A 42,751-nucleotide genomic window follows, 5' to 3' on the forward strand; every position below is an offset into this window, starting at 1 on the left:
TGTTGATTTCCACTGAGAGCTGACCCTGGATTTCCACCGAGAGCTGACCCGCCTCTCATGTATGTTTCGGGTCTGGTGTTTTGGTCAAGTTCCTGTTTTTCTCCTTGGTTGTTTTGGCGTTTTGCGCCGAGCTGTTCTTGAAGCGGAAGCTGTCATTTCCGGTTTCGAGGATGTGGCAGTGATGGGTCAGGCGGTCGAGCAACGCGGTTGTCATCTTGGCGTCGCCGAAGACGCTAGCCCATTCGCTGAAGCTGAGATTGGTAGTGATGATGACGCTGGTGCGTTCATAGAGTTTGCTCAGCAGATGAAAGAGGAGCGCTCCTCCTGATGCACTGAACGGCAGGTATCCGAGTTCATCGAGGATCACCAAATCAGCGCGCGTGAGACGGTTGGCAATCTGACCGGAGCGACCTTGGGTCTTTTCCTGTTCAAGTGCATTGACCAGCTCGACCGTTGAGAAGAAGCGGACCCGCTTGTGATGATGCTCGATGGCCTGGATACCCAAGGCACTGGCAATGTGCGTTTTGCCTGTACCAGGGCCGCCGACGAGCACGATGTTGTTCGCCGCATCGATGAAGTTGCAGCCATGGAGTTGGCGCACGAGTGCCTCGTTGATCTCGCTGCTGGCGAAGTCAAAGCCGTTCAGATCACGATAGGCTGGAAAGCGAGCCGCTTTAAGCTGATTGGTCATTGATCTGACCTCTCGCTCCGCCGTCTCGGCCTTGAGAAGCTGCGACAGGATCGGAATGATGGCCTCGAATGCCGGCGATCCCTGTTCGGTGAGTTCGCCGACAGCCTGTGCCATGCCATGCATCTTGAGGCTTCGAAGCATGATGACGATCGCGCCGCTGGCTGGATTATGACGCATGGCGCACCTCCGCAGGCTTCATCAAAGCATCATAGCGTTCGACATTGGCCTTCGGCTCGTTGGTGAGTGTCAAAGCCTGAGGCGTATCGACGGTCGGCGGTGTGAAGGATTTGCCGTCGATGAGGCGATGGAGCAGGTTGAGCACATGGGTTTTGGTCGGAACCCCGGCCTTCAACGCCATCTCGACGGCGGACAGCACAGCCTGTTCCTCGTGCAGAAGGACAAGTGCCAGGATATCGACCATCTCGCGATCGCCACCCGGCTTCTTGAGCAGATGCTGCTGCAATGTCCTGAAGGCATCTGGAAGTTCGGTGAACGGCGCCCCGTTGCGAAGAGCACCAGGCTTGCGCTGCACGACCGCCAGATAATGCCGCCAATCATAGGTCGTCTGTCCCAGCCCACCATGCGAACGGCCGATGATACGACGGTGCTCGCAGATGATCAGACCCTCTGCGGCGACGACAATACGATCTGGATAGACACGTAAGCTCACCGGCCGATTGGCGAAAGATGCAGGAACGCTATAGCGATTACGCTCAAGATGCACGAGGCAGGTCGGGGAAACCCGCTTGGTGTGCTCGACAAAGCCGTCGAACGGACGTGAGGTTGGCATCAGAGCCTGAGCTTCCTCAGCCCAGACATCCATGATGGTCCCGTGCATTTGGCCATGCGAAGTCTGCTGCCAAAACTCCTTGCATCGGTGCTCCAGCCATTCGTTCAGGGCTTCGAGTGACGGAAAGCGTGGGATGGGTTGCCAGAGCCGATGACGCGCATCCTGGACATTCTTCTCAACCTGCCCCTTCTCCCAGCCAGATGCCGGATTGCAGAACTCGGGTTCGTAGAGGTAGTGGCTGGCCATTGCCATGAAGCGGGCGTTGACGTCGCGCTCCTTGCCGCGTCCGACCTTGTCGATGGCGGTCTTCATGTTGTCGTAGATACCACGGCGTGGGACGCCGCCAAGGACACGAAACGCGTGATTATGAGCGTCAAACAGCATCTCGTGCGTCTGCTGCGGATAGGCCCGCACGATGAAGGCTCGACTGTAGCTTAGCTTTGTGTGAGCCACCTGCAGCTTGGTGCGCTCACTGCCGATGATCGCCCAGTCTTCCGACCAGTCGAACTGGAACGCCTCGCCGGGCTCAAACGTCAACGGCACGAATGTCCCGCGACCCGACGTCTGCAGTTCCCGGTGCCGGTCGGCCTGCCATTCCCGAGCGAATGCCGCCACACGATTATAGGAACCGTCATAGCCCAGGCTCAGCAGATCGGTATGCAACTGCTTAAGGGTCCGCTTCTGCTTGCGCGACTTGTTGGCTTCCGTCCTCAACCAGGCTGACAACCGGTCGGCGAAGGGGTCAAGTTTGCTCGGGCGATCCGGAACCTTGAACTTCGGCTCCACCCCGTCGGATCGAAGATATTTGCGGATGGTGTTCCGCGAGAGGCCGCTCCTGCGGCAAATCTCCCGGATCGATAGATGCTCTCGAAAATGCCAGCGTCGGATCACGCTCAATAACGCCATGTCGATCACTCCATAGCCCCCGCTGTAAACACGCAGGGCAAAGTTCAAACATGGGTCAATTCTCGATGGAAATATCCATCAATCCAGGGTCAACTCTCAGTGGAAATCAACAATCTGGCGCTCACTGAAACCCGGCGGCCTCTATATCTCAACGTTTCCGATCCGGAAATGGATGGTCGAGCCCTCGAAGCCCCTGGCGCGACTACGAAGTGACGGAGTGCTTGAGTTCCTCAAGGACCCTCCCGAGTATCATGGTAACCCGATCGATGGCAAAGGTGCGCTAGTGACCTGGGACTATGGCTATGACATGCATCAACTCATTACTTACTGGACGTCGTTTTCTGTAGAGATCACACGCTTTTCCGATCGCCATCAGGGTATTCTGGGGGAGTATACCGAGGTAATCTTATGTCGGAAGCGCTAAATCTTCGGGATTGGTGTGCCTTACAGGACTTTGGTTATGACTTCAGACTGGAGTATCGTTCCCATCTCGCGGCGCAACGGTGGCGGCATTTTGGGTTGGAACCTGGAGAGTCCCACTCAAGGGTCAGATGTTACGGCTATATCAATCCGATTTCGTGGCTGGTTTCTAACGCGAGCTGGTGGCGGGCGCATTACAATTTCAAACCGTGGCACAGCTCTCGCCTCGGTAGAGGCTAATCTTCCACGTCCTAATGTCGTTCGCACCAAGACCATGGATACGCAGGCAAAGCAAACGCTAGAACGTTGCGGTTTTGATCTCGTTGTACCACGGAAGGCGGGTGTTTATCGGCTAGACGCATTGGAACCGGGTGGAGATAGCTTTTCGTTCGAAATTGTAGACCGTAACGAAGGGCCATATGCTGTAATTGGAGGAAATCGGCATCTGTTCCTGGGCGGCGACAGTAATGATAGCGTCGGCCAATTCACCGAGGAGAGGAGGCTTTCCGAAGCTTCTATCCAATCGTGGATGAAAAATTTCACAAATATGCGAACGTGGGAGGCGCAATATGGTCTCAGATGTGCATTCCTTGTCGCCCCGGCTAAAGAAGAGATTTTCCCCGACTTTTACCCTCGATCTCGCGCAAATCATACCGTTTTGGACGACTTCCGAACTAAGTTTGTCGATGCAGGTATTGTGTTGCCGCTATGGGAATTGCGCGCGCAGCGTAACTTCGCTTATTCTGAGACAGACACTCATTGGACTGATCAAGGTGCGACCATTGCCGCAGAGGCCGTGCTAAAATCATGGAGCATGATCGAAGAAGTAAGGGCCGCCTTACCTCGCGATTTTCGTATCCTGCAACGACAGGGGGATCTTGGTATCAAAGTTGACCCACCCCGCGCCAGTTATGATCTGGTCTTTGCTGACGATATGAATGCTAGGCTAGTGTTTGATAATGGTGTTCACAATCATGGTTGTTTGCGCGTCTGGCGTAACATCGAAGCTCCAGTCAAGGCGAGCTGTATGGTGTTTGGCGATAGTTTTGGAACAAATCTTGCGATGGCGCTGACCAGTGTCTTTGCAGAGGTTAGTTACGCGTATCGGCCAGCCGCCTTCGATGCCCGGATGGTGGAGATACTTAAACCCTCATATGTAGTGCTTCAGATCACTCAAAGATTTTTGCACGGCTCTCCCGACTTGCGTGCAAGCATCTTCGACACTGCAACGAACAAGCTCCACAACTTACCAGTCAGCAAAAGAGCGGATGCGATCGCCGCCTTGCATACGGCGGCTCGCCGTGGTTTTGCCATGCTAGCTGACCCCCTAATAGAGCTTTTGGCAGCGCGGGATACGTGAGCATATCGGGAAGACGTGGTTCGATATCTCGGGTGCATACGTTTCGAATTTGTATCATTGTGAATCTCCTGCTGCGTCAGGAAACTGGGTAAGTATTATGAAATATCGATTGTGGACAGGCCCGCTTAGTTTCCGATAATCTCCTGTCCGGCCACAATCACCCCGGACACATGAAACCCTCATGAAAATCGACATCCAGCCAGGCACCGATGATCGTCCGTCAGCCGCCAATCATGGTCGTCTCGGCACGCGGCTGCGGCTTGCCAGGCAGATGCTTGGGATGACGTTGAAGGCGCTGGCGGTGGCGGCGGATTGTTCGGAGAGCCTTCTGTCGAAGATTGAAAACGGCAAGGCGTCGCCCTCGTTGCCGATGCTGCATCGGCTGGTGGAGGTGCTGGGCACGAATATCGGCTGGATGTTCGAAGAGGCGGATGGCGACGAGGGGATCGTCTTTCGGGCTGGAACGCGCCCCTTGATCGGGCTTGATCCGCTGCGGCGCGGCGAGGGCATCTCGCTTGAACGGATCATCCCCTATTCGCCGGGTCATCTGCTTCAGTGCAACATTCACCACATCGAGCCGGGCGGGGAGAGTGCAGGGCCGATACAGCATGCCGGCGAAGAGGTTGGCTACCTGCTTGCCGGCTCGATAGAGCTGATGGTCGGCGAAAAGACCTTCAGGCTTTCGATCGGCGATTCCTTCGTGTTCAGATCCGAACTGCCGCATTGGTACAGAAACGTCGGAACGACGCGGGCCAGCATCTTCTGGGTCAATACGCCGGCCACATTCTGACCGCCAGATAGGATCGATCCGGAGTCTCCGCGCCGTTCCGGTATGCGCTACGTCAAGTCTAATTCAAGATACTTGACAACCATTCAAGTCTCTTGAATTATGCCCCCGCTGATAATGCCAATGAGCCCGATCACGGGCCTTTCCGCAAGGGGAACACATATGCGCCTTTCCAGATTTGCAGCGGGTTGCGCTGCAGCCGCAGCTTTGACGTTTGCTTTCGGCTCTGCATCCGCTTCCGCCGAAACCTTCGCGCTGGTGACCATCAACCAGCAGGCTCTCTTCTTTAATCAGATCAATGACGGGGCGAAGGCCGCGGCCAAGGCTGTCGGTGCCGATCTTGTCATTTTCAACGCCAACAACGTGCCGAGCGCGCAAAACGACGCCATCGAGAATTACATCACCCAGAAGGTCGACGGCATTATTCTGGTCGCGATCGACGTCAATGGCGTGAAGCCGGCAGTCACTGCGGCCAAGAAGGCCGGCATCCCGGTCATCGCCATCGATGCGCAGATCCCCGATGGCGATAACATCGCCTTCGTCGGCGTCGATAACACCAAGGCTGGTGGCGATATCGGCAAGTTTTATGCTGATTACGTCAAGAGCAAGATGAGCGGCTCCGCCAAGATCGGCGTCGTCGGCGCGCTCAACTCCTTCATTCAGAACCAGCGTCTCGATGGCTTTAAGAAGGCCGTTGCCGATAGCGGCGAGAAAGTGACCTTTCTCGACACGGTCGACGGCCAGAATGTCCAGGATGTCGCGCTCAGTGCTGCCGAAAACCTGATGACGGCCAATCCCGACATGACGACGCTCTATGCGACCGGCGAGCCGGCATTGCTCGGCGCGGTTTCGGCCGTGACAAGCCAGGGCCGCACTGGCGACATCAAGGTGTTCGGCTGGGATCTGACCAAGCAGGCGATCGAGGGCATCGACCAGGGCTGGGTCACCGCGGTCATCCAGCAGGATCCGGCCGGCGAAGGCAAGGCTGCCGTCGAGGCGCTTGACAAGGTCAAAAAGGGTGGGACGATCGACAAGATCATCAATGTTCCGGTGACGATCGTCACCAAGGACAATGTCGACAAGTTCCGGGACATGTTCAAGTAAGCAGCCCGCATGTGCGACCGTGGCCATTGAGCGGCCACGGTTCTCGCGACATCCGCATAGCAGACTCTTTTCAGGTGGAAACGCCATGAACGACGACATCTACCGCGTCAAGATGACCGGTATCTCCAAACGCTACCAGACGATCCAGACACTCGACAATGTATCGCTGACCCTGAAGCCTGGCGAGGTTCTCGGCCTCGTCGGTGACAATGGCGCCGGCAAGTCGACCTTGAGCAAGGTCCTGTCCGGGGCGGTCATTCCCGATTCCGGGTCTATCGAAATCGATGGCAAGACGGTGAGCTTCGCATCCCCCGCCGATTCACGCGCAGCTCGTATCGAGATGGTCTACCAGGACCTCTCGCTCTGCGATAGCGTCGATGTGGCCGGCAATATCTTTCTCGGCCGCGAGCCCCGGCGCCACCTGCTCGGGCTTCCGTTTCTCGACAACAGGAAGATGCATGACGAGGCACGTGACATGCTCGACCGGCTCGGCATCGTCATTGCCGATACGCGGCTGAAGGTGGAAAACCTGTCCGGCGGCCAGCGTCAATCGATCGCGATCGGCCGGGCGGCGTCGTTCAACCCTTCCGTTCTGATCATGGATGAACCGACGGCAGCTCTTGCGGTTGCCGAAGTTGAGGCGGTGCTCGACCTTATCAAGACGGTCAGCGCCCGCGGCGTCAGCGTCATTCTCATTACCCACCGCCTCCAGGATCTGTTCCTCGTCTGTGACCGCATCCAGGTCATGTACGAAGGGCGCAATGTCGCGGAACGCAGGATTGAAGACACGAGCATCGAGGAAGTCGTCAATCTGATCGTCGGTCGTAAATTCCAGGCACGCTCGGCCGGCCATCGCCACGACCAGGGAGCTCAGGCATGACGACATCCTCTTCTACGGCACATGCGCCCGTTGCGGCGGCACCGCATTCGCGCATCCACAAGACCAGATGGCGCGACAAGATCATGAGCAATGGCAGCATCATTTCGATCGCCCTGTTCTTCCTCGTCGTTTGCGTCTTCTTTTCCATCTTTACCGGCGCCTTCCTGACGGCTCCCAATCTGTTGAATGTCGTTCGACAGTCCGCACCCCTGCTGATCGTCGCCGCCTCGATGACATTCGTCGTTACCACGGGCGGAATAGACCTTTCCGTCGGATCGGTGCTTGCCCTGGCCGCCACCCTTTCGGCGGCAGCGCTGCAGGCGGACATCGCCTGGCCGCTCGTTGTCGTGTTGATGTTGCTTCTCGGCGCAGCCGTTGGTGCCTTGCAGGGCTTCTTCATCGCCTATGAGCGCATTCCGGCCTTCATCGTCACGCTTGCGGGGCTTTCGGTCGTGCGCGGTCTGGCATTGCTGATTACCGCCGGCTATTCCATCCCGGTGGATGCGGAGAGCCCGTTTACGGCAATCGGCAGGGCGTGGTTTCTGGGCGTGCCCGTGCCGGCGCTGATCGCGCTCCTTGTCCTGGTTCTCGCCTATATCGTGTTCAATCAGACGCCTTTCGGCCGATATGTGACCGGCGTCGGCGCCAATGCCGAGGCGGTGCGCCGCGCCGGCGTCAACACCCGCTTCGTCACCCTCTGCGTCTATATGCTGTCCGGTACGGCAGCGGCCCTGGCGGGCATCATTCTCGCGGCTCGCCTTGGCTCGGGATCCTCCAATTCTGGTCAGGGTTTCGAGCTCGACGTCATCGCCGCGGTGGTTCTCGGCGGCACCAGCCTGTTCGGCGGGCGTGGCACGATCCTGGGTACGGTTCTCGGTGCGCTGACTGTCGCCGTCATCGCCAATGGGCTGATCCTTGCGCATATGTCGCCGTTTCTCACGCCGATCGTCACCGGCGCCATCATCCTGATTGCGATCTGGCTGAACTTCCGGATCTTCAAGGGTGCCGTCAGGAGCCGATGAAGCATGGATCATCTGTTTGAAACGTCACCGCCGGAGCGGGCGCCGATCGGCATTGCATCCGGCACCGCCATGACGGTCCTGGGACCGGTCTCGGTCGATGATCTTGGCATCACGCTCATGCACGAGCATATCCTGCTCGACGGTGCACGAACCTGGAAATGCCCCTGCCATCCCGATGAAAGGCTGATTGCCGAGCAGAAGGTCAATATCGAGATCGTCGGCGAATTGCGGATGAATCCCTACATGAACCGCGACAATGTCTCGCTGGACGATAGCGATCTGGCGCTCGCCGAGCTGAAGAAATTCCAGGCGCTCGGCGGCCATACGGTCATCGAAGCGACCAATATCGGCATCGGCCGCGATCCGGAAAAGCTCGCGCGTATTTCACGCATGTCCGGCATGAAGATCATCATGGGGACGGGGTTCTATCTGGAACATACCCATCCCGAATGGCTTAAAGGTATGGACCTCGACACCGTCACGGAGTTCATCGTCAACGATGTCGGCGGCGGTGCCGAACAGCCGGACATCATGGCCGGCATCATCGGCGAGGTGGGCGTCGGCAAGGATTTTACCGCCGAGGAGCTGAAGTCGCTTCGCGCCTCTGCCCGCGCGTCCCGCATCACCGGCCTGCCGCTTTCAATCCATCTTCCCGGCTGGGAGAGGCTGGCGCATAAGGTGCTCGATGTCGTCGAGGAGGAGGGGGCCGATCTCAGGCACACCGTCCTCTGCCACATGAACCCGAGTCACAATGACCTCGCCTATCAGAAGAGCCTGGCCGAGCGAGGTGCGTTTCTCGAATACGACATGATCGGCATGGACTATTATTATGCCGATCAGGACGCACAATCGCCGTCGGACGAGGAGAATGCCCGTGCCATCCGGTCGCTGGTCGACATGGGCTTTGTCGACCGGCTGCTGCTGTCGCAGGATGTCTTCCTGAAGATCATGCTGACGCGCTATGGCGGCTTTGGCTACGGCTACATCCTCAAGCATTTCGTGCCACGGCTGCTGCGCCATGGTGTCGAGCAGGCGGCAATCGACCGCATGCTCACCGACAATCCGAAATCCGTTTTTTCCGCCGCTTGACCGGCCAAGAAATCTGCATCGCAAGGAGCATACATGTCCAAGAAGAAGATCCTTCTCGCCGGGGAATCCTGGGTATCGACGGCAACCCATATCAAGGGTTTCGATCAGTTTCCGACCGTGACCTATCACACCGGCGCTGACGAATTGCTGGCCGCACTGAAGAACAGCGACTTCGATGTCACCTTCATGCCGGCGCATGAGGCGCAGCGTGATTTCCCGCAGACCATCGAGGCCCTGTCCGCCTATGATGCGGTTGTCCTGTCGGACATCGGCGCAAACACGCTGCTGCTGCATCCGGATACCTGGATCCATTCCAAGACGACGCCGAACCGCCTGCGCCTGCTGCGCGATTATGTGCGGGGTGGCGGCGGCCTGCTGATGTTCGGCGGCTATTACAGCTTCCAGGGCATCAATGGCGGCGCGCGTTATCGCAAGACACCGGTCGAGGATGTCCTGCCGGTAGAATGCTTGTCCGTCGATGACCGGGTCGAGGTGCCGGAAGGGTTTGCACCTGTCGTCACTGGCGACGAGAGCCACCCGATCCTGGCGGGGCTCGGCAAGGACTGGCCGGTTCTACTCGGTTTCAACGAAGTTACCGTCAAGGACGAGGCGGAGGTTCTGGCGACGGTTTCCTCCGATTACGGCTCCCTGCCATTGCTGGTCACGGGGCGGTATGGCAAGGGGCGCACCATCGCCTGGACATCGGACGTCGGGCCGCACTGGCTGCCGCCGGGCTTCATTGCCTGGAGTGGCTACAAGACGCTGTTTGAACAGATGCTCGCCTTCGCCACCGCCAAGGATTGATGCGCCATGCCGGTCCATGTCGTCGGCAACGTCTGCATCGATACTACGTTTCGGGTCGATCGTTTTCCGGTGCCGGGTGAGACACTCAATGCGAGCGATCATTCGGACGGTGTCGGCGGTAAGGGCGCGAACCAGGCCGTTGCCGCCGCGAGGACCGGTGTTGATGTCCGGTTTTTTGCACCGCTCGGAAGTGATCCCGCCGCCGCCTTCATCAGGGAGCGGCTGAAAGGCGAGTTCGATCTGGACGGGTTGTCGGAAAAGCCATTGCCAAGCGACAGATCGACGATCGTCGTCAACCGGGACGGTGAAAACCTGATCGTCAGCGGCGTTGCCTGCGCCGCTGATTTCGACCCCTTGCAGGAAACCGGTCTTGCGGCGCTGATCACCAGCGGCGACATTCTGGTCATGCAGGGCAATCTCAGGGCAATGGTCACGGATGCGTGCCTCCGGGCTGCGAAGACTGCGGGCACGACCACGATCCTCAATCCGAGCCCCTTGTCGGGCGCGGCACCTGATCTTACGGCGGTCGACATCGTCATCGTCAACCAGGGTGAGGCATTCGAGATCACCAGCGAGCCTGATCCCGAGCGGGCCGCGCGGGATCTGGTTCGTCGTGGTGCCAAGGCTGTGATCGTCACGCTGGGTGCCGAGGGATGTTTACTGCTGGAAGGTGGCACTGTCGATCTGATCCCAGCGGTCAAGGTGGCCGTGGTCGATACCAGCGGTGCCGGCGACGTCTTTTGCGGATGTTTCGCCGGATGCCTGACGAAGGGGTGGACGCTCGCGCAATCGGCGCGGCTGGCGGTTGCAGCTGCCGCTTTGGTAGTCGGCCGTCCTGGGACACTGGAAGCCTGCCCGAGCCGGGTGGAGCTATCGAAACTCATGAACATAATGGAGGCGGAAAGCCTATGACACCCTCCCAGAAGCCTGTCGGCCAAGCGTCCGGCGATGCACTTCTCTCGCTCTTCGGCCGGACGAAGGTCGTGATCGGCGTCGTCCATCTGGCACCTCTGCCCGGCGCGCCGCGCTACGACGGCGAGGCGGTGGAAGCGATCTATCAACGCGGCCTCGACGACGCCAAAGCCTATCTGCATGGCGGCTGCGACGGTGTCATCGTCGAAAATCACGGCGATATCCCGTTCTCGAAGCCCGATGATATCGGGCCGGAGACCCCAGCCTATATGTCAGTCGTGTCCGATCGCATCCGCCGGGAGCTGGGTCGCCCGATCGGTATCAACGTTCTGGCCAATGCCGCCATTCCGGCTTTGTCCATCGCCAGTGCGTCCGGCGCTGGCTTCGTGCGCGTCAATCAATGGGCCAATGCCTATGTCGCCAATGAAGGCTTCATCGAAGGCGAGGCGGCGCGCGCGATGCGTTTTCGCGCCAAGTTGCGGGCAAACGGCATCAAGATTTTTGCCGATGCCCATGTCAAGCACGGGGCGCACGCAATCGTTGCCGACAGGCCGGTCGAGGAACAGGTGAAGGATCTGGTCTTCTTCGATGCGGATGCCGTGATCGCGACCGGCCAGCGCACCGGCCATGCCGCCGATCTCGGTTATATCCGGATGATCAAGGAAGCGGCGGGTCTGCCGACACTTGTCGGCAGCGGTGTCACGCCGGAGAATGCCAATGACATTCTCGATATTGTCGATGGCGTTATCGTCGCAAGCTCGCTCAAACATGGTGGCGTCTGGTGGAATGCCGTCGATCTGAAAAGGGTCGAGGCCTTCATCGCCGGATTGCGCCGATGAGAGGCAGGCCTGAGGTCAACGGCGAGCGCTTGCTTCGCCGTTTGAGCGAATTCGCCGAAATCGGCAAGACAAAGGCCGGTGGGGTCAACCGGCAGGCATTGAGCAGTGAAGACCGGGCAGCGCGGCGTCTTCTCGCCGATCTCTCAGCGGCGCGGGGCTTCAAGATCTTTCAGGATGCGATTGCCAATCTCTTCATCCGCCGCGAGGGCCGCAATCCGGCGCTGCCGCCGATGCTGATCGGCAGCCATCTCGACAGCCAGCCGACAGGCGGGCGCTTTGATGGCGCGCTTGGCACGCTTGCCGCTTTCGAAGTGCTGGAGGCTTTGGAGGATGCGGGCCATGAGACGGAGGCTGCCGTCGAAGTCGTCGCCTGGACGAATGAAGAGGGTAGCCGCTTTGCGCCCGGCGTCATGGGATCGATGGCCTTTGTCGGTGCTGCGCATCCGGATGATTTTCAGTCTGTGACGGCCAGCGATGGAGCAAGCTTTCGGGAAGAACTCGTAGCAACGCTCGCTGCTTTGCCGGACGCCGAGATGCGTCCGTTGGGCACGCCGATCTCCGCCTATCTTGAACTGCATATCGAGCAAGGCCCGTCGCTTGAGCGCGAAAAGCTTGCCGCCGGTGTCGTCACCGCCGTTCAGGGCACGCGATGGCTGACCGTAACTTTCTCGGGAAGTGCGGGCCATGCGGGCACCACGTCGCTCGCCTATCGACGCGATCCAATGGTGGCGGCAACCGCGGCGTTGAACCGGTTGCAGATGTCGGTCATGCCGCAGGACGATGATGCACGGCTGACCGTCGGGCGGTTTTCGGCCCATCCGGGTTCGATCAATGCCATTCCGGATCGGGTGACCTTTACCATCGATATCCGGCATCCGGATGCGGTGACCCTGGCAGCCATCGAAGCAAGGGTTCGCGCGGCCTGCGAAGAGGCGGCGGCGTCTCAGCGATGCAGCGTCGAGATCGCGACATCCTTCGATATGCCGCCCGGCTCGTTCTCAACGGTCATGACGAACCGGATCGAGGTGGCGGCAAAGGCACTTGAATTGCCCTGCAAGCGGATGATTTCCGGCGCGTTCCATGATGCCCTGTTCGTCGCCCGGGTGGCGCCTGCCGCAATGATCTTCGTTCCCTGCCGCGACGGCATCAGCCACAACGAGGCCGAATATGTCGAGCCCGTTGACGCTATCAACGGCGCTCGGTTGCTTCTGGAGGCGACGATGGAAAGCGTCAGCTAGCCGCTTGGCTGGTGACCGGCTCGAGCGATAATCTGCGATCGTGTTGGCGCGCCTGAACGACCGCCGAACACCTCGCATTTGAGCGCAGCGGCAATCGATGAAAGCCGGATCGCATCCCTCGGCGTCTTGCCCTCGGCGATGGCAAGGGCAAATGCGCCGTGGAAGATATCGCCGGCCGCAAGCGTATCGACGGCCTTGATGGCAAGGGCCGGCCAATGCTCGATCTCGCCGTTTTCATCGTCAAACCAGTAGCTGCCAGCAGCGCCGGCGGTCACGCTGATGAAGGCGTGGCTGAATCTCTGTTTCAGATACCGGACCATTTCCGCGACATCGTTCGCGCCAGTGAGCCGTTGTGCCGCCGGTTCGGAAAATACGATATGGCTTGCCGAGGGCGCCAGTCGTTCGATAGTGCCATCGGGCGCGACATCCCCGTCGAGGATGGCGGGCTTGCCGGCATCTCTTGCCGCTTGCAGGACCTTTAGCGCGAGCGCCGGCCAGCGGACATCGACCAGGACGGCGTCGACAGCCGCGATATCGTCCGGCGTGACCGGTTTCACCGTCTCATGCAGTCTGGGATCGTAAAAGGGTACGATCAACCGCTCGCCATCGTCATCGATCAGGATTGTCGACAGCGCTGACCGCGCTCCCTCGACGCGCAGCATGCTATCGGTGATGATACCGGCTTCCCCGAGGTCGCGGACAATCCGCTCGCCGGTCTCGTCGTCGCCCACCGCGCCCCATAGGCTCGCTTTGCCGCCAAGACGCGCGACCGCAAAGGCCGCACTTGACGCCATGCCCTCGGCGATCTGCAGCATCTCGTAGGGCAGGACTTTCCCTTGCCCTGACGGTAGTGTGTGGACACGAAACAGCGTGTCGAGAACGGCAGCGCCGACGCAGAGGATGTGTCTCGGCGCGCCTGTCGGCGGATCGAAAATCGAGGATGACATCAAAGCCGCTTGCCGCTCGCCTTGTCGAACAGATGCACGCTACCTGCATCGATCGCAATACCGACCGTATCGCCGAAGCGGATGTCGAGCCGTTCGCGGAAGAGGCAGGAGATTTCCTGGCCGCTGCAATCGAGCTTGGCGTAAATCTCCGACCCCGTACCCTCAACAATCTCGACTCGTCCCGAAATACCACCGGACGCCGCGCGGATATGTTCGGGCCGGATGCCGTAGACCAGCGGTTGCCCGCCATATTGCGAGATCGGCAGCCCCTCGGGCAGAGGCAGGATAAGCCCCTTGTCGCTGCGGAACACACCCTCTTCGATCTTTCCGTCGATAAAGTTCATTGCCGGCGAGCCGATGAAGCCGGCGACGAAGAGATTGGCCGGGCGGTCATAAAGGTCGAGCGGCGCACCGATCTGCTCGATCAGGCCGCCATGAAGCACGACGATCTTGTCGGCCATCGTCATCGCCTCGACCTGGTCATGCGTCACATAGATCGTCGTCGTGCCGACGCGCTGATGCATGGATTTGATCTCGGCGCGCATTTGGACGCGGAGCTTCGCATCAAGGTTGGAGAGCGGCTCGTCGAACAGAAAGACCTGGGGATCGCGCACCAGGGCACGACCCATGGCGACACGCTGGCGTTGTCCGCCGGAAAGCTGGCGCGGAAAGCGGTCGAGCAACGCTTCAAGACCGAGAATGCCGGCCGCCTTCTCCACTTTTGCCGAGATTTCCGAAGGGCTGGCTTTCCTCAACTTCAACGCAAAGCCCAGGTTTTCGGCAACCGTCATATGCGGGTAGAGGGCATAATTTTGGAACACCATGGCGATGTCGCGATCGCGCGCCGGCAGGTTACTGACCTCGCGAGCGCCGATACGGATCTCGCCGTCGCTCACCTCCTCCAGCCCCGCGATCATGCGCAGCAATGTCGACTTGCCGCAGCCCGACGGGCCGACGAGAACGACGAATTCGCCATCGGCGATATCGACGCTGATATCATGGATGACCTTGACCTGGCCGAAGCGCTTCTGGATGTTTTGTATGTTCACGGGTGCCATGATTGGATCCTGTTCGAAAGGGAGTTCAGCCGCCCTTGACGGCACCGGCGGTGAGGCCGGCAACGATCTGCTTCTGGGCAAATATGGTGAGAACCAGCACCGGCAACGTGACGATCAGCGCGGCGGCCGCCAGCGGCCCCCAGCTTACCTGCTCGAAGGACAGCATGTTGTAGACGGCGACCGGCAGGGTGCGCGTCTCGCGGCTGGCAAGCACGATGCCGAAGACGAAATTGTTCCAGGAGAAGATGACCGAGAGGATGAAGGCGACGACGATCCCCGGCTTGGCGATCGGGAGCGCCACCAGCCGGAAGACCTGCCACGGCGTCGCGCCATCGATGCTGGCGGCTTCCTCCAGTTCCATCGGCGTCGTCTCGAAATAGCCGATCATGATCCAGACGACGATCGGGACCGTCACGACGAGATGAATGATGATCTGCGGCCACAGCGTTCCCAAAAGGTTCAGCCATTGGAAGAGCAGGAACAGCGGAATGAGGAAGGAGAGGCCGGGCGTCATGCGGGCGATCATGATGACGACCGCCGACTTCTCCGCCTTCAGCCGCGCAATACCGTAGCCGGCGGGAACGCCGATCAGCAGAGCAAGCAAGGTCGCGGCCCCAGTCACCAGAATGGAGTTCCAGAAATAAAGGAAGAAGTTGTTCTCCTCGAAAACCTTGACGTAGTTCGACCAGGCGAAGCGCTCGGGAATGAAGATCGGCGGATAGGCGCCGTTATCGATCTCGTACTTCAGCGAAAGCGAGATCATCCACAGGAAGAACAGCACTACCGGCGAAATCATCACCAGCGCCACGAAGAGAAGACCGATCTTGTCGAGCGTCTTGCGTTTCATCATCGTGTCTCCGTGTCCGACCAGTTCGCGCGCTGTCTCGCCATCAGCAGGACGAAGGAGAGCGCGACGATGAGGATGAAGAAGACGACCGCCATGGCCGAGCCGTAGCCGATGTCGTAATAGGAAAAGGCGGTGTTGTAGAGATAGATGTTGATCGTCTCGGAAGCCGTTCCCGGCCCGCCCTGCGTCATCGCACAGATGATGTCGAAGCTTTTCACCGCATCGATGCTGCGGATGATGACGGCGATCATCAGGAAGGGCGCGATCATCGGCAGGGTGAGATAGCGGAACTTCTGCCACACATTGGCGCCGTCGATCTCCGCACTTTCATAAGGCTCGCGTGGCACAGCGGCGAGACCACCGAGCACGATCAGCATGACGAGCGGTGTCCATTGCCATGTTTCCACCAGCACCAGCGACGGGATGACGCTGACCTGATTGTAGATCCATTCCTGCGGGCCGATGCCGACGAAGGACAGGAGATAGTTAAGCACGCCGAGCTGCGGGTGAAGCATCATCGTCCAGACGAGCGCGATAGCGACAGGCGTCGCCATCATCGGCATGACGAAAATGCCGCGCAGGAAACCGCGCAACGGGAACTGCGCATCGAATATCAGGGCGGCAAGGGTCCCTAAGAAAACCGGCGCGATGACGGAGAGGCCGGTATAAAGCACCGTATGCCACAGCGCCTCCCAGAACCGCATGTCCGTTGCCAGGCGGGCGTAGTTCGCAAAGCCTGCAAAGCTCTGGGATTGCCCGAGCGTCCAGCTATTCACGCTCATCCATAGGGTGAAGACCCACGGAAAGACGATTACCGCAGCAATGACCACAAGGGCGGGGATGACGAAGGGCCAATAGTTGGGAACAAGCCCTTTTCTGGGCTTGCTCCTCTTCTGGACGGCGGCTGCCGTAGTATTCTCGATGCTCACGGACGCCATCACTCCTCGCTTCGCGCCAGCACCGGCTCGAACTGTGCGGTTGCATTCTTCAGTTCGTTTGCCGGATCCGCGCCGCCGATCATGTTGGTGAGCGCCACGCCGTAGATGTCGCGGAATTCGGTGACCGGGATGATGACGGGCAAGCCGAGTGCCGAGACCTTGCCGGAACCGACGACGGCATCCAGCCAGGCCCCAGGCATCTTGACGCCCTCGCGGACTTTCTTGTCTTCAAGGACGGACTGGCGGAACGGCACGCCAGCGCCGGCCTGCAGCAGCCGCGCACCCATCTCGTGCGAGATCACCCATTGGCAGAAGAGATAGGCGGCTTCCTTCTTCTGGCTTGCCGCCGTCACGCCGATGCCGTCGCCGAAGGTAGCGGCCGCCTGTCCGGCAGGCCCCTTGGGGATGACGCTATAGCCGACCTGGCCGACGACGCGAGACTTTTCCGGATTTTCGATCGGCGGCGCAAAGCCGACGCCGTCGAACCACATGCCGATCTTGCCCTGCAGGAACGCGGATTGGGACTCGGCCCAGTTGAACCCGGAAACTCCGGGAGGTGCCGCTTTGGTCATCAGGCGCTGATAGAGCTTGGCAGCCTCTACCGCTTCCGGCGAGGTGGTGCGCAATTTGCCGTCCGCAGACAGCGGCGTTATGCCATAGCCGAGCATGAAGGCGGTCCAGACCGGGGTGTTGGCATTCTTCAAGCCGCGGGCAACGAAGCCGTAGGTATTGGTCGATTTGTCGGTGAGCGCTTCAGCGGCCTTGGCCATGTCCTCGAAGGTTTCAGGGTAGGCAAGCCCCTTCTTTTCGAAGAGCGTCTTGTTCCAGTAGACGATCCAGTAATCGACCGAGAAGGGCAGGGAGCGCAGAACGCCATCGGAATCCCTGGCGAATTTCATGCCGGCCTCTGCAAAGTCGCCTTCTGTCAGCGATGGATCCGTCAGGGACGGATCCTTCAGGAAACCGCTGATGTCGGCGAGCCAGCCGCCTTTTTCGAATTGGCGCTTCTGCACATGATAGCTCAGATGCACCACGTCGAAGCTCGGCTTTCCGGAGCTGAGCTCGATCGTCGTCTTCTGGCGCTGCTGCTGTTCCGGCGTTGCCTCGGCATTGACCTTGATGCCGGTCAGCGCCTCGAATTCGCTGAGGTACTTGATGATGATTTCGCTGCGCGGGCTTTTGACCAGATTGACTTCCAGCGTCGTTCCGGAAAAGCGCTTCCAGTCCACGGCCGCCGATGCGGAGCGGACGCCGAGCAGGCTTGCTGCCCCTAAAGCCGCCGTGCCCGCCATAAAATGACGGCGTGTGGGATTGATGAATGACGATGACATGTTGTTCCTCCTCCTTTGGCCGAAAATCTCCTCATTCGCGGCCTGTTTCATTCAAATCTTCAATGCGCGGTCTCTTGCCCCGTTGATGTGCGAAACGAGAGATGCGACGGCATCTTCCGCCGATCGTCTTTGGATCGCCTCAAGCACCTTGATATGTTCGACCATGACCGGTCCGACATGTCCGTTGATCCGGAACCGGTCCTGGCTGATCAGCCGCATCTTGATCGAATTGACGCGATAGGCATTCGAAATAATGGTGTTGCCGAGCGCGTCGATGAAGGCATCATGCATGCCCCAATCGACCGATTGCGCATGGAGTTCGAGCTCTTGTGACGTATCGCCGGCCTGGATGGCATCGGCAATATCGCGGTGTTGCTTCAGGAGCCCGGCAATGGTTTCGTCCGAAGCCGAACGGGTAAAGAGCGCAACGGCTTCCTTCTCCAGAAAAATGCGGAGCTGAAACGCTTCGCGGATAAGGTCGAGATCGATATGGGCGATCTGCAGGCCGCGCTGCGGCACGGTCTTGATCAGGCCTTCGGCTTCCAGCCGCGGGATCAGCTCGCGGATGGCGCCGAGTGGCAGGCCGGTCAGCTCCACAAGCCGGCGCTGCGAGACGAATTCGCCGGGCCGGACATCACGGGCAAGCAGATGCTGGGTAAAGCTTGCATAGGCTTTTTCCCGCAATGTCGGCTGCTCGTTCATGCCGTCCATTCGTCCCCCTCCCTGTCCGGTTTGCCTAAGCGGCTTTGGATCTGAAAAGCGCATTGAATGCGCCGGCCAGATGATTCCGTCCTTCGCCGGATATTGAAACCAGCGGCGGGCGAACTGCAAGCCAGATTTCGTCTCCGGAGAGTTGCGCCACCATGACCTTGACTGCCGCCGTCACCGGATATTTCAGCAATTCCAGGACAAAATCCTCGACGCGCGGGTCATCCTTTCCGTCTTCGGCCATGAGTCGGACCTCATGGGGTACGAAATTCGCCATCCCCGAAATCGCGCCCTGACCGCCCAGCCGAACGCCTTTGGCCAGATGGCGTTCATCACCGATCAGGATGATGAGGTCGCTATGCGCCTTCAGAAGCGCCTCCGTGTAAGGCCAATCGCCGGAGGAATCCTTGACGCCGGTGACAACGCCCGGAAAGGCGCTGCGCAAACGGCCGATCAGCGCCACGGAGAGCGGCACCATGGTGACGGAGGGGATATTGTAGACGATAATGTCGCGCGCTTTGTTTCCGAGCCGCGCAAAGACTGCCGAAAACCAGCGGAACAGGCCCTCGTCGCTGACATTCTTGAAGTAGAAGGGCGGTGCCAGCAGGATATTGCGCACGCCCTTGGAAAGTGCCGATCCGGCTTGGGCGGCAGCGTCCTCGACGGAATCCGCCATGACGCCGACGATGATGTGGTTTGCTGCGATCCCCAAATCCAGGAAGCCGTCGAGCACCTCTTCACGCTCCTGCGTGCCGATCGAGGATCCCTCGCCGGTGGTGCCGAAAAGCGTGACACTGGAACATCCAGATGTAAGGCTCAGCCTGGCCTGTTTGATCATCGGGCCGATGGCGATATCGCCGTTGCTGTCGAAGGGTGTGGTGAGCGCGACTGATAGGCCAAATTTCTGCGACAAGTTCCGTTCCTCCCAGATGTGTTGTCAGTACATACAGACTAACATGTTAGTTGTATAGTCTGAATCTCATGTCCGCACCGAAGCGTGAAAAAATCTCGCGGAGAAGGCCTGTTTAGACGGGGTCTGGCGTGATCCTGCACCTTGATGACGGGCCGGTTGATGCTACGATGCCCCGAAATCGTAGCCGGCGGCATCGTCTCCCAAACCCTGCAAATGCCGCTTTTCCCACAGCCAGGAATGCCCAAATGCCAAAGCCCACCAACGATCAGATCGAAGCCGTGCTGTCTCATGTCGATCAGACAATGGATCAGAGCCTGCAACGGCTGTTCGATCTCATCCGCATCCCCAGCGTCTCCACCGATCCTGCCTACCGCGATGATTGCCGCCGGGCAGCCGAATGGCTTTCAAGCGATCTGGCCACGATTGGCTTCGATGCATCGGTACGCGACACCAGCGGCCATCCGATGGTTGTCGGCCATGAAAAACGGGCTGGTGGGCCGCATGTTCTGTTTTATGGGCATTACGATGTCCAGCCGGTCGATCCGCTGCCGCTTTGGAAGACCGACCCTTTCGAGCCCGTCCTGCAACCGCTGGAAAATGGAGACACCGCGATCGTCGCGCGCGGCGCCTCCGACGACAAAGGACAGCTGATGACCTTCGTCGAGGCCTGCCGTGCATGGAAATCCGTGACCGGAACGCTGCCGATCCAGGTCAGCATTCTCTTCGAAGGGGAGGAAGAGGCCGGCAGCCCCAGTCTTGCTCCCTTCCTGGATAAAACCGCGTCCGAACTTGTCGCTGACACGGTTTTGGTCTGCGATACCGACATGTGGGACCACGACACGCCTGCCGTGACGACCATGCTGCGCGGTCTCGTCAGCCAGGAAATCGAAATCACCTGCGCCGATCGAGACCTTCACTCCGGCATGTTCGGCAATGCCGCCCGCAATGCGCTACAGGTCCTGTCGGAGATCGTTGCCAGCCTGCGCACGCCGGACGGCGGCGTGGCGATTGCCGGCTTTTATGACGGCGTCCAGGAATTGCCCGAGGCCGTTAAGGCGCAATGGAAGAGCCTGCCCTTCGATGAAGACGGCTTCCTGCGCGATATCGGCCTTTCGATCCCCGCGGGCGAGAAGGACCGCTCCATCCTTGAGCAGGTCTGGGCGAGGCCGAGTTGCGAGATCAACGGCATGAGCGGCGGCTATACCGGTGATGGCTTCAAGACGGTCATTCCGGCAAAGGCGAGCGCCAAGATCTCCTTCCGCCTGGTCGAGGGGCAGGATCCCGTCGCTATCCGTGATGCATTCCAGGCGCATGTGCGGGCACGCATTCCATCGGACTGTTCGGTCAGCTTCAAGGAGTATGGGTTGGCGCCTGCCACCACCATGCCGCTCGACAGCCCGTTTCTGCGCAAGACACTGGAAGCGCTGACCGTCGAATGGCAGCGCGAGGCAGCTCTTGCCGGCACCGGCGGCTCCATCCCGATCATCGGCGAGTTTAAACGACGCCTCGGCTGCGACGCCCTTCTGGTCGGCTTTGCTCGTTTCGACAATCGGATTCACAGCCCGAACGAGAAATACGACCTTTCGAGCTTTCATAAGGGCATCCGCTCTTGGGTCCGTATCCTCGCTTCTTTTTGCGAGATCGAACAAGCGGCGTCTTGATCTCGAGGGCGTGGCTTACGCCTTCCTGAAAATTGACAGAGTGCGACCGACGGATTTTCGTCGGTCGGCCGTTAAAGCCGAAATGCGTCCATTCGTTTTGAAGGAAAAGACCGGCCTGTCGGAGACATCGCAAGCACATGGCCTGAGGTCGCCGGAGCTGATCGATAGGCTCGAAGCCCTTGTCATCGGCGAGGAACAGGCGTGCTATGGGGACGTCGCGCGAAATCCGGATGGTGGCGATTGGCAATGAATGGGGATCGCTCACCCAAAAATGGTGATCCGGACGAGGATTTGCTTGGCCGCGTCGCGGCCGGCGATGTCAAGGCAACCCGCGCCCTGATATCACGGCAGTTGCCGCGCATTCTGGCTGTGGCGACACGCATGCTCGGTGACGCCAATGAGGCCGAGGATGTGGCGCAGGAAACATTCCTGCGTGTCTGGCGCAACGCCGGCGGCTGGCGGCAGCGCAATGCGCGCTTCAGCACCTGGATCCATCGTGTGACGATCAATCTTTGCTATGACCGCCTGCGCCGCCGCAAGCATGTGCTCGCCGAGGATCCGCCCGATGTCCCCTATGAGGGGCCCGCGCCGGATGCTGGCCTGTTGAGCGAAGACGATCCGGGTAAGCGCATGGAGTGGGCCATGCAGATGATCGCGCCGCGCCAGCGGGAGGCGATCATTCTGGTTTACTATCAGGCGATGTCCAACGCGGAGGCGGCGGCGATCATGGAGATCAGTGTGGATGCATTGGAAAGCCTGCTCGCGCGCGGAAGGCGCTCGCTGCAAACGCTGTTGTTGAAGGAGCGGATCGATGACTGAATATGTCGAGACGGCCATGAACGCCGATCGATTTGCCGCCCTGGCTGCGGCATATGGAGGCGCGGTCGATCGATGGCCCGAAGAAGAGCGGGCCTCGACCGAGACGTTCGCAAAGACGCCTGCGGGATTGTCCGTACTCGCGGCTGCCGGCGGCCTGGATCAGCTGCTCGACGCCTATGCGCTGAAGGCGAGGAATGACGGTCTCGGAGATCGGATTCTCACGCAGCTTGTCCGGAGGTCCCGGATGCGCAGGTGGTTTCGCTTTTCCTCCGCCGGTATCGGCCTTGTCGGCGTGGGCATTGCCGGCGCGCTGGCAGGAAGTATTGCCATCGCGGTTCTGACACCAAGTGTGACTTCCGACACGACGGTCGCCACGGACCAAACGACAACGGTTTTCGGTGATATCGGAACCGACGCGAATACGGCGCAGGACACCCAATGACAGAACGCGGCTTTCGGATATTCGCCCTATCTCTGCTGGTGCTTAACACCTTCCTGATCGGCGCTTTGGCAGGTGGTGGACTGACCTGGATCAGCAGCACGCAGACCCACGTCGAGACGCTGCCGCTTGCCGGCGAGCAACTTCCTTCCGGACAGAAAAAAGCCTTCCGCCAGGCGCTCAATGATGCGCGCAAGGCGGAGCGGCCAAGTGTACTGGAATCTCAGCAGGCGAAAATAGATGCGGCCTCCCTTCTGGGGCAGCCGACCCTCGATGCCGAGGCGCTGTCTGCGGCACTGGCGAGAGCCCGCAATGCCGATATCGCCCTGCGCGCAAAGCTCGAGCAGCGCGCCGTCGATTTTGCCGCCACGCTGTCCTATGACGAGCGCCGTACGCTCGCGGAAAGCCTGATCCGCCGCAGCGTCCCGAAACCCGCTGCCGCAAAATGATCACATTTGCCGGCCGACGGATCGGCCGGTTGCCTGCGTTTAAACGGATAGTTGACGCAGGAGTTGGCAAGGACATGACGCAACCGTCAAGTGAGGTTTATGCCGCAATAGCCCTTTCGCGCTTTGGGCTCGGCGCCGACAGCAATGGCGTCGCGGCCATAGCATCGGACCCACGCGGCGCGTTGCGGGAAGAGATCACCGAGCGTTTCGTGCCGGTGCCTGTGGGTGTGGAGCTGAAACCCACGGCCGATCTTCTTGTGGCTCTCTATGATTTTCAGGAGCAGCGCAAACAAGCAAGGGCACAGCCGGTCACAGTCGCCGCGCCGCCGGTGACGGCCAACCAGGGTCCGCAACCGGCGATGTCGGGTGGCGACATGAAAGCCGGTCAACCGTCGGCAATGCCGAAGGCCATGGCAAGTCCACCGCCACCTGCCGCACCCTACCTTCCGCAACAGGTTTTCCTGGCCGAGGTCGAGGCACGCTTCAACGGCACCATTCACCAGCCTTTGATCGGCTTTGGCGAGCGCCTGGCGATGTTCTGGGCGAACCATTTTGCGGTTTCGACATCGAGCGGGGAGGAGGTCCATATCCTCGCTGGCGCATTCGAGCGGGAAGCCATCCGGCCTCACGTCTTCGGGCGCTTCTCCGACATGCTGTTGGCCGTCGAGACCCATCCCGCCATGCTGACCTTCCTCGATAACCGACAGTCGATTGGCCCGGATTCAAAGGCGAATGCGAAGGGAAAGCGCGGGCTGAACGAGAATCTCGCCCGCGAGACGCTCGAACTCCACACGCTGGGCGTGGATGGCGGCTATACGCAGGCCGATGTCACGACGCTTGCGAGGATCATCACCGGCTGGACGGTCGTGCGCGGTCAGTCGCCCTTGGGTGCGTCCGGTACCTTCGCCTTCAATGCCAATGCTCACGAGCCGGGCGATCAGACACTCTTGGGACTTACCTATGCCGACCATGGTTTCGGACAGGGCAGGGAGGCGTTGCATGATCTCTCGCGCCATCCGGCGACGGCAAGGCATATCGCCATGAAACTGGTTCGCCACTTCGTTTCGGACGTCCCGCCGCCGGCGCTCGTTGAAAAGCTTTCCGCGACATTCACCAAGACCGATGGTGATCTCTCGGCCGTCTATCTGGCGCTGCTGGGGTCCGACGAAGCCTGGGACCCGAAACTGGTCAAGATCCGGTCGCCACTCGAATTCGTCATCGCGCTTTTGCGCGCCAGCGGCGAGAAGCCGAAACCCAATGTCATCGTCGGTGCCCTGGCCGCCATGGGCCAGCCGTTCTGGGCACCGTCCGGGCCGAATGGATTTCCCGATACGGTCGATGCCTGGGCGTCTGGCCAGGGGCTCAGCACGCGGATGGATGTCGCCAACACGATTGCCAACGCGGCGCCCCCGCAGGTCGATCCCCGTCGCTTTGTCTCCGACAGCCTCGGACCGCTTCTTTCCGACGAAACCTTGCAGGCTGTGTCACGTGCGGAAACCCGCAGCCAGGGTCTCGCGATTGCCTATCTTTCCCCCGAATTTCAGAGGCGCTGATCATGACCTGTGAACTCGTAACCCCCACCCGCCGTGCCGTCCTTGGAGCTTCGGGCGCCTTGTTCGCCTGGGCTTTTATCCCGCGTTTTGCCCATGCCGCCGGCGGTCGCGATCCACGCTTCATCACCATCATCCTGCGCGGCGCCCTTGATGGTTTGACTGCAGTTCCGCCGGTCGGCGACCCCGACTACGAATCCTTGCGCCAGTCGATCGCGATGACGATCAGCGGGCCTAATGCGACCCTTCCGCTGGACGGCTTCTTTGCCCTGCATCCCTCCATGCCCAATTTCAATCGGCTCTATCGGGCGGGACAGGCCGCCGTCGTCCACGCCAACGCCACGTCCTATCGCGATCGCTCGCATTTCGACGGTCAGGACGTGCTGGAATCCGGCTATGAAACGCCGGGCCGCGTGGATTCCGGCTGGCTGAACCGTATGCTCGAAGGCCTGCCGAAAGGCGACAGGGTCGCGCCCAACACCACTCTCCGCGGGCTTGCCGTCGGCGCGAATGCGCCGCTAGTCATTCGCGGCAAGGCGCCTGTTCTCGGATGGTCGCCGTCGAGCCTGCAGCCCGTCAGTGCGGACCTTCCGCCCCGCCTGATGGATCTCTACACCCACACCGATCCTCTTTTTGCAAACATACTGGCCGAGGGCATTGCCACGGGCAAGATTGCGGCTGGCGTCGACGTTAAAGCCCGGGGTGGTCCGGGAGACCCCGCTGGGATGGAGCAGATGGCAAGAGGGGCGGCACGCCTGCTCGCGCAGGACGACGGACCGCGTGTCGCAGCGCTCGCCTTCGAAGGATGGGATACGCATGCGGGGGAGATCGGCCGCCTGACGCGACTTCTGACTGGCCTCGACAATTCGCTGGCGGCATTCGAGCAGGAGCTCGGGCCAAGCTGGAAGGATACCGCGATCGTCGTCGCGACGGAATTCGGGCGCACCGCGCGGATCAACGGCACGGAGGGCACCGATCATGGCACCGGCACGACAGCCTTCCTCGCCGGCGGCGCGATCAAGGGAGGACGCGTTATCGCCGATTGGCCGGGCCTGAAGGAAGCGCAACTGCGCGACGGCCGCGATCTTGCCGCCACGACGGATCTGCGCGCCGTGATAAAGGGCATTGCCGTCGACCTGCTCGGCGCTTCCCCCGCCATATTGGCTCGTGATGTCTTTCCGGGATCGGGCTTCGTAGCCCCGATGAAGGGGCTGATTGCTTGAGCGGTTGGTTGTTTCGGCGTCGCGAAATAAATCTCCAACCGTAAGTGGTCTCAGCGAACTGTTATTAATCAGCTTTTCCGCCTTCTCCAACCAACCTGCTGATGGATGCCGATATTTACAATCCTACAAATAATCCGATCAGATTAACGTACAATCCTTACTTTATACGACATAGATCGCCGGTATACATTCAAAATCGGTGACATCTTGCTGGAAAAAATCCCGCAACTGCCTGAATTTGCTCCTCGTTGGAATTGCTTTGATAGTGATGGGCGCCGCGTCGGTCGTTCCTGTATAGCCTTGCCGTAATATGACTAGCCCAGTCGAGCAGTCAGGTATTTGTTACGTTCTTGATATGGAATGTCCCGTTTATCTCAACATGTTATCCAGCGAGGAGCTAGTTATTCCTATGTCCGATTTGCAGAGTTTCAGTTTCAATGTAGGCGATATCCCTCTTTCGATAACCCTGCCGGCGTTTGGGTCAGCTCCGAGAACCGGCGATATTTCCTTACCCATCACATACGTTAATGCTGAAGCTTACGTTCTTCATCGCTGTGCTCAAGTATCATCGAATATTCTGGAGATTGGAACCCAGTGGGGTTTGTTTACGGCTATTATGGCCGCTTCCTGCCCGGAAGGAGGCAAGATTGTTGGTATGGACTTGCTTCCGCTTAATGTTCAAACTTCGAACGAAAATTTGCGTGCAAACAATCTCGGTCATCGCGGCATTGTGCTTCATACCGCCGGCTCCACGATTGACGGTTCAGCGCTTGCAAAAATCGATTTGCATCCTGAAAGCCCTGGTCTCCTTGGACGCGATGGTGTCTCGCTGCATAATATTGGAACATTAGATGTGACTCAGGCTTCGATTGGTCGATTGCGGGAGTTTTTCGGCCCGTTTGATATGATCAAAATGGATATTGAAGGTTTTGAGGCTGCGCTGATTAAAGAGAGTATCAATGAACTTCTGCAACCAAAAATCCTAGAAATTGAAGTGCATCCGAATTACATATGGAGTTTATTCAAAGAGGATATCTCTTTTATAAAGAATAGTTTTCCAATTAGCGAGTATTTCGGATTTTATCTAATTTTGCATAACGGTCTATTTTCAGTTCGAGATATCGCGGATCCAGAAGTGCAGAACGTCCCGACAGCTAATCTGTTCCTATTTAAGAAAGAATTGAAGGAGCTTTATGAAGAGTTGCGGGCTCTTTCTAGCCAAGGTCTGTCGAGTGGAACGTGAAATCGTTCAAAACAACACTTCAGAAGTTGAATAATATCGGTCACATCATCTGTGCCACCTTAATCTGACAAGTTTTATGGGGGGGATTTTTTTCTAAAATCGCTATATTTTTGTTTGTTATCAATGAAAGTCGAATAAAGGTGCGCAAGGTGATTTATCTGCATGAAGATGAAGGGGTGATATTATTCTAATAAAAAGTCATTGTTGCTTTTCTGCATTAGAATATCTTGCCGAAGAATCGCTGTTAGCTTTGAGATCGGTGGATTTCGCACGAAGTCTAGATAGGTATGGAGAGGGGGCATCATGCTTCTTTCGACCCGTGTTGTATGCCTTCTGCTTACCTCGTTTTGTCACAGGCGTTGATCCAAGCTCAGACAATAAACTTGCCAGTTGTCCAGAATATAGCGGCCTTACAAGCTCTCGCATCGACGTCCGCTCCCGCGTCATTGCGATTGGACGCGTCATCGGGTGTGGGAGTTCCGTCATAGGTTCTTATTTCTATTTGACATCCAGATCGCATGCCGTATTCAATTCCGTCGAACTAAAAGCGGACCAACGGATATAGGAAACCGCATTGGGCGTTGATGTGACCACACAAGGTACTCCTCCTGAGAATTTAAAAGCATTGCCAAATACTACGCTTCTACCTCCGATCGAATCCTGGGACACTCGAATGAATCCGTAGCGCCCTGGCACGACATTTTGCGGATTGTTCAGATTTGTTACTGGTAGCGTAAGGGGTAGCGAATAGTTTTTACCTGTCGCAAAATTAAGGGCAATGTTGGAAGCATCGGTTAAATTGACCGGTGTATCTGCGGCGTTGATGGAAGAGGGCTGAACCAATCGATTTGCTGTTCCTGCAAGCATATCGGAGGCGGCAGCAGTAACGGTAGGAATCTTCAGCCAGCCACCGCTATAGACATTGAAGTTTCGGTTCGTCGCGTCAAAGGTAAATGGAGCCATTCCGGAAACTGCGATAGGAGTTCCTGTGGGATTTCCTGCAATTGTTCCCATGTAAGGAAAGCCGGTAGACGATGCAGGCGTAAGTGCCTGCTGGCCAAGATAAACGCTGCCTCCTGACGGGTTAAGTGCAAGTGGCATTCCAGCAACAGACGCATAGACAGATTGTATAACGCTGATGTTATTCACCGGGTCCCAACCGAAGGCAAGCCTCTTGGAGGGTGTCGCCGTATCAGAAACAAATAAGCTACCATTGTTCGAGAAATCGCCGAATGCGGAAGACTGCCAACTCGCGTTCTGTCCAACGGACTTGACATTCATCAGGCCGCCAAAGGCAAATCTATAAGGCGATAGAGAACCTGTGTTCTGATCCCCGAAAGATAGAGTCAAAGCTTCCTTGTTATTGATTAGCAGACCGGTAACCGAGGGCGCAATGTTGAATGCGGTGGGTCCTTGCCGACCGGTCGCCGCATTCATATTGATGACTCCTGTCACATTGTTAGGTCCGCCGGTCGCGGTAATCGCATAGGACCAAGAGGGCGGCGTAGCTTGTTGACTCAAGGAATTGGTTGGACCCTCGATTACCAGATTGTTCATATTCAAATTGGAAATCGGCAGTGGTTCACAGTTCTGTCCTTGTGGATCACATAATTGCTGATCGGTGCGTATGCGTACTGCTGCATAGCCGCCAGCCACCGACTGCGATGGCAACTGACATTCAATGTTACTCCAATTTGAAGACGTTGCCCCGATGATCAGGCATTCCTGACCCGCGCCGCGTACAGTAATATTGCTCCACGATGTTTGTGAGGAAGAGGCATCAGCCCAAATGCCAAAGGTATCCGGTGATATGATGTTGATATTGGTGAAAGTGCCGCCAGCAGCTCCATTGTAGAATCCGAAACCACTCGAAGGTGCGCCAGTATTGGCGGGATCATGACGTGCAAAGTATCCCCAGACGTTGGTCCAATTTGTCGCGGCACCGGTATTTATATCATTGCCAAAATTGCTATATGACTGCTTGTCGATGACATTGCTTATGTTGACAAATTGCCCGGACCCGTTGTCGATACCAAATCCGGAATGACCTGGAATGGGCTGGTTCGCGGCAGCAACGCCACTGCCGCAAAATTCAGTATAGATATTGTCTAAATTTGCATTTTGTGGACTGCCAAAAGTTGATTTTGTTCCATCCGTCACTCTACCAATGCCGATACAGTTGGCGAAAGCAGAACTGACTTTGAGGTTGTAGCCTGTGAATTTGTCGCCTTCTATTACGAAGGCTACCTCACCCCACGGCGCCATCGGGGAAGTAACAACTCCACCATAGTAGATGGAATCCAGATAATTTCCGACTGCCGCATTACCATCAATAGCTAGATTATGCACCGTCACGCCGCTGGCCAAGACATCAATAGTGGGTGCGTAATTTGAGCCGACAGGTGCATTCCATTTTATGAGCGTGCTGCCTGTGCCCTGTCCTTCAATTTCCATTGCATTGCTAATCTGTAGCGTGCTGGTTGCGGTGTTCAGGCAGAATTTTCCTGCGGGCAGAACGAGCTTCTTCCCCGCAGCCGCCGCGATAGCTGCCCTGAGTGGGACTGTGGCGTCAGTCGTACAATTCGGATCGCTAACCAGACCAAAATCAGCAGCATTTATGATCTGATCGAGTTTGCCACCTACTGTAGATGCAACCGCTCCTGTACCTGGGGCGGTATAGGTAACTATCTTGTTTGAGAGGGTCTGAGAATCAGTTGTGCCCACGACTGCGCCACTCGGCAGCGATTTTCCGCTGTCCAAAACCTGTGTGCCGGTGGTGTTACCGAAAACCGGCATATTTCCGATTGTTGATGTTGGAGGCCCCATGACGGGGCCGGATTGGGCGAATGCTGAAGCTGGAATCAAAAAAAGTAGATTGAGCCAAAAGAACGTTTTCATTGAAGTTCTCCCAATCATTTTGCCTGCAAACATAGGTCAGTTCGAGGATCGCCTTGATCCGGTCAGATCTGGGATTGAATCGCGCGAAATGACTCCATTGCAATTGCATGAAGGTGGCTTAAAGGGGCGAAGTTGCGATTAGGGCTGTAATTCTCTGCTGTCGTTGCAGCATGAAATATTCACATAGTGACGTATCGATGCCAGTCGGTTTACGTCAATATTATACGTTAGACGCGTATAAAGCAGAGTATAAAAACCAAACAACCATACAAATGCTTTGTCTTGCAATTCAAAGCATTTGTATGGTTGTTTGGTTTTGATGCCATAAATTATGATCCGATGTGAACTGAACTGAATCGACAAAATAACCGGAAGCTTGCGCCCCCCAGGCGGGGGCATTCTCAGGCCGTAAGCCGCCGCACCATCATGATGTCGTCGATTTCCCGGCCGTTATGGCGGACCCCGCCGGGAATTCTGCCGATTTCTGAGAAGCCTTCTCGGCGATAGAAACTGATTGCCTTTGGATTTTCCGCGCTGACGACCAGTTCGAGCTGCACAATGCCCTCGCTCTGCGCGTAGGCGATCACGGTGTCCAAGAGATCCTTCGCAATACCCACTCCTCGTAGATCTTTGCGCACATAGACCATGATCAGCGTGGCGCGGTGCGCCATCTTGCTGGATCGTTGACGCAGCAAACCCATGACCCCGACGGGTTCCTCGCCTCGAAACGCCACGAAAACGGGATCGCTCAGCCGCCGGCGCCATTCCTCGTCGGTCAGCACCTCCCAGTCCTCTACACTACTTGCAAAAGAGGACGGCTCGACGCGAAGCGCCTCCAGGCGAATGCGCCGAAAGATATCGAACTCATCGGCGCTGATATGCCTGATCACTATCCCTTTTCCGCTCAATGCTGCCTCCCCACGATGCTGTCTCCATCACCATAAACGGCAGAAATGGGAGCAGGCAACGCCTCAATCGGAGAGATCGTCGCGGATGCAGGCTTTGAAATGGCCGGGCGAGATTTCTCGCAGCGTCGGCACGGCGTCGGCGCAGGCCGGCAGCGCATTGGGACAGCGGGTGCGGAAGACGCAGCCGCTTGGCGGGTTGGCCGGGCTCGGAATGTCACCCTTGAGGATCTGCCGGTCACGCCGCGCGTCCGGATCGGGCGAGGGGATCGCCGAAAGCAGGGCTCGCGTATAGGGGTGCTGTGGCGAGACATAGAGCTCGCTGCTCGGTGCGATTTCCATGATGCGCCCGAGATAGAGCACGATAATCCGGTCGCAGATATATTCGACCACGGCGAGATCATGCGAGATGAAGAGCATGGTGAGGCCGAGGCGCTGCTGCAGATCGCGCAAGAGGTTGATGACCTGCGCCTGGATCGACACGTCGAGGGCAGATACCGGCTCGTCGGCCACCAGGAAATCCGGCGCGAGGGTGAGTGCCCTCGCAATGCCAATGCGCTGGCGCTGGCCGCCGGAAAATTCATGGGCGTAACGATGGATGGCATCGGCCGGCAGATCCACTTGCTCGAGCGCGCTTTGAGCACGATCTAGCTGCTCCTTCGAAGTGCCGATACCCTGGATCGTCAGGCCCTCGGTGAGGATTTCGCCGATCGTCATGCGGGGCGAGAGGCTCGCGAACGGGTCCTGGAAAATGTATTGCATGCGCGGCCGAATCCGCCGCATCGCCGATGCTGAGAGGGTGGTGAGGGCGATGCCGTCGAAACGGATGCTGCCTGCCGAGGGTTCGATGAGGCGCAGGACCGACCGGCCGATCGTCGTCTTGCCGCTGCCGGATTCGCCGACGAGGCCGACCACTTCGCCCCTGCCGATCTCGAAGGAGATATCCTGCAGGACGGAGGTCCTGGTGCCGCGGGTCGTATAGTGCTTCGCGAGATTGCGAACGGAGAGCAGGGGCTCGTTCATCTAGATCTCCTGCCAGCGGATACAACGGCTTTGATGATGCGGATTGACCTCGGCGAGAGGAGGCACGGTGGCGCGACAGGCGTCGATCGCGAACGTGCAGCGCGGCGCGAAGGAACAGCCGGCCGGCATGTTCATGAGGGTAGGCACCATGCCCGGAATGGCAGCGAGCTTTTCGCCGGCCTGCTTCATGCGGCTGGCATCGCCGAGCCTTGGCATCGAGGCTAGCAACCCGACGGTATAAGGGTGCCTCGGATTGCGGAAAACTTCGCCCACCGGCCCGGTCTCGACAATCCGGCCGGCATACATGACCGCCACCCGATGGGCGATCTCGGCGACCACGCCGAGATTGTGGGTGACGAACAGCATGGCCATGCCGCGTTCGCGCTGCAGCTTCCGCAACAGGTCGAGGATCTGCGCCTGTATGGTGACGTCTAGCGCCGTTGTTGGCTCGTCGGCGATCAGCAGTGTTGGGTCGCAGGCAAGCGCCATGGCGATGGTCGCGCGCTGGCGCATGCCGCCCGAAAGCTCATGCGGATATTGGCCGGCGCGGCGTCTGGCATCGGGAATGCCCACGCTATCGAGAAGTCCGATAGCCGCATCCATCGCTGTTCTGTTGCTTGCCCTGCGATGGATGCGGATCGGCTCGGAAATTTGGTCGCCGATGGTAAAGACTGGATTGAGGCTCGACATTGGCTCCTGGAAGATCATGCCGATATCGTCGCCGCGAATTGAGCGCATCTCCTTCTCATCCAGTGGCACGAGATCGCTCACCTGGCCGGACTTGCGCTTCAAGCGGATGCTGCCGGCCGCGATCGCGCCGATATCGCGCGCCAGCAGGCGGATCACCGAGAGGCTGGTCACCGATTTGCCGGAGCCGGATTCCCCGACCAGCGCCAGCGTCTCGCCGGCCGTGACGGTAAGGTCGAGATCGTCGACCGCGGTCACCGCACCTGAGCGGATGCGGAAGACCGTCCGTAGCCCCCTGATGTCCAGTATGGTGTCGGTGCTCTCGTGCATCATGACCATCAGTCAAGCAGGCCAGTGGCGCGCAGGATATCATTGATCTTGCCGGTCTCGGCGTCGTTGAGGGCGGCGCGCGGTCTCGGCATCAGCGCGGTATCGATGATTCCCAGGCTCTTCATCGCCGCCTTGAAGGCGCCGATGCCTGCCGCGCCGCCGCTGACACGGCCCTGCGCCACCCAAACGATCTCGAACAGTCGGCAGAGGCGCTCCTGCTCCTTGCGGGCGGCGACCCAGTCGCCGCGTTGAGCGGCGTTCCAAAGACGGACATAGCCGTGCGGATCGACATTGGCGATACCGGGCACCACGCCATGTGCGCCCATCAACAGCGCGTTGTCGACGACGATCTCCGACCCTGTCATCAGGAAGATGTCCTTCCGGTCGGCAAGATCGAGCAGCAGGTAGCGGAAATTGCCGTCATCCCCGCTGGAATCCTTGACGCCGATGATTGTGCCTTCGCGGGCGAGCGTGACGGTCATCTGGCGTTGCAGCTTCACATGCACGCAGACCGGGATGTCATAGGCGATCAGCGGCACGTCGACCGCATCGCGGATATAGCGGAAATGATCGAGGATCTCCGATTGGCTGGTGACAGTGTAGAAGGGGGCGGTGACGACGACCGCATCGGCGCCTGCCGCCTTGGCGATCCTGGCATGGTTGATGACGCGGTCGGTGGTCGGATCGATCACACCGACGATCAGCGGCACGCGGCCGTTGATCACCTTGGCCGAGTGTTCGATGATCTCCTGCCGGGTCTTTTCGTCGTGGAAGACCACCTCGCTCGTCGAGCCGAGCACGAAGAGGCCGTGACAGCCGGCCTCGATCAGATGCTCCAGTACCCGTGTATAGGAGACGTAGTCGACGGTGAGATCCGCCTTCAGCGGTGTGACGACGGGGGGAACAACACCCTTGAATTTACTCATATTCGTTTTCTCTCAGTGGTTAGTTTCGCTCGGTACGAGGGTCGAAGGCATCGCGAAGACCATCGCCAATGAAGTTGATGGCAAGGACGGCGAGGACGAGCGCTCCGCCAGGAAAGAGCCATTGCCAGGGATATTGCTCGAACACGGCCGTCGAGCGGGCGGCATTCAGCATGTTGCCCCAGCTCGCGGCGGGCGGGGCGATGCCCAACCCTAAGAAGGAAAGGCCGGCTTCAAGCAGAATGGAATTGGCGATCTGCAGCGTTGCGAAGACGACGAGAATATCGATGGAGTTCGGCAGGCCGTGACGCAGAAGCAGATGCGGGAGACCGGCGCCCATGCCGCGCGCCGCGATCACGAAGTCGCGTTCGCGCAGCTCAAGGAGGCGCGAGCGGATCATGCGCGCCAGAAGCGGCCAGGAAAGCAGCGAGATGACGAGGATCGTCGGCCAGATGCCGGTGCCGGCGATCGAGGCGAGCACCAGCAGGAAGATCACCGGCGGCAGCGTCATGACGAGATCGACGAAACGCATGGTGACCGCGTCCGCGAAACGGCCGGCAAGCGCGGAGATGGCGCCGACCAGGAAGCCGATGACGGCGGAAATAGCGGTCGATCCGATGGCGACGAGCAGCGAAATGCGCCCGCCGGCAAGCACGCGGGCGAAAACGTCGCGCCCGACGCCGTCCGTGCCGAACCAGTGTTTGGTGGTTGGCCCGCTGTTCATGGCGAGGAGGTCGATGTCGTTCGGCTTGAAACTCCACCATAGCGGATAGGAGAGGATCAGCACGAGCATGGGCACGATCAAACAGACGCCGAAGAGGGCGAGCCGATTGAACAGGAAGCGCTCGAAGGCGCGGGCGAGCGGGCCGGGGCTGCGGGTGGGGGATCGGGCCAGCATCGCTCAACCCACCTTGATGCGCGGATCGATCACCGCATAGGTAATGTCCGTCAGGAGATTGACGACGATGACGCAGGCGCCGATCACCAGTGTTGCGCCCATGATGACCGGATAGTCGCGCGCGCCGACGGCGTCCACCAATAGCAGCCCCATGCCCGGCCAGTTGAAGACGCTCTCGATGAAGATCGCGCCGCCGATCGCAAGGCCGATGGTCGAGCCGATAAGGGTGACGACGGGAAGAAGTGCATTGCGCAGTGCGTGCTTGGCGATGACCCAGAACTCATAGACGCCCTTGGCGCGCGCGGTGCGGACATAATCCTGATTGAGCACTTCAAGGAGCGAGGCACGCATGTAACGGGTAATGAGAGCCGCTTGGGCGATGGCGAGAAGCGAGGCGGGCAGAGTGAGGTGACGCAGCAGATCGCCGACGGAGAAATCCGCACCCGGTGTCAGCATGCCGCCGGACGGCATCCAGTGGAGCCTGACGGAGAAAATATAGAGTCCGATCAGCGCGCTGAGGAAGGCGGGGCTTGAAATCCCGGCGAGTGCGAGGACGGAGAACGAGACGTCCAGCAGTGAGTTGCGGCGCACGGCGCTGACAACCCCGATCGCCACGCCGGCCACGACCGCGATCACGATCGCCGATCCCATCAGGAGCAGCGTTGGGCCGATGCGCGAAAGCACGAGCTCGAGCACCGGCTGGTCGAACCTCTTGATCGAGTAGCCGAGATTGCCCGTGATGGCCTCCTTCAGCCATGCCAGATATTGCACCGGCAATGGGCGATCGAGGCCGAGCCGGGTCCGCAATTCCACAAGATCGGCCGGTGAGATCGGCACGTTCGGATCGACATAGGCATCGACCGGATCGCCGGGGGTAAGCCGCAGGAGGATGAAGGTCAGCAGGCTCACGGCGAGCAGCATTCCCAAACCGATCAAAAGGCGCCGGGCACTATATTTGAGCATGAAAAACGTCCCCTGTTGGGGTGGCGCGGTTCAATGCGCCACCCTCACGCTGCGGGAGTGCCAGGCCTATTCGGCGAGCGACCATTTCTCCGGATGGGCCTGGTAAGGTCCGCCGCCTGGTGCCGGCGTCCAGACGAAGTCCTTCGCCTTGGAGGAGACGACGCCATAACGATTTGCCACCCAGAGCGTTGCCCAGGGAAGCTCGCCATTGATGACCTTGCAGACGTCCTGATAGCGGGTGTTGCGCTTGGTAAGATCCGTTTCGCCAAGGGCAGCGTCGAGTGCAGTAGTCAGATCCGGCATGCGGGCGCGCACCACATTGGCACCGGCCGGCGGGATCTGCTTCTCGTTGAGGCCGGCATTGATGCTGCTGGGATCTGGGCCGTTCTGCAGGCCGGCGTAGATCATCTGGAACTGCGCGACATCCGGCTTCGGATTGAGCACGATGCTGTTGAAGGTCGGCGTGTCGACTGCGCGCGGCGTCACATTGATGCCGACCTGGGTGAGCATGGCCTGCAGGGCGGCCATGACATTGGCTGCGAGTGGCGTGGTGTAGTAGGTCAGCAAGGTGATCGGCTTGTCGCCATTGATCTTGTCCCAGCCGGCCTCTTTCAGCAGTTGCCGGGCCTTTTCCGGATCATAGCCATAGGGCTCGACATCCTTCGGCACGAGATGGTCGGCGACATAGGCGCAGTTGGCCTGCTTGGCGGCGCCGCCATAGAGACTTTGGACGATGGCGGGGCGGTTGATGGCATACATGACCGCCTGCCGGACGCGCAGATCCTTCCAGATCGGTGAATCATGGTTGAAGCCGAGATAGTTCACCACGAAGGACTCACCCTCGATCACCCGGAAATCGGCGTTGCCCTTGAAGGTCGATACATCGTTGGAATCGACATAGGTGAACTGGATTTCGCCAGCCCTCAGCGCTGAGATCGCCGCCGCCGGATCGGCGAAATACCGGTCGATCAGCTTCTCCAGCGCCGGCTTGCCGCCGCGATAGTCGGTATTGGCCGAAAGCTCGACATATTGGTCCGCCACATAGCGGGTGAACTTGAACGGGCCTGTGCCGATCGGCGCCGTGGACCACCAGCTATTCTTGGCAAGCTGGTCGGTGGGGATCTGTGATAGCGCATGCTCCGGCAGCATCATGATCTTGGTCATCGTGTCCATGAGGCTGGCCGATGGCGTGCTGAGCTTGACGACCAGCGTTTTGTCGTCCGGCGTCTCGATCGAGGAGACGGCCGTCAGCCGGGCGGCGAGAACGGAGCCGGTCTTAGGGTTCTTTGCGAGCTCTATGGTGAACTTCGCATCCTTTGCCGTGAATGCCTGTCCGTCATGCCATTTTGCGTCAGTGAGCTTGAAGGTGTAGCTGCGCTGATCGGCGTTGACCTCGTAGGACGAGGCGAGCACGCCGCCGACTTTCTGCAGCTTCTCGTCATAGCTTACCAGCGGCTCGTAGTAGATGCTGAGCCAGGTGAAGCCGCCGGTGGCCGCCAGTGGATTGAAGTTACCCTGGAAACCGCCGGGTCCGACATCGAAGCCGCCGGACAATGTTGCCGCCCACGCCGGAGCGGAAATAGCCGGGATGGTCACCGTTGACGCCATCGCGGCAAGCGCGATGACCGATGACAGTCTGGACAGTCGATTCATTGTGTTCCTCCCACATTTGAATTCGTCTTGTTATTGGCGATCACCCGGGAAATGCCCTGGTAATAGCGGTCCAGCCGCAGCTTGGCTTCCGCAAGGTCCCGTGCCTCCACTGCGTCGACGATTGCCGCGTGATCCTTCCAGGTGCCGACCGGATCGAGATTGTCGAGGTTGACGAAATCGGAGGCCTTGTAGAAGGCCATCCAGAAGACATCGATGAGCCGGACGAGCGTCTCGTTGTCCTGGCAGCGGAAGAGCAGGCGATGGAAAAGCTGGTCGTCCTCGGCGAAAGCCTCTCCCTTCTCGGCATGTACGCGCATGCGGTTCACGGTCGCCCTGAGTTCGGCAATATCCTCCTCGCCGATGATCTCCAGGGTTTTGCCGATGAGGCCCACTTCCAGCGTGCGGCGGATCTCCAGGACCTCCTCGATCTGACGGAGCGCGCCGCCAAGACCGTAGGCGAGGTTGTCGAGCAGTGGCTCGAAGGAGAAGGCTTTGACGAAGATGCCGACACCACGCCGCGATTCCAGCACACCGAGCGATTCCAGCGCCTTGATGCCTTCCCGCAATGAGTTGCGGCTGACCCCGAGCTGATGGGCAAGCTCACCCTCGGCCGGCAGCATGGCGCCGGGCTGCAACGCGTTGTCGGCGACGTAGGCCCTCAGGCTCTCCTGCACGGATACATGCAACAGAGGCGCGCGGGTCAGGGGCTTCATCGTCTTGAGGGTCATGCGGGTTCTCACTTCATCATTATGCGGAAACTAGATATTCACTTGTAGGATATCTGTCAAATGGATATGCCCGCTTTGGCAATACAGCCTCCGAACCACCGCCTCATCTGTTTCTCGCGCGGACGGTCTCTGCGCTGTGGAGGACAGCCCGGATGACCCATCGGGCCAATCCGAAGTCTTGACTCCCAAAACGTTTTGGAGTTCATTCCCAAAACGTTTTGGGAGAAGCAATGTCAAACCTCAAACAGCTTGCCAATTCGCTTGGCCTGTCGATCACGACCGTCTCGCGGGCGCTGGACGGCTATGCGGATGTGTCGCCGGCAACACGCTTGCGAGTGGAAGAGGCGGCGCGCCGGGCGGGGTATCAGCCGAACGCTTCGGCGCGACGGTTGCGGCGCCAGCGTGCCGAACTGGTCGCCGTACCGTTGCCGAGCGCTCCGGGCCGGATTAGCCCCCCATACTTCATCGACATGCTGCACGATTGTGCCGAGCATCTCGCCGTCGCGGGCCTCAATCTGGTGATTGCGCCGGTGCCGAGGGGCAAGAGCGAGCTGGACATGTGCCGTCGCTTCGTCGATGGCCACCGCGTCGACGCTATGGTCCTCGTCCGCACGAAGCGGCACGACGAGCGCGTCGAGTTTCTGCAATCGCGCGGCATTCCTTTCGTCACGCATGGTCGGACGGAGGCCCAGACGCCGCATGCCTTCATCGATGGGGACGGCCATGCGGGGTTTCGCGAGGCCACACTTCGCTTCGCGAAAGAGGGCCATGTCCACATTGGGCATCTCGCCGGGCCGGGTGACTACAATTTCGCGCATTTGCGGCGGACTGGCTGGGAAGCAGGGCTTTCCGAGGCCGGTCTGAATGCGGATCTTTTCGCGGTCGGCGATCCGACCGAGCGTGGCGGATATGAGGCCGCGAAGACACTGATGTCGGGCGCTCACAAGCCCACGGCTATCCTATGCTGCACCGATGAGATGGCGATCGGGGCTCTCAGCGCTCTTCGGGAAATAGAAGGTGGGGATGCGGTCAGCCTTATCGGACACGACGATGTGCCGATGGGCGCCTATAGCGACCCGCCGCTTTCGACCATGCACATGACCGGGGCGAACGTCGGCGAGCGGCTGGCGTCGCTGCTGCTGCGCGCGATCGCCGGCGAAGACCCCGCGACACTTCAAGAAATCTATCCGGTGGAATTCGTTCCGAGAGAGAGCCACCGCCGCCGTCCCTGACAGCCGAATGCATGCCCGGCCGAAGCGGCCGACGTTTCAAAGAGGAGGAAACCAATGAAGCGCTCATATCTATACGGCCTGGTCGTTGCCGCGAGCTTTGCGACCACCTCGCTTGCCTATGCGGACACGATTTTCCTGTCCACGCAGTTGCGGCCGATCGAAGAGGCGACGGTGGTGCGCGAACAGCTCCTGAAGGATGTGAAGACGCCCGTCGAATACGTGGTCGAGGAGCCGCCGCAATTTGCCGTTCGCATGGAAGCCGAGCGGCAGGCCGGCAAGCACACGATCAGCCTGGTCGGCGCTTTGCATGGCGAACTGTCGCCGATCGCCGCCAAGGGCGGGTTCGTGCCGCTTGATGATATGGCCGCCAAGCTAGCGGCGGCCGGCATGCCGAAGGCTGTGATCGATCTCGGCAAGCTGGGGACGGACAAGCAGCAGTACATTCCCTGGATGCAGGCAACCTATGTGATGGCCGCAAACAAGGAGGCGCTGCAATATCTTCCCGAAGGCGCCGATATCAATGCGCTGACCTACGACCAGCTCATCGCCTGGGGCAAGAAGATGCAGGAGGCGACCGGCCAGCCGCGCATCGGTTTCCCCGCCGGTCCCAAGGGGCTGATGCCCCGGTTCTTCCAGGGCTATTTCTACCCATCCTTCACTGGCGGCGTCGTGCGGCCGTTCAAGTCCGCCGATGCGGTCAAGGCCTGGGAGAGCTTCAAAGAGCTCTGGTCGGTCGTCAATCCGAACTCGACCAACTACAACTTCATGCAGGAGCCGCTGCTCTCCGAGGAAGTCTGGGTCGCCTGGGATCATCTGGCGCGTCTGAAAGAGGCCGTCAGCAGCAATCCCGATCAGTATGTCGTCTTCCCGGCACCGGCCGGCCCGAAGGGACGGGGCTATATGCCTGTTGTGGCCGGTCTCGCCATCCCGCAGGGTGCACCGGACGAAGCGGGTGCGCGTGCCGTGATCGAGCATCTCATTCAGCCCGACATCCAGCTCACGGCGGCCGAAAAGGTCGGCTTCTTCCCGACCGTGGATGCGAAACTCCCCGAGACTATCGATCCGGGCATCGCCCTTTTGGCGAGGGGTGTCGATGCGACGCAGAATGCCAAGGACGCCATCGTCTCGCTGCTCCCGGTCGGCCTCGGCGACAAGGGCGGCGAGTTCAACAAGGTCTACATGGATACGTTCCAGCGGATCGTCATCCGCAACGAGCCGATCGATCAGGTGCTGAACGAGCAGGCCGTCACTCTTTCCAAGATCATGACGGACACCAAGGCGCCGTGCTGGGCGCCGGACAAAGCCAGCGATGGCGCTTGCCCGGTCGAATAAGCCGTCCGGTCACCGCGGGTTCCGGTTGTCGCCGGAGCCCACGATCCAACGTGAGTAATCCTTATGACTGCAAACCGCTCCGTGGTTCCCTATCTGCTGATCGCGCCGGCCGTCCTCTTCCTGGCGTTGCTGTTCATCGTTCCGCTTGTGCAGACGATCTGGCTTGCCGTTTCGCAGGACGGGAGCTTTTCGGTCGTCAATTTCCAGACGCTGACGGGCGATCTGAATTTCGCGTCGGCTATCCGCAATACGTTCCTTCTGACGATCGTCGTCGTCCCGATCCAGGTTGCCATGGCGCTCGTCATGGGCAGCATGGTTGCCAAGGTTGGAGGAGGGCGGGAGACGATCCTGTGGATCTGGACGATCCCGCTTGGCATTTCCGATCTGGCCGCCGGCCTGGTCTGGCTCTCGATCCTGCAAAACAGCGGCTATCTCAATAGCCTGCTGTTCGAGCTTGGCATCATCTCGCGGCAGGCGAACTGGCTGACCTACCAGACCCCGGTCGCCCTGTTCATCGGGATCGCGATTGCCGAGATATGGCGCGGCACCGCGATCGTCATGGTCATCATCGTCGCCGGTCTCAACCAGGTGCCCAAGGAATTCCGCGAGGCGGCCGAGATCTTCGGCGCCAGCCGCTGGACGCGGTTCTGCCGGATCACGCTGCCGCTGATCCGACCGGCGCTGCAATCGGCACTGATCCTACGCACGGTGCTCGCCTTCGAAGTGTTCGCCGTCGTCTATGCGCTCGGAGGGACCAACATGCCCGTTCTCGTCGGCGAAGCCTATACCTGGCAGAACCAGAACCAGAACTACGGCGTCGCCGCAGCCTATGCCGTGCTGATCATGGTCATCTCGCTTGCCGCCACCGTCGTCTATCTCAAGGCCGTCAAGGTCGATCCGGAGCGACTGCCATGAGCGCGTCACGAACAGCGAGCTTCACCGGCGCGCGTACCCTCCTGTTCTGGAGCGGCATCGTTGTGCTTTGCGCCTGGGTTCTGGTGCCGATCTATCTGGTGGCGCTCGGCGCGCTTGGAGGCAAGACGGGCGTCTACAAATGGCCGAAATCGATCCTGCCATCCAGTATCTCCATCGACCCGTTCCTGCTCTTCCTGAAGACGGAGGGGGTGGCAACTGCCTTTCTGAATTCGCTCGGAGCGGCGGCCATCACGGTCGTGCTCTCGATCCTGATCGGTGCGCCGGCAGGCTATGCGCTTGCGCGCTACCAGTTCCGGGGCAAGGATAGCTTCCGATTACTGGTGCTGCTGACGCGGGCCTTTCCGCTGGCGATCCTGGCCTTGCCTCTTACCGTCTCCTTCATTCGCATGGGGCTCTATGACACCGTTGTCGGTGTTGGTCTGGTGCATACGGTGCTGGCGCTGCCCTTTGCCGCGCTCGTCACCCAGGGCATCTTCATGGGCGTCCCACGGGAGTTGGAAGAGGCGGCGTGGGTATTCGGCTGCTCGCGCATCGAGGCCTTCTTTCGCATCGTTGCGCCGATTGCGCTTCCCGGGCTTGCGGCAACCGCCGTCTTTGCCTTCGTCATCTCCTGGAACGAGGTCTTCGCGGCATCCGTGCTGACCGTGCGCAACAGGACCTTGACGGCCTACCTCCTGACCGTGCTTGCGGAAAGTCCGCTGCACTATCGTTTCGCGGGAGGGCTGCTTCTCATCCTTCCGTCCGTCGTCTTCATCTTCGCGGTCAGACGCTACCTGTTCGCGATCTGGGGCATCTCCAGCAAATGAGCGGGATCTGACCATGGCAAATATCAAAATCGACCGTATCAAGAAGAGCTTCGGCTCCTTCGATGCGCTGAAGGAAATCTCGCTCGAAATTGGCGATGGGGAATTCGTATCACTGCTCGGCCCGTCGGGCTGTGGCAAGACGACCTTGCTGCGCATCATCGCCGGGCTGGAAACAGAGACGTCGGGCGACATTCTGATCGGCGGCAAAGCCGTGAACGGCCTGGCACCCAGGGATCGTGGCCTTGCCATGGTGTTCCAGAACTATGCCGTATTCCCGCACATGACAGTCTTTGAGAATGTCGCCTTCGGCTTGCGCATGCAGAAAGCCGATGCTGCAAGGGTGAAGACGCAGGTCGAAAAAGCGGCGGCGCTGCTCCATATCGAGCCCTATCTCGACCGCTATCCGAATAAGCTGTCCGGCGGCCAGCGGCAGCGTGTGGCCGTGGCCCGTGCATTGGCGGTCGAGCCG

At 59.3% G+C, this 42,751-nt stretch carries 41 protein-coding genes; 23 read left to right on the top strand and 18 right to left on the bottom strand.

Annotated elements, in window-relative coordinates:
- Positions 1 to 55: 55 nt before the first annotated feature.
- Together istB and istA are read right to left on the bottom strand one after the other, a co-directional pair.
- Positions 56 to 868: an IS21-like element helper ATPase IstB gene (gene istB, locus PMI03_RS24030; RefSeq protein WP_007699532.1), complete on the bottom strand. Its 813-nt coding sequence runs from the start codon at positions 866 to 868 to the stop codon at positions 56 to 58.
- Complete coding sequence (gene istA, locus PMI03_RS24035; protein WP_007699535.1) at positions 858 to 2,387, bottom strand: IS21 family transposase; 1,530 nt, start codon at positions 2,385 to 2,387, stop codon at positions 858 to 860. The genes istB and istA overlap by 11 nt, the downstream gene beginning before the upstream one ends.
- A gap of 460 nt (positions 2,388 to 2,847) precedes the next feature.
- On the opposite strand from istA, the gene PMI03_RS24045 reads away from it, so the two are divergent.
- From PMI03_RS24045 to PMI03_RS24090, 10 genes are all read left to right on the top strand, one after another.
- Positions 2,848 to 4,167, top strand: a complete 1,320-nt coding sequence (locus PMI03_RS24045) for an alginate O-acetyltransferase AlgX-related protein (RefSeq protein ID WP_007699540.1) — start codon at positions 2,848 to 2,850, stop codon at positions 4,165 to 4,167.
- A 181-nt stretch (positions 4,168 to 4,348) separates the two neighbouring features.
- The gene (locus PMI03_RS24050; RefSeq protein WP_007699543.1) at positions 4,349 to 4,957 is read left to right on the top strand and encodes a cupin domain-containing protein; all 609 of its coding nucleotides are present in this window, start codon (positions 4,349 to 4,351) and stop codon (positions 4,955 to 4,957) included.
- Positions 4,958 to 5,116: 159 nt separating this feature from the next.
- Entirely contained in the window at positions 5,117 to 6,058 is a 942-nt protein-coding gene (locus tag PMI03_RS24055) for a substrate-binding domain-containing protein (RefSeq protein WP_007699547.1), read from the top strand.
- A gap of 85 nt (positions 6,059 to 6,143) precedes the next feature.
- Positions 6,144 to 6,938 (top strand): ATP-binding cassette domain-containing protein, encoded by a 795-nt coding sequence (locus PMI03_RS24060; RefSeq protein ID WP_007699550.1) that lies wholly within the window; start codon positions 6,144 to 6,146, stop codon positions 6,936 to 6,938.
- The gene (locus PMI03_RS24065; RefSeq protein WP_007699553.1) at positions 6,935 to 7,960 is read left to right on the top strand and encodes an ABC transporter permease; all 1,026 of its coding nucleotides are present in this window, start codon (positions 6,935 to 6,937) and stop codon (positions 7,958 to 7,960) included. The genes PMI03_RS24060 and PMI03_RS24065 overlap by 4 nt, the downstream gene beginning before the upstream one ends.
- Before the next feature lie 3 nt (positions 7,961 to 7,963).
- The gene (locus PMI03_RS24070; protein WP_007699556.1) at positions 7,964 to 9,049 is read left to right on the top strand and encodes a phosphotriesterase; all 1,086 of its coding nucleotides are present in this window, start codon (positions 7,964 to 7,966) and stop codon (positions 9,047 to 9,049) included.
- Positions 9,050 to 9,082: 33 nt separating this feature from the next.
- Complete coding sequence (locus tag PMI03_RS24075; RefSeq protein ID WP_007699558.1) at positions 9,083 to 9,853, top strand: glutamine amidotransferase; 771 nt, start codon at positions 9,083 to 9,085, stop codon at positions 9,851 to 9,853.
- Positions 9,854 to 9,859: 6 nt separating this feature from the next.
- Positions 9,860 to 10,765, top strand: coding sequence for a ribokinase (locus PMI03_RS24080; RefSeq protein WP_007699561.1), 906 nt, complete (start codon positions 9,860 to 9,862; stop codon positions 10,763 to 10,765).
- Positions 10,762 to 11,604, top strand: coding sequence for a BtpA/SgcQ family protein (locus PMI03_RS24085; RefSeq protein ID WP_007699564.1), 843 nt, complete (start codon positions 10,762 to 10,764; stop codon positions 11,602 to 11,604). The genes PMI03_RS24080 and PMI03_RS24085 overlap by 4 nt, the downstream gene beginning before the upstream one ends.
- A complete protein-coding gene (locus tag PMI03_RS24090; RefSeq protein WP_007699568.1) occupies positions 11,601 to 12,842 on the top strand; it encodes a Zn-dependent hydrolase in 1,242 nt (413 codons plus the stop codon). The genes PMI03_RS24085 and PMI03_RS24090 overlap by 4 nt, the downstream gene beginning before the upstream one ends.
- Here the strand turns inward: PMI03_RS24090 and PMI03_RS24095 are convergent.
- The 7 genes from PMI03_RS24095 to PMI03_RS24125 are packed head-to-tail and all read right to left on the bottom strand — an operon-like array spanning position 12,839 to position 19,584.
- The gene (locus PMI03_RS24095) at positions 12,839 to 13,789 is read right to left on the bottom strand and encodes a sugar kinase (RefSeq protein WP_007699571.1); all 951 of its coding nucleotides are present in this window, start codon (positions 13,787 to 13,789) and stop codon (positions 12,839 to 12,841) included. The genes PMI03_RS24090 and PMI03_RS24095 overlap by 4 nt on opposite strands.
- Positions 13,789 to 14,847: an ABC transporter ATP-binding protein gene (locus tag PMI03_RS24100; protein ID WP_007699574.1), complete on the bottom strand. Its 1,059-nt coding sequence runs from the start codon at positions 14,845 to 14,847 to the stop codon at positions 13,789 to 13,791. Before PMI03_RS24100 ends, PMI03_RS24095 begins: the two co-directional genes overlap by 1 nt.
- 25 nt (positions 14,848 to 14,872) lie before the next feature.
- Positions 14,873 to 15,694 carry a carbohydrate ABC transporter permease gene (locus tag PMI03_RS24105; protein ID WP_039974628.1) on the bottom strand — a complete coding sequence of 274 codons (822 nt, stop codon included), beginning with the start codon at positions 15,692 to 15,694 and terminating at the stop codon, positions 14,873 to 14,875.
- On the bottom strand, positions 15,694 to 16,632 hold the full coding sequence (locus PMI03_RS24110) for a carbohydrate ABC transporter permease (RefSeq protein WP_007699579.1): 939 nt from the start codon (positions 16,630 to 16,632) through the stop codon (positions 15,694 to 15,696). Before PMI03_RS24110 ends, PMI03_RS24105 begins: the two co-directional genes overlap by 1 nt.
- Complete coding sequence (locus tag PMI03_RS24115; protein WP_007699580.1) at positions 16,632 to 17,963, bottom strand: ABC transporter substrate-binding protein; 1,332 nt, start codon at positions 17,961 to 17,963, stop codon at positions 16,632 to 16,634. The genes PMI03_RS24110 and PMI03_RS24115 overlap by 1 nt, the downstream gene beginning before the upstream one ends.
- A 51-nt stretch (positions 17,964 to 18,014) precedes the next feature.
- Entirely contained in the window at positions 18,015 to 18,674 is a 660-nt protein-coding gene (locus PMI03_RS24120; RefSeq protein WP_007699582.1) for a GntR family transcriptional regulator, read from the bottom strand.
- Between the two features lie 25 nt (positions 18,675 to 18,699).
- Positions 18,700 to 19,584, bottom strand: coding sequence for a dihydrodipicolinate synthase family protein (locus tag PMI03_RS24125; protein ID WP_007699584.1), 885 nt, complete (start codon positions 19,582 to 19,584; stop codon positions 18,700 to 18,702).
- A 245-nt stretch (positions 19,585 to 19,829) separates the two neighbouring features.
- On the opposite strand from PMI03_RS24125, the gene PMI03_RS24130 reads away from it, so the two are divergent.
- The 8 genes from PMI03_RS24130 to PMI03_RS24160 all read left to right on the top strand — a co-directional run bounded on the left by PMI03_RS24130 (position 19,830) and on the right by PMI03_RS24160 (position 26,968).
- Positions 19,830 to 21,245 carry a dipeptidase gene (locus tag PMI03_RS24130; RefSeq protein WP_007699586.1) on the top strand — a complete coding sequence of 472 codons (1,416 nt, stop codon included), beginning with the start codon at positions 19,830 to 19,832 and terminating at the stop codon, positions 21,243 to 21,245.
- Positions 21,246 to 21,327: 82 nt separating this feature from the next.
- A complete protein-coding gene (locus PMI03_RS31885) occupies positions 21,328 to 21,495 on the top strand; it encodes a hypothetical protein (protein ID WP_174053808.1) in 168 nt (55 codons plus the stop codon).
- Complete coding sequence (locus tag PMI03_RS24135; protein ID WP_007699588.1) at positions 21,492 to 22,064, top strand: RNA polymerase sigma factor; 573 nt, start codon at positions 21,492 to 21,494, stop codon at positions 22,062 to 22,064. Before PMI03_RS31885 ends, PMI03_RS24135 begins: the two co-directional genes overlap by 4 nt.
- The gene (locus tag PMI03_RS24140) at positions 22,057 to 22,506 is read left to right on the top strand and encodes a hypothetical protein (protein ID WP_007699591.1); all 450 of its coding nucleotides are present in this window, start codon (positions 22,057 to 22,059) and stop codon (positions 22,504 to 22,506) included. The genes PMI03_RS24135 and PMI03_RS24140 overlap by 8 nt, the downstream gene beginning before the upstream one ends.
- A complete protein-coding gene (locus PMI03_RS24145; protein WP_007699594.1) occupies positions 22,503 to 22,952 on the top strand; it encodes a periplasmic heavy metal sensor in 450 nt (149 codons plus the stop codon). Before PMI03_RS24140 ends, PMI03_RS24145 begins: the two co-directional genes overlap by 4 nt.
- Before the next feature lie 74 nt (positions 22,953 to 23,026).
- Positions 23,027 to 24,505: a DUF1800 family protein gene (locus tag PMI03_RS24150; RefSeq protein WP_007699597.1), complete on the top strand. Its 1,479-nt coding sequence runs from the start codon at positions 23,027 to 23,029 to the stop codon at positions 24,503 to 24,505.
- A 2-nt stretch (positions 24,506 to 24,507) separates the two neighbouring features.
- Entirely contained in the window at positions 24,508 to 25,725 is a 1,218-nt protein-coding gene (locus PMI03_RS24155; protein ID WP_007699600.1) for a DUF1501 domain-containing protein, read from the top strand.
- Positions 25,726 to 26,134: 409 nt separating this feature from the next.
- Positions 26,135 to 26,968 (top strand): FkbM family methyltransferase, encoded by an 834-nt coding sequence (locus tag PMI03_RS24160; RefSeq protein ID WP_007699603.1) that lies wholly within the window; start codon positions 26,135 to 26,137, stop codon positions 26,966 to 26,968.
- Between the two features lie 498 nt (positions 26,969 to 27,466).
- Here PMI03_RS24160 and PMI03_RS31890 read toward each other — a convergent pair whose 3' ends face one another.
- The 9 genes from PMI03_RS31890 to PMI03_RS24200 form a co-directional block, all read right to left on the bottom strand.
- Positions 27,467 to 29,866 (bottom strand): hypothetical protein, encoded by a 2,400-nt coding sequence (locus tag PMI03_RS31890; RefSeq protein ID WP_007699605.1) that lies wholly within the window; start codon positions 29,864 to 29,866, stop codon positions 27,467 to 27,469.
- A 401-nt stretch (positions 29,867 to 30,267) separates the two neighbouring features.
- Positions 30,268 to 30,774, bottom strand: coding sequence for a GNAT family N-acetyltransferase (locus PMI03_RS24165; protein ID WP_007699608.1), 507 nt, complete (start codon positions 30,772 to 30,774; stop codon positions 30,268 to 30,270).
- A gap of 63 nt (positions 30,775 to 30,837) precedes the next feature.
- The gene (locus tag PMI03_RS24170) at positions 30,838 to 31,794 is read right to left on the bottom strand and encodes an ABC transporter ATP-binding protein (RefSeq protein ID WP_007699611.1); all 957 of its coding nucleotides are present in this window, start codon (positions 31,792 to 31,794) and stop codon (positions 30,838 to 30,840) included.
- A complete protein-coding gene (locus tag PMI03_RS24175; RefSeq protein WP_007699614.1) occupies positions 31,795 to 32,820 on the bottom strand; it encodes an ABC transporter ATP-binding protein in 1,026 nt (341 codons plus the stop codon).
- Positions 32,820 to 33,737, bottom strand: a complete 918-nt coding sequence (locus PMI03_RS24180) for a dihydrodipicolinate synthase family protein (RefSeq protein WP_007699617.1) — start codon at positions 33,735 to 33,737, stop codon at positions 32,820 to 32,822. Before PMI03_RS24180 ends, PMI03_RS24175 begins: the two co-directional genes overlap by 1 nt.
- A gap of 19 nt (positions 33,738 to 33,756) precedes the next feature.
- The gene (locus tag PMI03_RS24185) at positions 33,757 to 34,632 is read right to left on the bottom strand and encodes an ABC transporter permease (RefSeq protein WP_007699619.1); all 876 of its coding nucleotides are present in this window, start codon (positions 34,630 to 34,632) and stop codon (positions 33,757 to 33,759) included.
- Positions 34,633 to 34,635: 3 nt separating this feature from the next.
- Positions 34,636 to 35,595 (bottom strand): ABC transporter permease, encoded by a 960-nt coding sequence (locus PMI03_RS24190; RefSeq protein ID WP_007699621.1) that lies wholly within the window; start codon positions 35,593 to 35,595, stop codon positions 34,636 to 34,638.
- A gap of 66 nt (positions 35,596 to 35,661) precedes the next feature.
- Positions 35,662 to 37,248 carry an ABC transporter substrate-binding protein gene (locus tag PMI03_RS24195; RefSeq protein WP_007699623.1) on the bottom strand — a complete coding sequence of 529 codons (1,587 nt, stop codon included), beginning with the start codon at positions 37,246 to 37,248 and terminating at the stop codon, positions 35,662 to 35,664.
- Positions 37,245 to 37,976 carry a FadR/GntR family transcriptional regulator gene (locus PMI03_RS24200; protein WP_007699626.1) on the bottom strand — a complete coding sequence of 244 codons (732 nt, stop codon included), beginning with the start codon at positions 37,974 to 37,976 and terminating at the stop codon, positions 37,245 to 37,247. The genes PMI03_RS24195 and PMI03_RS24200 overlap by 4 nt, the downstream gene beginning before the upstream one ends.
- Before the next feature lie 230 nt (positions 37,977 to 38,206).
- Here PMI03_RS24200 and PMI03_RS24205 point away from each other — a divergent pair, with 230 nt between their 5' ends.
- From PMI03_RS24205 to PMI03_RS24225, 5 genes are all read left to right on the top strand, one after another.
- A complete protein-coding gene (locus PMI03_RS24205; protein WP_007699629.1) occupies positions 38,207 to 39,208 on the top strand; it encodes a LacI family DNA-binding transcriptional regulator in 1,002 nt (333 codons plus the stop codon).
- A 54-nt stretch (positions 39,209 to 39,262) separates the two neighbouring features.
- The gene (locus PMI03_RS24210) at positions 39,263 to 40,540 is read left to right on the top strand and encodes an ABC transporter substrate-binding protein (RefSeq protein WP_007699637.1); all 1,278 of its coding nucleotides are present in this window, start codon (positions 39,263 to 39,265) and stop codon (positions 40,538 to 40,540) included.
- A 63-nt stretch (positions 40,541 to 40,603) separates the two neighbouring features.
- Complete coding sequence (locus PMI03_RS24215; RefSeq protein WP_007699641.1) at positions 40,604 to 41,455, top strand: carbohydrate ABC transporter permease; 852 nt, start codon at positions 40,604 to 40,606, stop codon at positions 41,453 to 41,455.
- Entirely contained in the window at positions 41,452 to 42,282 is an 831-nt protein-coding gene (locus PMI03_RS24220; RefSeq protein WP_007699644.1) for a carbohydrate ABC transporter permease, read from the top strand. The genes PMI03_RS24215 and PMI03_RS24220 overlap by 4 nt, the downstream gene beginning before the upstream one ends.
- A 13-nt stretch (positions 42,283 to 42,295) precedes the next feature.
- A partial coding sequence (locus PMI03_RS24225) for an ABC transporter ATP-binding protein (protein WP_007699647.1) occupies positions 42,296 to 42,751 on the top strand: 456 nt, incomplete at its 3' end.

Source organism: Rhizobium sp. AP16 (genome assembly GCF_000281735.1).
GTDB classification, from domain to species: domain Bacteria; phylum Pseudomonadota; class Alphaproteobacteria; order Rhizobiales; family Rhizobiaceae; genus Rhizobium; species Rhizobium rhizogenes.

What these genes read in the sequence shown, in the direction of transcription:
- istB (WP_007699532.1), bottom strand. Translation starts at nt 868, where the DNA reads ATGCGTCATAATCCAGCCAGCGGCGCGATCGTCATCATGCTTCGAAGC.
- istA (WP_007699535.1), bottom strand. Translation starts at nt 2,387, where the DNA reads ATGGCGTTATTGAGCGTGATCCGACGCTGGCATTTTCGAGAGCATCTA.
- PMI03_RS24045 (WP_007699540.1), top strand. Translation starts at nt 2,848, where the DNA reads ATGACTTCAGACTGGAGTATCGTTCCCATCTCGCGGCGCAACGGTGGC.
- PMI03_RS24050 (WP_007699543.1), top strand. Translation starts at nt 4,349, where the DNA reads ATGAAAATCGACATCCAGCCAGGCACCGATGATCGTCCGTCAGCCGCC.
- PMI03_RS24055 (WP_007699547.1), top strand. Translation starts at nt 5,117, where the DNA reads ATGCGCCTTTCCAGATTTGCAGCGGGTTGCGCTGCAGCCGCAGCTTTG.
- PMI03_RS24060 (WP_007699550.1), top strand. Translation starts at nt 6,144, where the DNA reads ATGAACGACGACATCTACCGCGTCAAGATGACCGGTATCTCCAAACGC.
- PMI03_RS24065 (WP_007699553.1), top strand. Translation starts at nt 6,935, where the DNA reads ATGACGACATCCTCTTCTACGGCACATGCGCCCGTTGCGGCGGCACCG.
- PMI03_RS24070 (WP_007699556.1), top strand. Translation starts at nt 7,964, where the DNA reads ATGGATCATCTGTTTGAAACGTCACCGCCGGAGCGGGCGCCGATCGGC.
- PMI03_RS24075 (WP_007699558.1), top strand. Translation starts at nt 9,083, where the DNA reads ATGTCCAAGAAGAAGATCCTTCTCGCCGGGGAATCCTGGGTATCGACG.
- PMI03_RS24080 (WP_007699561.1), top strand. Translation starts at nt 9,860, where the DNA reads ATGCCGGTCCATGTCGTCGGCAACGTCTGCATCGATACTACGTTTCGG.
- PMI03_RS24085 (WP_007699564.1), top strand. Translation starts at nt 10,762, where the DNA reads ATGACACCCTCCCAGAAGCCTGTCGGCCAAGCGTCCGGCGATGCACTT.
- PMI03_RS24090 (WP_007699568.1), top strand. Translation starts at nt 11,601, where the DNA reads ATGAGAGGCAGGCCTGAGGTCAACGGCGAGCGCTTGCTTCGCCGTTTG.
- PMI03_RS24095 (WP_007699571.1), bottom strand. Translation starts at nt 13,789, where the DNA reads ATGTCATCCTCGATTTTCGATCCGCCGACAGGCGCGCCGAGACACATC.
- PMI03_RS24100 (WP_007699574.1), bottom strand. Translation starts at nt 14,847, where the DNA reads ATGGCACCCGTGAACATACAAAACATCCAGAAGCGCTTCGGCCAGGTC.
- PMI03_RS24105 (WP_039974628.1), bottom strand. Translation starts at nt 15,694, where the DNA reads ATGAAACGCAAGACGCTCGACAAGATCGGTCTTCTCTTCGTGGCGCTG.
- PMI03_RS24110 (WP_007699579.1), bottom strand. Translation starts at nt 16,632, where the DNA reads ATGGCGTCCGTGAGCATCGAGAATACTACGGCAGCCGCCGTCCAGAAG.
- PMI03_RS24115 (WP_007699580.1), bottom strand. Translation starts at nt 17,963, where the DNA reads ATGTCATCGTCATTCATCAATCCCACACGCCGTCATTTTATGGCGGGC.
- PMI03_RS24120 (WP_007699582.1), bottom strand. Translation starts at nt 18,674, where the DNA reads ATGGACGGCATGAACGAGCAGCCGACATTGCGGGAAAAAGCCTATGCA.
- PMI03_RS24130 (WP_007699586.1), top strand. Translation starts at nt 19,830, where the DNA reads ATGCCAAAGCCCACCAACGATCAGATCGAAGCCGTGCTGTCTCATGTC.
- PMI03_RS31885 (WP_174053808.1), top strand. Translation starts at nt 21,328, where the DNA reads ATGCGTCCATTCGTTTTGAAGGAAAAGACCGGCCTGTCGGAGACATCG.
- PMI03_RS24135 (WP_007699588.1), top strand. Translation starts at nt 21,492, where the DNA reads ATGAATGGGGATCGCTCACCCAAAAATGGTGATCCGGACGAGGATTTG.
- PMI03_RS24140 (WP_007699591.1), top strand. Translation starts at nt 22,057, where the DNA reads ATGACTGAATATGTCGAGACGGCCATGAACGCCGATCGATTTGCCGCC.
- PMI03_RS24145 (WP_007699594.1), top strand. Translation starts at nt 22,503, where the DNA reads ATGACAGAACGCGGCTTTCGGATATTCGCCCTATCTCTGCTGGTGCTT.
- PMI03_RS24150 (WP_007699597.1), top strand. Translation starts at nt 23,027, where the DNA reads ATGACGCAACCGTCAAGTGAGGTTTATGCCGCAATAGCCCTTTCGCGC.
- PMI03_RS24155 (WP_007699600.1), top strand. Translation starts at nt 24,508, where the DNA reads ATGACCTGTGAACTCGTAACCCCCACCCGCCGTGCCGTCCTTGGAGCT.
- PMI03_RS24160 (WP_007699603.1), top strand. Translation starts at nt 26,135, where the DNA reads ATGTCCGATTTGCAGAGTTTCAGTTTCAATGTAGGCGATATCCCTCTT.
- PMI03_RS31890 (WP_007699605.1), bottom strand. Translation starts at nt 29,866, where the DNA reads ATGAAAACGTTCTTTTGGCTCAATCTACTTTTTTTGATTCCAGCTTCA.
- PMI03_RS24170 (WP_007699611.1), bottom strand. Translation starts at nt 31,794, where the DNA reads ATGAACGAGCCCCTGCTCTCCGTTCGCAATCTCGCGAAGCACTATACG.
- PMI03_RS24175 (WP_007699614.1), bottom strand. Translation starts at nt 32,820, where the DNA reads ATGGTCATGATGCACGAGAGCACCGACACCATACTGGACATCAGGGGG.
- PMI03_RS24180 (WP_007699617.1), bottom strand. Translation starts at nt 33,737, where the DNA reads ATGAGTAAATTCAAGGGTGTTGTTCCCCCCGTCGTCACACCGCTGAAG.
- PMI03_RS24185 (WP_007699619.1), bottom strand. Translation starts at nt 34,632, where the DNA reads ATGCTGGCCCGATCCCCCACCCGCAGCCCCGGCCCGCTCGCCCGCGCC.
- PMI03_RS24190 (WP_007699621.1), bottom strand. Translation starts at nt 35,595, where the DNA reads ATGCTCAAATATAGTGCCCGGCGCCTTTTGATCGGTTTGGGAATGCTG.
- PMI03_RS24195 (WP_007699623.1), bottom strand. Translation starts at nt 37,248, where the DNA reads ATGAATCGACTGTCCAGACTGTCATCGGTCATCGCGCTTGCCGCGATG.
- PMI03_RS24200 (WP_007699626.1), bottom strand. Translation starts at nt 37,976, where the DNA reads ATGACCCTCAAGACGATGAAGCCCCTGACCCGCGCGCCTCTGTTGCAT.
- PMI03_RS24205 (WP_007699629.1), top strand. Translation starts at nt 38,207, where the DNA reads ATGTCAAACCTCAAACAGCTTGCCAATTCGCTTGGCCTGTCGATCACG.
- PMI03_RS24210 (WP_007699637.1), top strand. Translation starts at nt 39,263, where the DNA reads ATGAAGCGCTCATATCTATACGGCCTGGTCGTTGCCGCGAGCTTTGCG.
- PMI03_RS24215 (WP_007699641.1), top strand. Translation starts at nt 40,604, where the DNA reads ATGACTGCAAACCGCTCCGTGGTTCCCTATCTGCTGATCGCGCCGGCC.
- PMI03_RS24220 (WP_007699644.1), top strand. Translation starts at nt 41,452, where the DNA reads ATGAGCGCGTCACGAACAGCGAGCTTCACCGGCGCGCGTACCCTCCTG.